Origin of the sequence: Fusobacterium perfoetens ATCC 29250 (genome assembly GCF_000622245.1) — a bacterium.
Taxonomy (GTDB): Bacteria; Fusobacteriota; Fusobacteriia; order Fusobacteriales; family Fusobacteriaceae; genus Fusobacterium_B; species Fusobacterium_B perfoetens.
The window spans coordinates 1-57,671 of record NZ_JHXW01000011.1 but is presented as its reverse complement, the minus strand read 5'-3'; the positions used below and the strand labels follow the sequence as shown (position 1 = coordinate 57,671).

The window sequence follows — 57,671 nt, the reverse complement described above, 5'->3', positions numbered from 1 at the left end:
CAGAACCTACATAATGTTTTCCTGTTTTAGTATCTGTCAAAAGATAAATTCCTTTTATATTACTAAGTATATTTTTCCAATCCTCTAGTTTATTATCATAAACTATTCTTAGTTGTTTATAAGTATGATTTATATTTTCTATACCAGGAAATTTTTCTCCTTTATATGCACTTTTATAAATTTCAATTATTTCTGAATTTTCCAAGATATGACTAGGTCTGAAAACAGTTCCTCTTTTATTTTTTCCAGTATATGTTAATACAACTCTTCCTATTAAATCTTGATATTTATCTACATATTTAACCTTATATTCTTTTCCACTTCTATCTAAAATCTCGAATATTCCACCAAAAATAAATTCATTTCCTGATAATTGTGCAAAACTAAAAATATATTTCACAGGATAAGGAAATCTCTCTCCATTTTCTCTTTCTTTATATATCTGCCACCCTAGCCAATCTTCTCTTGAACGAGCTAATACATCTGAGGGTCTTTCACTTGCTGGTTTTGCTAAATGAAATCTATAATTCATATCATTCAAATCTGTTAATTCATTAAATATTTGCTGTATTTTCATAATATTTCCTTTTTTTATCTTAATCTATATTTTCAAAAAAATCACTATCAATTCTTTTTATTTCATAAGTACTTTCTACTGAAACACCTACATTATATTCAATCATCAATTTTGCTAACTTTCTTCCATCTATAAGGACAACTTTTGCTATATGTTGTTCTTTTGAATATTTCATAGCTCCATCTGAAAATTTAGCTGTTGTTATAAAAAGTCCTTTACTTGCTCCTTTTCCTCCCAAAGCTCCTACAAATTTTTGTATTTCTGGTCTACTTACAGTAGTTTCTCTATCCCATTTTTTAGCTTGAATATATATAGAATCAAAACCTAATTTATCTTGTTTTATAATTCCATCTATTCCTTCATCATTACTTTTTTTTGTTACTATCCCTGATTCAGATATTAAACTTCCATATCCTATTTTTTGCAATAATTTTACAACAAGATATTCAAAAAATTCTGGGCTTTGTCTTAATACTTCCTCTAAAATTTCTTCTTCTAATATTTTATTTATTTCTTTAAAGGATTCTTCTAATACATCTTGAGGTGTTTGATTTTTTTCTTCTATTTTTTCTTTTATATTTTGTATCTCATCTTTTTTATTTCTTTTTAAAAAATTAGTAAACTCTTTATAGGTAGATAATAAATTATTATCTATTTTTTCAGGATTACTTTCTAATAACTCTAAACCTTTATTAGTTATTCTTACAACTCCTCTTTTAGTATTTTCTACTAACCCAGCCCTTTTTAAATAAGTGCAACCCCAACTTATTCTATCATCATATTTTTTCTTTCCACTTTCCAGTCTTTCATTTCTTTCCTCTTCCGAAAGACTTAATATTTCAGCAACAAGCTCTTTTACTTCTTTAAAAGGATAAGCTTCCCCATTCTTTAATACTTCTAAAATCTCTCTATACATTTCATTATATTTTGGTATCATTTTATTCACTCCCTACATATTAAAGAAATTAAACTTTTCTATAATACTTTCTATTTTGTGTTGTATATCTTCAATTCTTTTATTTAATTTTAAAATACTTGGTCTTGTTACAAAAGATTCTTTTATATCTGCCACTTCTGGCTTTTTCTCTGTAAACTCACATTTTTCTATTATATTATTTACTTTATCAGCCTTTAATTCTTCCTCTGTTATTAATTCTTCAATAGCTTTTTTCTTTTGTTCTTGCATATATTCAGATAATTTATCTTCTACATCTTCTTTTGATTCTATTGTGAATATTTCTCTATTTTCTTCTATAAATCTCTCTAGTAATTCCCTTTTATTTTTTAAGCTCGGAACACTATCAATAGTTTTTAAAATATATTCTACATCTTTTACAAATGTAGCTTCCTTACTATCAAGATTTTTAAGCAAAGATATAATATAGCTTACATTTATATTATCTTTAGCTAGTAATTCAATTTCAAAATCAATCTCATCTATAATAGAAGTTTTATCTCCATTATTTTTTGTTCCTTGCCCTACCAAAGTATCATACATATCTATATATTTACTTTTATATGATTCAAAATCATCTTGTGAAATATTCAAATCATCATATGAGAAAGTTGAAAAGCTTGTTAATTTATTCATTACCCTTAAAAGATTTTTAAATGTTTCAATAAATGATAGTTTATTTTCCTCTGTTTCTAAGTTATCTACCTCTTGTGAATTTTCAGCCAAAGCTCTTAAAGTTTTTAAATAGTCATTAAAAATCTCTACATATTCCCCATAACTTTTCATAAGCACAGTTTCACAAGCACTCTCATCAGAGAATAATCTTATAGCCTCATCTGTTCTTTTCTTTAGATTTCTAAAACATACAATATTTCCATGAGGTTTATTTACATTTAAAATTCTATTAGTTCTTGAATATGCTTGTATAAGTCCATGATATTTCAAATTTTTATCTACATACAAAGTATTTAGATATTTACTGTCAAAACCTGTTAAAAACATATTTACTACAAGTAGTATATCTATTTTTCTCTCTTTTAATTTTTTTGAAATATCTATGAAATAACTATTGAAACCATTTTCAGCATTAAGATTAAAATTATCTCCAAACATTTTATTGTAGTCAGCTACCATTCTATCAAGGTGTTCTCTTGGGTGTTTACACTCATCTCCCTCTACCTCAAAAGTTCCCTCGTCATTAGCTAAATCTACATTGGCTTCATAGGTAAAAATACTTGCTATTCTTAAATTTGTATTTTTTTCTTTAAAAATATTGTAATATTCAATTAAAGTATTTATATCACTTATAGCAAATATACTTTGATATTCTCCATGAGAAGTTTTAGCATTATGATTTTTAATTATAAAATCAACTATATTTTCAAGTCTTTCTCTTTTTGAAAATACCTCTTTTGTGTCAATTCCATTTTCTATCATCTCATCAGGAGATAAATCATCTCCATTTTCATCTTTTAAATTAAAAGTAGAGTAATACTCTACTGAAAAACCTAATACATTTTCATCATCTATAGCTTCTTTTATTGTATAAGTATGAAGTCTTTGCCCAAATAAATCAGCAGTTGTTTTATACTTTACAGCATTTTCTGAAAATATTGGTGTTCCTGTAAATCCGAAAAATTGTTTATTAGTAAAAAAGTTATCAATTCTTGAATGAGTTTCTCCAAACTGTGTTCTATGACATTCATCAAAAATAAATACAAGTCTTTTATCTTTTATTTTCTCCATTCTTTTTAGATAATATGGTTTACTAATGGCATTATTTAACTTTTGAATGGTAGTTACCACCACTTTATTAGTTCCATTTAACATATTTTTTACAAATTCGTCTGTATCTTCTACACGACTTATTGAACCTGGAGCAAAGGCGTTAAATTCCTTTGATGTTTGATAGTCTAAGTCTTTTCTATCTACACAAAAAACAACTTTTTCTACTTCATCAAGAGTAGATATTATTTGACTAGCCTTAAATGATGTCAGAGTTTTTCCACTTCCTGTAGTATGCCAAATATATCCATTCATACCTGGAGAAGTTTTTACCCTGTCTATTATTTTTTCAACAGCATAATATTGGTATGGTCTTAATATCATAAGAGCTTTTTGAGTTTCATTAGTAACTATATATTTAGTAAGCATATTTCCAAGATGTTTTTTATCTAAGAAAGTTTTTGTAAAATCAGTTAATCTATTTTTCTTTAGGTTATACTCATCAGCCCAAGGGAAAGTAAATTCATATTTTAACTCTTTATTATTAGAAAAATATCTTGTATTTTCCTCATTACTGATTACAAAAATTTGAATATATTGAAAAAGAGTTTTATATGAATATGAATGTCTTTGATATCTTTGTATTTGATAAAAAGCTTTTTTTAATTGGATTGTTTTTTTCTTAAGTTCTATCTGTACCAATGGAAGTCCATTTACAAGAATAGTTACATCATATCTATTTTCATATTGTCCTTTCATTGTGATTTGATTAGCTACTTGAAAAAGATTATTTTCTACATTTTTACTATCAAGAAAAGATATATATTTAATCTCTCCTTTATCTGTAGGAAGTTCAAATCTATCTCTTAATTTTTTAGCTTTCTCAAATATACTATCTCCAGATAGATGAATAAGTATTTTTTTAAATTCATTTTGACTAAGCTTTATATTATTAAACTTTTCTAACTGTGATTTTAAATTAGAAATTAATCCCTCTTCATCTTTTATATTAGTTCTCTCATATCCTAACCCAATCAAGTCATCTATTAAATTTTTTTCTAATTCTGCTTCTGTCATCATAATCTTACCCCGACTTATTATTTTCTCTTTTGTTAAATTATACCATATATTTTGTTAAAATATTATTGTTTATATACATTTTTTTATTAAAAAATAAGGTAGACTCCCATATCTACCTTATTTATTCCCTATTTATTTTTCTATTTATTTTGTGTTAATCAATCTATATAGTCTATCTTTTTAAAGAATCAACTGCAATTTTCATTCTACTCAATCCATCTTTTACTTTTTCAAGAGAACATCCAACATTTAATCTCAAGAAAAATCTTCCAGCTTCACCATAAGTCAATCCAGGCATTATAGCTACATTTCCTACATCTATCAAAGCTTTTTGAAATTCTTCACTAGATATATTTAATTTTGAAAAATCAATCCAAGCAAAGTAACACCCATCAGGAATATCACAACTTAACTCTGGAATATTTTTTTCTAAATAATCTTTTACAAATTCAATATTTGATTTTGTATATTTCAAAAGCTCATCTACCCAGTAACCACATTGATTATAGGCTGTAATTGTACCTATTATTCCAAGAATAGATGGTGAAGATAAAGCATCTCTATTTTTTAATATTCTTAAATACTCATCTCTGTCTTTAGCCGTAGTACAGAAAAGATAAGCTCCTCCCAAAGCTGGAATATTAAAAGTTTTTGATGCTGCTGTACATAGTACAATATTATCTATGTAATCTCCTGCTACTTCTAACACTGGTATGTGTTTTCCACTATAAACAATATCCATGTGAATTTCGTCAGAGATTATAAAGACATTATATTTTTTACAAATAGAGATGATTTTCTTTAGTTCCTCAACACTCCAAACCTTTCCAACAGGATTATGAGGACTACACATTAAGAAAATTTTACAAGTTTTACATTTTTCTTCAAAATCTTCAAAATCAATCTCATAATTGTTTCCATTTTTTACAAGTGGAGATGATATTATTTTTCTATCATTATCAGCAATCACTTTAAAAAATCCATCATATCCAGGTGTATTTATAAGGACACCATCTCCTACATTTGATTTCATTTTTATAAATTTTGAAATAGCATAGATTACACTTGGAGCATATAATATCCATTCTTTATCTATTTGATAATTAAATCTTGTATTATACCAAAATTCTATTGAATTTTTAAAGTCCTCATGATTCCATCTACTATATCCAAAAACTCCGTGATTAACTCTTTTTATAAGGGCTTCTATTATTTCCTTTGAAGATTCTAAATCCATATCTGAAATAGTAAAAGGTAATAGCCCTTCTTTTCCAAATCTATCTTTTACAAAATCCCATTGTGTGCAATATGTCCCTTTTCTATCAATGACAGTATCAAAATTCATTTTTCTTCACCACTACTTTATAAGTTTATCTAATTTATTTTTTACAACATGTACTTGAGGTCCAATTATAACTTGTAAGTTACTAGCATCTAGTTTTACTACAGCTATAGCTCCTGTTGCTTTTATTTCCTCTTCATTTATAATACTTGTATCATTTAAAACAAGTCTTAATCTTGTAATACAGTTATCTAAAGAAACTATATTTTCTTTTCCACCTAAAGCTTTTAAAAGTCTTTCAGCGTCATATCCACCTAATTTAACATTAGATTCATCTGTAATAACTTCTCTTCCTGGAGTTTTTAAATCAAATTTAACTATAGCATATTTGAATACTACATAGTAAATTATAAACCAAATAATTCCCACAGGAATTACAAGATACCATTTTGTTCTAAATCCTTGTAAAACTCCAAATACTATAAAGTCAATTATGTTTCCATCTGTGTTTCCAATAGCTACTTTTAAAATTCCCATTGTCATAAATCCAAGTCCAACCATTATACAGTGGAAAAGATATAAAACAGGTGATAAGAATAAGAATATAAATTCTAATGGCTCAGTAATTCCTCCAACCATACAAGCTACTACTCCAGAAGCTAAAAGTCCTTTTATTTTCTTTCTATTTTCTGGTCTAGCTGTGTGATATATAGCTAAAGCTACAGCTGGTAATCCAAATAAATATGAAGGCATTTTACCTTGTGATAAAAATCTTGTTACATTAGGGTCTAATACTCCATTAGCAAACTCTTTATAGAATATACTTAAAGCTCCATAAACTGTTTCACCATTAACAACAGCCTCTCCTCCAGCTGATGTAAATCTTATCATAGCAACTAAGATATGGTGTAATCCAAATGGTCTTAAGATTCCTTCTCCAGCTCCAAATACTAATGGTCCAAATACTCCAGCTTTTCCAATAAGTTCTCCAATTTTAATGATAATTCCATTAAAGAAAGGCCAAATTAAAGGTATTACTATTCCAACAACTCCAACTACTACTGCAGTAGCAATAGGTACAAATCTTGAACCACCAAAGAAAGCTAAAGCGTCAGGTAATTTTATTTCACAATATCTGTCGTGAATTTTATAAACGATAACCCCGATTATAACTCCACCTAAAACTCCAACATCAACACTTTGGATTCCATAAACCATAGCTTGTCCAGCTGCTTTCATATTTTCAGGAGTAGCCAAAGTTCCTGTTACTTTTAAGAAGAAGTTTGCTGTCATACTAGCCATTATAAATCCTACAAATCCAGAAAAGGCAGCCACTCCTTTATCTTGTCTTGCTAGACCTAATGGGATTGCCATAGCAAACATCATTGGTAAATTTGAAAAAGCAAAAGAACCAATAGTAGACATAAATTCAAAGAATAATTTTATTACAGGAATTTTTAAGAAAGGTAAAATCTCAGCTGTTACTGAACTAGCAAAAGAACTACCAATTCCAAGCATGATACCACATGCAGCTAATAAAGATACAGGTAACATAAATGTTTTTCCTAGCCCTTGGAAAAACTCCCAAAATCCAACTTTTTTGCTCATATTTTAGAACCTCCTATATTATATCAATACATTTATTATACATTTAATATAATTCTTTGTTAATATCAATTATTTTTCAAAAATTTTTGAAATTAATTTTAAGGTTCTATATCACAAAAAAATTATCTATCATCTTCTATTTTATCTCCAAAGGTTAATAAAAGAGTATCTATAAATTGCTCACTTTCTAGGATATTTTTATTTTCATTGATTATTGAAATTAATTTTTTTAATGAAATTTTCTCTGATTTTTTTATTTCAATATATTTTTCACTTGTTTTTGCAAGAAAAACTATTTCATCTTCTCTAAAAGGCTCTTTTAATATACAATTACATTCTAATACTGCTTTTTTTACATTTTCATATATTTTATTATTTCCACTATATTTTTCATGATTTTTTATTAAAAAGAAATTATTTTTTATACGATATACAGCTGGTAATAAATATCTTAATATTTCTTGTTTATATTCTTCTGATTCTACAAAATTAAAATTAAGAGATTGAGAAATTTTTTTACAAAATTCCTCTATAAATTTATTAACTATTGAAATATTTTCCGAAAAATCACTTGAATAGTACCCACTTATAAAATATTCAGTCAAATGTAAAAATTCATAATCTAAATTTTCTGGAATAATCTTAGTAAGTATTCTTCTTATAATTTTATAGTCACTAAGATTTCTTAAAAACTCGCTATTATCTTTCTTTATTATAATATTATTTTTCTTTATTCTTTCCATTGTAGGTATTAAATAAAGGTACATAAGTGTTTTAAATTTTTCATCAAACTTTACATTAAGCTCTTTTTCTATATCTAAAATTATTTCCCAAAATTGTGAAATATCTATATTCTCTAAATATTTTTTTATAAATTCAATTTCTTCTCTTTCGGTAATATAAATCTTAGGTATAAATTCAATCTTTCCATCTTTTACTTCTATATATTCTAAAAGTTTTAAAAGTTTTAAATGTCTTAATTTTTTTTCTTTTCCCTCTATTAAAATATTATTCTCTTTTCTTATAAATTCTAATTCAAATTCTTTTAAATATTTATTTAGAGATATTAAATCTTTTTTTATAGTAGGACGACTTACTTTTAAATACTTTTCTATATTTGCTATCTTTACACTATCTGAAAAAAGATAACTTATTAAAATATAGTTTTCCCTCTCTTCTTTTGAAAAAATATAGTTATTTATATTAATATTTTTTATAAAATTTTTTAATTCTTCCTTAGAACATATCCATTCTAATTCACCTTTTTTTAAAAATATTTCATGAAGAGAGGATTTTAATAAGTAGAAGTTAAGATTTTCTATGCTATATCTTATATTTCTCTCACTTACTTGATATTTTTCTGAAAAATATGATAAAGGTAGTTTTTTCTTTTCTGCTAGTTCTTCTAATATATCTAAATTTTTTCTATTTATACTCATAAAAATCCCCTCCTTATTATTATAATTAAACCACTTTTTTATTATTTTATCAAGGATTCTAAAAAATAATCTCCCACACTATTCATTATATATATTATTTACTATCATTTTATCTTTTATGTATATGTTTTGAACTTTAATTTAATTTCGTTGATATTATTTAAACATATACAACTGTTTTAAAAAACATTTGACTTTTTTAGTACATAGTTATATAATCTTAATAAGAATTTATTTTTAGTTTAAGTGAATATTACTAGGAGGATTTCATGAAAAAATTTAGAACTTTAATAATCAGTATCATTGCTTTGTTTACTCTTATTCTTTCTGGATGTACAAGTTTCAAAACTAAAGAAGCTCCTACTAAAGACCCTGTTAAAGTAGGTATCTCTTGGGATAGAGATTATGAAAAAGATATCCCAGAAGATACTATTGCTTATATAGAGTCAGTTAAAAAAGCTGGAGGTGTTCCTGTTTTATTACCTCAATTAAAAACTGAAGAAGATGCTTTAAAAGCTCTTAAAACAGTTGACGCTGTTATTTTAACTGGTGGAGAAGATATAAACCCTGTTTATTATGGAGAAAAACCTCATAAAAAACTTGAAACTTTAAAAGATGATAGAGACGTATCTGATATCTTATTATTAAAAACTGCTTTAAAAGAAGACTACCCTATTTTAGGTACTTGCCGTGGAATGCAACTTCTTAATGTAGTTCTTGGTGGAACTTTATATCAAGATTTACCAACTGAATACATTTCTGATTTAAAACATAGAGATCCTAAAAAAGTAGATTTCGTTTTCCATGATTGTAAAGTAACTGATAAAAATTCTAAACTTTATAATATGTTACAACTAGAAGATTTAACTGTTAACTCTTGGCATCACCAAGCTGTTGAAAGATTAGGAAAAGGATTAAAAGTAGTTGCTACTTCTTCTGACGGAATGATAGAAGGTGTAGAATTAGATGAGGCTACTTTCGTTGTTGGAGTTCAATTCCACCCTGAATGGCATGTTTATGGAAACGACGATAAATTCTTACCTATATTCCAAACTCTTGTAGAATATGGAGCAAAAAATAGAGATAAAAGAAATTAATATTATTTAAAATTTCAATTAAAACTGACACTTAAACTATTAAATAAATAGAAAGACTATTACTAAATAAAGTAATAGTCTTTTTTTCTTTATTAAAAAACCCGAGGTATTACCCTCGAGTTTTTTAGGTTTTATATGAATTATTACAAATGAAACTGCTTATTTAATTAGAATCTGTATCCTATTCCTAAATTTGCTCCATAATTATCTGTATTATTGCTTCCTATAGTATAAGAAGCTCCTACATTATAGAATAATCCAGATTCATTTTCTACTTCAGCTCCTAATGTGAAGTTTACAGAGTTTTCTGTTAAGTTAGCTCCAGAAATTGAAATATTATTAGCTCCAAAGTTTCCAACAAATTCTTTATCTGTATCTCCAAATAATTTTGTATAGCTTGTTCCAGCTACTAATCTTAAATTAGCTCTATCTAATGATATTTCTTTTACTAAATCTAATCCTACTGTAGCATCTACTGTAGAAGTATTAGCTTCAGTTACTCTAGTATAAGCATCTTTTACATCATCTTGTTCTACATAAGTATATCCTAATCTTGCTTTTGGTTCAAAAGATACTCCATCAAATTTAGCTATATATTTTACTTGTCCATAAGCTGATAATGAGTTTGTTTTATATGAATCACTTGAAGAAACTTTAGCTGTTGTATTATCTGTATCATATTTTCCTAATTGATATCCAGCTCCAGCAGTAAAGTTATAATTTCCAATATTTCTTCTTGAATAAGCTCCTAAATAGAATATATCTCCTTTAGAAGTTCCACCATTAGTTTTTACATCTTGTTTTGTTCCAGAGAAAGCAAATCCTACTGATGTATTGTCATCTAATCCATACTCTAAATTACCTAATAATCCTGAAGATTCAATTTCTGATGAGTATTTTCCTGCTTTATCATATTGATTTTTATCATATAAAGCTTTACCATTAGCTGCCCATTCTCCAGTTTTAGCCACTCTTGACATTCCTAATAAAGTATCTTCTGATAATTTTACATTTTCATAAGAAGATTTTACTGTTTCTGAATAGATACTTGATTCTGTAGCTGTTAATAATTGAGATTTTCTTTCTTCTTTATTTTGTGAGAAGAAAGTATTAGAGTTCATTACAGCATTATTAATAGTATTTAATTTAGAATCATTTTCATATAATTTCTTATTATATTCAACTTTTACATCAGCTGAACCTTTTCCATTTAATTGAGTATCTACTTTATAAACTCCATCTTTTCCATCAGTAGTAGTTACTCCAACATTATTAAATGTATTTTCATTTCCTAAGTTAATAGTTGTACCTGCTCCTGATATATTAGAAGTATCTAAAGCTATATCATTTGTTCCTGTTCCTTTTACAGTAACTTTTGAATTTTGTAAAGCATTAGAATTATCTTTTCCTAATTCAAGAACTAATTGTCCCTCTTGATTTATAGTTACATTTTTTTCAAATTTTGAAGTAGAAGAAACTGTAGTTTTATCTCTACCAAGATTTACTTCTAAAGTTCTAGCTCCAGGAACTTGAGTTTTTCCAATAGTTAAAATACTTCCTATTACTCCATCTATTCTATTTGTTCCTGTTGCTACTAAATTTCCAGTTCCATCTATATTTCCTAATATTTCTACATTATTTATATTAGTAGTTGCTCCACTTCCAATAGAAATTACAGTGTTATCTTTCTCTCCATTTACTTTTCCATTAGAAATTGTTAAAGAAGAGTTATCTGTAACATTTAATTTTCCAGATTTATCTAAATTAATAGTAGTTCCATCTATCTTAGTTTCTCTTTTATTTGTTGAATTTTTTATATCAACATTTCCAGCTATATTTAAAGATGATAATTTAATAGGATTATCTCCTCCTACTATAGCATCTTTTTCACCTTTTCCTAATACTAGAGAACCTGTATCTTTTCCAACTTGATTGATACTATCTGTTGTATTTTCACCTTTTAAAACATTGTCAGTTTTTTTAGCTACCATATTTCCTTCTGAATCAGTAAACATTCCTGTATGTTTTACATCTCCAACAAATAGATTATATAGATTATAATCTTTTAACTCATCTGCTGTTTTATCTGTAATTTGAATTTTTCCTGTATTAATAGCTGTTCCATTGATATTTTCTATAGCTTTATTATTTGTAGAATTATCTTTTCCTAAAGATAATTGTATTAATCCATCATTTTTTAAATTAGCTTTTAATCCATATATAGCTGTACTGTTTGTAGCTTCAGAAATATCTATTGTCCCTTTTTCTGTATTTACAAACTCTCCATAAGTAACATGAACTCCATGCCCTTTCCCTACTATTTTAATATTTCCATTATTTTCAGCTTTTAAATTTTTTCCTTGAATATTAATTCCATAAGCATCATCTTTAGCTTCAAGAGCTTTTGTAGTTACTGTAATATTTCCATTATTAACTACTTTTCCACCTTTTCCTTCAATATATTCTACTTTATTCAAATTATCAGGGTCTCTTTTATCTTCTATTGTTATTGCTTCTATTCCAAATGCTTTATTTGAATTTCCTGCTTGTAAATCTCCTTTTGTTACTGTTATATCTCCATTATTGGTAATATTTATTTCAGAAGCTTTAGCACGAATTCCATGAACATTTTTTTGGTCATGTCCTTGTCCTGTTGTATCAAGGATTATTTTTCCATTATTTACAATCTCAATATTATTAAAATATTCTCCTGTTACTGTTTCTCCATCTTTTGTACGAACTGCTTTATAAATTTCTCCATCTTTAATTTCAAAAGAACCATCAGCACTTATTATATGAGTATCTTTTATTTGTGGTTCTCCAGCACTAGCCATTGATACTGTTCCTGCTATTAAAAATCCTACTACTGTTGCCATAGTAATTTTTATCTTAGTTTTAAGATATCTTTTTAAACTTTTTTCTACTTCATTGTATTGTTTCATTTAAGTAGCCTCCTTATTAGTAAATTATTTCCAATTAGTAAAAGTTTATTTTACTATCTCCAACATACCTCATGACTATTATTTTGCATTATTAAAAACTTTTTTATTTATTAGATAAATTTTCTCTGCTTTTAGAATAACATATATTTATATAAAAATCAATATTTTTTTGTTATCTAACCATAGTTTTTTTATATATTAAAAATTGTTTAATTTTAGTATTTTATTATATATAAAAATGCGATTTTAAATTATTTTTTTACTTTAAAAGTAATTTTATTTATTTCTAAAACATATAAAAATTTATTCAATAGTTTTTTTACATTATTTATTTTATTCTTTTTTATTTTTACAATATTTAAAAGTAACTTAAAATTTATATTTTTATTCAATATTTTTCAGTATCATTTATATATTTATAATAAAAAAATAAAAATTATTTAAGATTTATAATAATAATAATATATAAAATTATTTAATAATTTTAATAAAATTTTGAAAATAATAAGAATTTATTATATTAAGAATTAATTTAATAAAAAATTTTATATTTTTTAAATTTAAAATAAAAAGAAGTTTATATAGAGAAATTTATAAAATAAAACTTTTAGAAATTATTTTATAAAGTATAAATTTATTTAAAATGATTAATTATTATCTTAAAATTAGAAATATCAACTTTTCTTTATTTAAAGTATAAATTTATATTTTTTTCAAAAAAATAAAAAAAAGGATTAATTTTATAAATAAATTAATCCTTTCCTCATTAATTAATATTTTTTAAATTATCTTGATTCCATATCTTTTACTGTTGAATAAGTTAAACCTTTTATATTTTCTAATGTTGGTTTTCCTGTAAATAATGAAGCTATTAATGAAACTATTACATTACTTCCTATTATAATTAAAGAAATTAAGAATTCAAATATTTTTGGAGTAGTATATCCTGGTATTAATTTTGTTAGTAATCCCATTGGATTTCCTAAATATGTAGCTACTAATACAGAAGCTATAAATCCTACCCAAACAGCTTTTGTATTTACTTTATCAAAGAAGATTCCAACTAAGAATACTCCAGCTATTGGTCCTCCTAATAATCCTGTAATTGCTTGGAAGTATAAGAACATATCTCCTTGACCAGCATATAAGAAATGTACAGCTAATATTGTACTGATTATTCCTACTACCCAACTTGAACCTTTTGCAAAGTTAAGTTTTTGTTTGTCTGACATATCAGGTCTTAATTGTTCTAAGATATCTGCTGTCATACAAGTTGATACAGAGTTTAAACTTGAAGATACTGTTGATTGAGCTGCTGCAAATATAGCTGCTAATACTAATCCTGAAATTCCTGTAGGAATATATTTAATTACAAAATAAGGTAATATTGCGTTTCCATTTATTGTTTCTGGTAATTTATTTCCAAAATTAAAGAATATATAAAGAGCTGAACCCATTCCAACAAATATAAATATACTTGTTAATAATAATGGAATATTGATAAATAAACTTTTCTTAGCTTCAGCTTCATTTTTTGTTGTATTATATCTTTGAACTATATCTTGACTTCCTACATATGAATAAATTGAGTTTACAAGTCCTCCAATTAACATAGCCCATAAACTTGTTTTTGCTAAATCAAAAGAGAAGAAATCAGCATTTAAAATTAAACCACCATCTGATAATGCTTTAAATCCTTGTCCTACACCTTCTGGAGCAGCAGAAAATCCCATTATTATTATTAAAAATGCTCCTAATAATAATACTATAGTTTGAATTGCATCAGACCATAAAACAGCCTCTATTCCTCCCATTGATGTATAAGCTACACAAAATACTGCTACACCAACTGTTAATACTACTGGATTAAGACTTGGTAATGCTTGTTGTAAAGCTAATGTTGGTAAATATAATACAACTGCCATTCTTATTATATGGAATAATATAAAAGCTAAACTTCCTATTATTCTAAATTTATTATCAAATCTTTTTCCTAAATATTCATAAGCAGTAGTTACATTTACTCTTCTAAAAAATGGAACAAATACTAAAGCTGCCCATAAAACCATTAAAATAATTCCTATAGGTGCCATTCCTAAAAGCCATCCACCTCTAAATACAGAAGCAGGTATTGCTATAAATGAAATTGAAGAAAGTGCTGTTGCATAAATACTACAAGCTGTTACCCATGCTGGAACCCTTCCTCCTGCTTTAAAATAATCGTCTGTAGAAGTAGTTCTTTTAGCAAAGTATACTCCTACCATAAACATACCAATAAAATATAATGCTATTACAACCCAGTTAAACCAATGCCAAGACATAATTGACCTCCCTATTTTTTATTTTCTTGTTCACGAGAACACCTAAGTATAATTTAATAATAGTTTATTTTTTTGATTTTGTCAACTGTTTTTTTTGAAACAGTTGTTCTTTTTCAGAAAAAAAACTTTTTTTTTATACATTTTAGTTTAGTTTTTTTGATTTTTTTTATTTTATTTTTTTACTTTTACTCTAAGGATTTATAACCAATTATATAAATTTATATTTATTTTTTTTAGAATAAAATAAACTTTTTTTAAAAAAAATGTACTAAAAAAAATAAAAAACCATTGACAAATATTATATAAAAAGTTATTATTATATTGTACACGAGTACATAATTTTTTATAAATTTTCTAATGACTAAAGGAGAAAAATCAATGAAAAAAATAGTCGGTATTGATATTGGTGGTACAATGATAAAATATGGACTTTTATCTATTGAAGGAGATATTTTAGAAAATGGTGAAGTAGAAACAGAGGCTTCTAAAGGTATTGAGGTTCTTTTTGAAAAATTATGCAATATTGTTTCTAAATATTTAAAGTCAAATGATATTCTTGGTATAGCAGTTTCTGGTACTGGTCAAATAGATGGTAGTATTGGAAAAGTTATAGGAGGAAATCCAATTATCCCTGGATGGATAGGGACTAATCTTGTTGAAAAATTAGAAAAAGAATTTAATCTTCCTGCTGTTTTAGAAAATGATGTTAACTGTGCTGCTCTTGGAGAAAAATGGCTTGGAGCTGGAAAAGGACAAGATAATTTTATTTGTGTTACAATAGGAACAGGAATAGGTGGAGGAATTGTATTAAACGGAGAAATATTTAGAGGTTCTTCTTGTGTTGCTGGAGAATTTGGACACATTCAAATAGAAAAAAACGGTAAAGAATGTTTATGTGGAAAAAAAGGTTGTTATGAAAGATATGCTTCGGCAACAGCTTTAGTTTCTTTAGCAAAAGAAAAAACAGGTAAAATTTATAATGGTAAACAAATTTTTGATAAAGAAAGAAAAAATGAACCTATTTTCGTCGAAGTTATAAAAGAATGGGTAGATTATTTTACTGATGGACTTAGTACTATAACTTATATATTTAATCCAACTCTTATTATTATTGGTGGAGGAGTTACTAAACAAGGAGATTATCTTTTAAATAAATTTAAAGATAGTTTAGATAGTAAACTTGGAGTAAATTATAAGAAAAACTTAGAAATAAAATTTGCTGAATTAGGTAATAATGCTGGTATGTTAGGTGCTGAATATTTATTACTAAAAAAGGTTGGAATATTATAAAAAGTTTAAATCAATTATAAAGGAGTGATGTGTTATGATATATGGAGAAATTAAAGATTTAGCTCAATATAAAGGAATTTCAAAAAATTTAGATACTGCTATTGATTACATTTTATCTGGAAAATATAAAGATGGAGTTGTTGGTAAAAATGTTATAGATGGAGATAATGTATATTTCAATCATCCTGATTATCCAATGACAAAAGAAATTAAAGATGCTTTTTTTGAAGGACATAAACAATATATAGATATTCATGTTGTTATAGATGGAGAAGAAAATTTAGGATTTACTCCTAATCCAGAAATGAAATTAACTAAAGAGTATGATGCTGAAGGAGATTATGAATTATTTGAAGGAGAAGTTAAAAACTTTTTCCACTTAACTCCTGAAAGATTTGTTATGTTCTTCCCTAATGAACCTCATATGGCTCTTGTAAAAGTTAATGAAGTTAAAAAAATTAGAAAAGTAATTTTTAAAGTTTTAGTATAATTTTAAATAATATTTGGAGGCATTAATTATGAGTAAATTTGAGGATGTTAAAGGAAAATTAATAGTTTCTTGTCAAGCTCTTCCTGATGAACCATTACATAGTTCTTTCATAATGGGAAGAATGGCTTATGCTGCTTTTGTTGGTGGAGCTTCTGGAATTAGAGCTAATACTGTTTCTGATATTCAAGAAATTAAGAAAAATGTTTCTCTTCCTATCATTGGAATTATAAAAGAAGTTTATGGAGATAATCCTGTTTATATAACTCCAACAATTAAAGAAATTGATAAACTAGTTGCTGAAGGAGTAGATGTTATTGCTATAGATGGAACAAAAAGAGAAAGACCTGATGGAAATACTTTAGAAGGACTTATGAAAGAAGTTAGAGCTAAATATCCTAATCAATTATTTATGGCTGATATTTCTTGTGTAGAAGAAGCTGTTAATTGTGAAAAATTAGGTTTTGATATAGTTGGAACTACTCTTGTTGGATATACTGAATATACAAAAGGAAATAATCCACTTACAGAATTAGAAAAAGTAATTAAAGCAGTTAATATTCCTGTAATTGGAGAAGGAAATTTAGATACTCCTGAAAAAGCTAGAAAAGCTTTAGATTTAGGAGCTTATGCAGTTGTTGTAGGAGGAGCTATCACTAGACCTCAACAAATCACTAAAAAATTCGTAACTGAAATGACAAAATAATAATATATTAAGGAGGAAAAAATGAGTATCGAAAAATATCAAGGAATTATACCAGCTTTTTATGCTTGCTATGACAAAGAAGGAAATATCAGTGTTGAAGGAGTTCAAAAATTAACTCAACACTTATTAGACAAAGGTGTTAAAGGTGTTTATGTTGGAGGTTCATCAGGAGAATGTATCTACCAAAGCGTTGAAGAACGTAAATTAGTTTTAGAAAACGTTATGAAAATAGCTAAAGGAAAAATGACTGTAATAGCTCATATTGCATGTAATAATACAAAAGATAGCCAAGAATTAGCAGCTCATGCTGAGTCTTTAGGAGTAGACGCTATAGCAGCTATCCCACCTATTTACTTCAAATTACCTGAACACGGAATTGCTAAATACTGGAATGATATGTCAGCAGCAGCTCCTAACACAGATTTCATAATCTACAACATTCCTCAATTAGCTGGAGTTTCTTTAACAATGTCTTTATTAAAAGAAATGATGAAAAACCCTAGAGTAATAGGAGTTAAAAACTCTTCAATGCCAGTTCAAGATATCCAAATGTTCAAAGCTGAATTAGGAGAAGGAAAAGTTGTATTCAACGGTCCAGATGAACAATTACTTTCTGGTTTAGCTATGGGAGCTGACGGAGGAATTGGTGGAACTTATGGAGTTATGCCTGAATTATACTTAAAAATAGAAGAATTATTCAAAAAAGGTGAAATTGCAAAAGCAAGAGAAATCCAATATGATGCTTGTTCAATAATCTATGCTATGTGTGGATGTAAAGGAAACTTATATGCAGTAATGAAAGAAATATTAAAACAACGTGAAGGTGTAGATTGTGGAAGCGTAAGAAATCCATTACCTGAATTAGTTGAAGAAGATATGCCAAAAGTAAAAGCTTGTGCTGCAATGATAGACGAAGCTATAAAAAAATATTGCTAATTAATTAAATTTTAAAAAGAGGTTAAGAATTTAACCTCTTTTTTTATTTCTTACTTATAAAAAAAGACACTATATAAATAGTGCCTTTTAATTTTTTATCTTTTTTCTTTAGTATAAGTTATCCATTTTTCATCATTATTTAATAATTTTACAAGGTCTAAATTTTCTCTTTGTCCTATTTTAGCTTTAAATTTCTTAGTAATTTCTTTTGTTTCACCTTGTTCATCTTTATATTTTATTACAATAATATGATTTACTCCTTTTATGTCTACAGCTGCTTTTTTAGTAGCTCTTATCTTTTTAAAAGGTTCTTTATCTATACTATATTGTATTTCTTTAGGTATTCCTTCCATTCCTTTTCTTCCAGCACTCAATATAGCCTTATGAAGTTTCCCTGTAAAAAATAACATAACTGATATTAATAATGTGATAAATAATACAATTATCCAACTAATTACTCTTTTCATTATTTATCACCTTCCACATTTTGATAACTTCCTTCTATAGCATTTCTTCTTTGTTCTTCTTGTTCTTTTTCTCTTATTCTTTGATGTAGTACTAATGTTAAAGCAACAACTCCATAAGATACAAATACTCTAAAATATTCCCCTATATAAGCAGAACCCATTAAATTTTTTCCAGCATTTGGAGATACTATAAATAACATATGGAATAAAAATACACCACTAATAGCATTTATTATATTAGCTTTAGAAGCACTAGCTCCTCCAACTAATAGAGCTGCTATTGAAAACATTCCTATTTGTTCGTGACTGTTATAAGTATTCATTGTTCCCATATTTTGAAGATAAATTATTTGACCAAATCCAGCTAATATAGTTGAAATAACAATAGCTATTACTCTTGTTCCATCTACATCAATTCCAGCTGTTTTAGCTACTTCTATATCTTGTCCAATGGCTCTCATATCTTGTCCTAATTTTGTTTTTCTAAACCAAACTGTAAAAAGTCCTAAAAGCCCTATTAATAAAAATGTAAATATAGGAATTTCTATTTGTCCTATTTTTAATGTTAAAAAACTATCTAATACTTTTCTAATATCTATTAAATCTATAGCATTTCTTACTCCATATCCTCTTGATAATAATAACTTTTTATCAGTAAGAGGTATTACTTTTCCCATACCATATAAAACTATTAATTGGTAAACTCCATTAATGAAAAAACCTAAAATCATAGATGTTATCATTTCTCTACCTTTTGCTCTATTAAGAATAGTTCCTCCAATTATTCCTAAAATTATTGATAATGGTATTGAAATTATTGCTGCTAAAAATATACCTTGCATTCCTACTATTTGCCAATCAGTTATGAATATTAAAGCTAATTGACCTGCCATAGCTCCAAGAACAATTCCAAAGTTTAATCCCATTCCTGCTACAACTGGTATTAATAAAGATAAAACTAAGAAAAGGTTTCTTGAAAGTCTTTCTACCATTTCCTGAGCTGTAGATATAACTCCTAACCCTGATAATGGAAAAGCTATAACGATTAATGTTAACATTATTATAGGAACTATATTACTTAGTAAAATTTTTGATAAATTATTTTTTTTCATATTATAATTCCCCCTTTCTTGTTAATGCATATAATATCATTCCATTTGATACTATTATTCTTATTATTTCTGACATATCAGTTTTTATTATTGCATTTACAACACTTGGAGTCATTGTTAATATTCCTTGGAATAAAAATGTTCCTATTATTACATTAACTATAGTGGCTCTATTAACTGAAGCTCCTCCTATTAATATTGCTGCTATAGCTGGGAAAGCCATATAGAATGGAGCTAAATATAATTGTACAAATCCAAAACTTTGTTCATATATTATAATTCCTACTGCTGCTAAAACACTAGAAAAAATAACAGATTTTATTCTTTCTTTATCTATATTAATTCCTGTAGCTTTTGAAAATTTTTCATTTGTTCCCACAGCTTTCATAGCTAATCCTGATTTTGTTTGGAAGAATATCCAAATAAATAAAGCTATTATAGTAAAAATAAGTATTTCTCCTATAGGTAATTTAAGTCCTTCAAGATGTAAAGCTTTTTCTAAAGCTCCATGCCAATAATTTTCAACACTAACTGTTGTACGTAATCCTTCTCCACCATAAGCCCATATCATATCAGGACTCTTAAACGGAAGAATTAACCACATAATACACATTAAAGCAACTGATGAAAACCCAATATATGTAGCTATCATCATTTCTCCACCTTTAACTTTATTTAAAATTATTCCATAAAGCCATCCAAATATAACTCCAAAAAAAGCTCCTACAACTATAGCCACTAAAAATCCTTTCATTCCAACAAGACCTAATTCAATACTAATTACGGCACCTAAAAGTCCTGCTTCAACTCCTAAAGGCATTCCAAAATTTAATCCAGTTCCAGCTTGTATCATAGGTACTAATGATAATACTAAAACAACGTTCATTCCAAATCTTACAAGAGTATCACTTAAAGCTGCTCCCAGATTTAATCCTATAAATGGACAAGCCACATACATACTTATAAGGAATAATCCTATAATTATTCTTGGCCATCCAAAAGTATTTATATATTTTTTTAGATTCATTAATTACTTCCTCCTATTCCTGTCATATATTTACCAAACTCTATTATATTTGCTTTTGGAGATAATATTCCAGCTACTTTTCCTTCATTTATTACTGCTATTCTATCACAAATAGATCTTAATTCTTCTACCTCTGAAGAAGTAATTATTATTGTTGTTCCTTTTTCTTTATTATATTTTTTTAAGATATCTAAAACTAATTTTTTAGCTCCTACATCTATTCCTCTTGTTGGTTCTGAAACAAACATTAACTTAGGGTCCATTGTAAAAGCTTTTGCTAAGCATACTTTTTGTTGATTTCCTCCACTTAACTCTTGTACTCTTTGCTTAGAACTCATACATTTAATCTCTAGTTGTTCTACATACTTAGCTGCATTTTTTTCTATTTCTTCTTTATCCATACATCTTAAACAACCAAATTTTTTCTTTAAAAATAATTCTTTTATTTGTATTGCTGGATAAGCTATATTCATTTCTATTGATTTATCTAAAAGTAATCCTACACCTTTTCTATCTTCAGATACAAAGAAAATTCCCTTAGATAAAGGGTCTGTTGGGTCATTTAATTTTATATCTTGTCCTTCAAATGTAACTTTTCCTGTTGAATAATATAGTCCCATTACTCCGTTAGCAACACCTATTTTTCCTTGTCCAGCCATTCCAGCTAACCCTAAAATTTCACCTTCACGAACTTTTAAATTTAATTTTTTTACTAATTCTCCAGGCATATCTACTGATAGATTTTCTATATTTAAAATAACTTCAGAATCTTCTACTTTTAAATGTTCTTCTTGAATTTTTTCATTTTGATTTTCTTCTATATTTCTACCTATCATCCAGTTAGTTATTTCATCTACATTTGTATCTTTAGTTGCTACAGAATTAATCATTACTCCATCTCTTAATACAACTACTTTATCACAAGCTTCAATTATTTCGTTTAATCTATGTGTTATAAAGATAATTGAAATTCCTTTTTTAGCAAGTGATTTTATTGTTTTAACTAATACATCAGCTTCTCCTTCTGTTAAAACTGCTGTAGGCTCATCTAAAACTAATAATTTAATTTTTTCTCTTTCAATTTCTCTAGCAATTTCTGTAAATTGCATATGAGCTACTGGCATTTCTTGAATAAATTCATCACTATTAATCGTAATTCCTAAATTCTCAATGGCTACTTCAGCTCTTTTTTTAATTTCATTTTTATCTAATACTTTTATTCTCTCACCAAACAATAATTCTAAAAAACTTTGTCTTGTACTTTCTCTATTAAGAACAATATTTTCTCCAGCTGAAAACCCTGGTATTAATGAAAATTCTTGATGAACCATTCCAATTCCAGCTTCTAAAGCATCAAAAGGACTATTAAAATTAATTTCTTTTCCTTCTAATTTTATTGTTCCATTATATCCTCCTGTTTCTTTTATTACTGGCATTCCAAATATAATTTTCATTAATGTCGATTTACCAGCACCATTTTCTCCTACTAATCCTACTATTTCTCCTTCTTTTATTTCTAGATTAATATCTCTTAAAACAGTATTTTCTCCAAAAGATTTAGATAGATTAGATATTTCTAGTAATCTTTTACTCATTAATCCCACCTTTCATTTTTAAAATACTCAAATAAAATATTTATAAATTTTATTTAAATTTTTTAAAAATTTAAATATGACAAATATAGATTAATCTATATTTGTCATATCTTTCATTTTTATTATTTTTTATTATTTTACATCAAAATATTTTTCAGGAACTTCTAGCTGAGTCATTCCCATATATCCTTTTCCAAATACATAAGTATCTTGATATATTAAAATATAGTTTTCTCTTTCAATTCCATCACTATCAACTAAATAACTTCCATTCCATCCAGCTCCTGGAGTATTAGCTTTTAATGTTTCCATAACAGCATCAAAATCTAATATATCTGTTTTTCCATCTATTACATTAACAGCATGATCTGCCATTGCTAAAGCACAAGCAAAGTTATATGAATATGCCCATGTTCCCATTCTTCCAGAAGCACCTTTTTTAACAACAACATCTTCTACTTTTTTTAATATTTTTGGCCAATTTCCTCTTTCATCATTAGTAAATTTAATTCCTAGAGCTCCAGGATATCCCATTGTTGGAGATGGTAAGTCAGCCTCTACAAAATATCCTCCTTCTTCTGCTACTCTTTTTAATAAAGGTTCTGTATGAGCATCATTAGTACAGAAGAAAGCAGTATCTTTACCATATTGTTTTAACCAGTTTGGAACTTGCTCTAGTATATATTGTTGTGCTCCAGCTACTCCTACATCACTTACTGGGTCTGGAGCTGAAACTTCATAGAATCCCATTCCTAAATCTTTTGCTGCTTCTTTCATTACATTTCTTCTTCTTGATAACATTTCATAACTTAAATGTCTAGGGAATGATATATGAACAAAATTCTTAGCTCCCATTTCTTTTGCTGCCTTAACTATTAAATATCCTCTAGCTATTGAATCTGGATATAATGCTAAATCTGTAACATCAGCTATCATTTCTGGGTCTTCATGAGCTGTATTAGCTAATAAGATAATATCAGGTCTTTTATCTTTTACTCTTCTATAAGCTTCCACAGTTCCTGGAATAGCTTCTGTCATAATTATTGCTTTCATTTTAGGGTCATCTGCTAAAGCTGTTATTTGAGATATTGTTGTTTCCATTTCTTGCATAAAATTATCTGGATAAGTTATATGAACTACTTTTCCTCCATTAGCTGCACTACCATATTTTGCTGCTACAGCTTCAGCTCCTCTTAAAGAGTCTTCAGATTGAGATACAGTTCCACTTACTACTCCAATATGATAATCTTCTGCAAAGACATTTAGTGAACAACATCCTAGTAAAAAAGAACAAACTAATAATTTTTTCATATTTCTCCCTCCTAATTAAAATATTTTTTTAATACTGTTTAAAATTTTAGTATTATTGTAACTAATAGACATAATTACTATTGAGTGTTATTATACTCCTTGTTGATTTAAATGTCAACATCTATCTTCTATTTTCTTAATTAAAAAAGGAGCTTTCACTCCTTTCTTTTTAATTAATTTATAATAATTTCTCAGCTATTTTTACCTTCATAAGAGCATCTTGTAAAGTTTTTTGAACAATCATAATTTGCTTATCTTCATTAACTTTTTTTAATTTTTCTTGAGCTAATTGAACTTCTTTTTTTGCCATTTCAATATCTATTTCTTCTGGTAATAATGCTTCGTCTACTATAATAGTAACATTATTATTGCTAACTTCTATAAAACCATTAGATATATAATATTTTATTTCTTTTCCTTTAGTTACTCTTATAGATATTTCTTCAGGTTGTAATCCTGATACAAAAGGAGCATGATTAGATAAAATACCCATATCTCCTTCTGTTGTTCTAACTTTCACAAATTCAATTTCCTGAGAAAACTTTTTTCCTATAGGAGTTATTATTTCTAATTTAAAGTTCGCCATATTTATTCAGCTCCCTTCAATAACTCTCTTCCTTTAGCTACTGCTTCCTCAATTGTTCCTACATATAAGAAAGCTTGTTCTGGTAAATCATCATATTTACCTTCTAATATTTCTTTAAATCCTCTTACAGTTTCTTTTATAGGAACATATTTTCCTTGCATTCCTGTAAATTGTTCTGCTACTGTAAATGGTTGTGAGAAAAATCTCTCTATTTTTCTTGCTCTAGAAACAGCTAATTTATCTTCATCAGATAATTCATCCATTCCTAAAATAGCTATGATATCTTGTAATTCTTTATATCTTTGTAATACAGCTTGAACTTCTCTAGCTACATCATAATGTTCTTTACCAACAATCTCTGGGTCTAGAGCTTTAGATGTTGAATCTAATGGGTCAACAGCTGGATATATTCCAAGAGAAGCTATTCTTCTTGAAAGAACTGTTGTAGCATCTAGATGGGAGAATGTTGTTGCTGGAGCTGGGTCTGTTAAGTCATCAGCTGGTACATATACTGCTTGAACTGATGTTATTGAACCTGTTTTTGTTGAAGTTATTCTTTCTTGTAAAGCTCCCATTTCTGTTGCAAGGTTTGGTTGATATCCAACAGCTGAAGGTGTTCTTCCTAATAGAGCTGATACTTCAGAACCAGCTTGAGTAAATCTAAATATATTATCTATAAATAGAAGTACATCTTGTCCCTCTTTATCTCTAAAGTTTTCTGCTATTGTAAGTCCTGTTAATCCTACTCTAAGTCTTGCTCCAGGTGGTTCATTCATTTGTCCATAAACAAGTGAAGTTTTTGATAAAACTCCTGACTCAGTCATCTCATTATAAAGGTCTCTTCCTTCTCTTGTTCTTTCTCCTACTCCGGCAAATACAGAAAGTCCTCCATGACCTTTAGCTATATTATTTATTAACTCCATTATTAAAACTGTTTTTCCTACTCCAGCTCCTCCAAATAATCCTATTTTTCCTCCTTTTATATAAGGAGCTAATAAGTCTATTACTTTTATTCCTGTTTCAAATATCTCAACTTCTGTTCCTTGAGATTCAAAATCAGGAGCTGGTCTATGTATAGGAAGTTTTTCTTCTGTAACAATAGGTCCATTATTATCAACTGGTTGTCCTAATACATTCAATATTCTACCAAGAACAGCTTTACCCACAGGTACTGTTATTGGAGCTCCAGTATCGATTACTTCCATTCCTCTTTGTAATCCATTAGTATCATCCATAGCTATTGTTCTTACCATATTATTTCCTATATGTTGAGCTACTTCAAGAACTAATTCTTTATCTCCATTTTGTACCTTTAAAGCATTGTATATTTTAGGTAAATTGTCTTTAAATAGAATATCTACTACTGGTCCTATTACCTGTGTTAGAATTCCTCTATTTTCCAATTTTTTAACCTCCCTGTTAATCAAATTGTATTAATTATTTTAAGGCAGGTGCTCCTCCTACTATCTCTGTGATTTCTTGAGTTATAGCAGCCTGTCTTTCTCTATTATATTGTAAATTCAATTCTTTCATCATTTCTTCTGCATTATCGTTAGCACTCTTCATAGCGTTTTTTCTAGCTGAGTGTTCACTAGCTGTGTTTTCTAACATTGCCTGATATAATTCTATATTTATATATTTAGGTAATAAATCAGATAAAACAGCTTCTGCATCTGGTTCAAAAATATATGACATATTTTTATTTGTCTCTACTCTTTCGATAGGAATAATTTTTTTAACTAAAAGGTCACTTCTTAAAGCTGAAATAAATTTATTGTAAATTAAATATACTTCATCAAATATATCAGAATAATAATATTCTACAATATTTTCACTTATTTCTTTAGCTTTATCATATATAGTTTCAGGAATAATTTGAGTATATTCTGCTTTTATATCATAACTTCTTTTAGAACAATATTCTTTTCCTTTTTTTCCAACAACTATGACTGATATTTTTTTATCTTTATTTTTTTCTTCTACCTCTTTTAATTTTTTTAATGTCAAACTATTAAAACTTCCACAAAGTCCTCTATCAGAAGTTAAAACTATAATTCCTATTTTTTTTACAGTTTCCCTTCCATCAAAAAGAGGATGTCTCTCAGATTTTATTCCTGCAGCTATATTTGACATAATTTTATGAATACTCTCTGAATAATCACGAGATTTTAAAACTTTTTCAGAGAATTTTTTAAATTTAGTAGTTGAAACAACTTCCATAGCTTTTGTTATTTGGTGAGTAGACTGAACACTTTTTATTCTACTTTTAATTTCTTTAGAACCAGCCATATATTCACCTCTTTTTATTTAATATATTGTTTTTTATATTCTTTTATTGCAGTAGAAATTTTATCTTCTAATTCTTTATCTAAAGCTTGTTTTTCTTTTATTTCATTTAATAAATTTGTAGTATTTCTTAGTTCTTTAATTAAATTAACTTCAAAGTCTAAAACTTTATCTACATCTATATCATCAAAGAATCCTTTAGTTACTGCAAAGAAAGAAATTACTTGTTCTTCTACTGGATAAGGTTTATTTTGAGGTTGTTTTAACATAGCCATTATTCTATGTCCTCTCTCTAATTGAGCCTTTGTAGATTTATCTAAATCAGAACCAAATTGAGCAAATGTTAATAACTCTGTATATTGAGCTAATTCTAGTTTTACTTTTGCTGCTACTTGTTTCATTGCCTTTATTTGAGCTGCTCCTCCAACCCTTGAAACTGATATTCCAGCATCTATAGCTGGTCTAAATCCTGAGTTAAATAATTGTGAATCTAGGAATATTTGACCATCAGTTATTGAAATAACGTTTGTTGGAATATAAGCAGCTACGTCTCCAGCTTGAGTCTCGATTATTGGTAAAGCTGTTATTGAACCTCCACCTAATTCATCTGAAAGTTTTGCTGCTCTTTCAAGTAATCTTGAATGTAAATAGAATACATCTCCTGGATAAGCTTCTCTTCCAGGTGGTCTTTTTAATAATAGAGACATTTCTCTATAAGCTACAGCATGTTTTGTTAAATCATCATAAACGATTAACACATGTTCACCTTTATCCATAAAATACTCTGCCATAGCAACTCCTGAATATGGAGCCATATATTGTAAAGGAGCTGCTTCTGAAGCTGTGGCTGCTACTATTGTTGTATATTCCATAGCCCCTAAATCTTCTAATTTTTTATATATTTGAGCTACTGTAGACCTTTTTTGTCCAATAGCTACATATATACATTTTACTCCTGTTCCTTTTTGATTTATAATAGCGTCTACAGCTACTGCTGTTTTTCCTGTTTGTCTATCACCTATTATAAGTTCTCTTTGTCCTCTTCCAATAGGAACCATTCCGTCTATAGATTTAATTCCTGTTTGTAAAGGTTCAAATACAGGTTTTCTTGATATAATTCCTGATGCTTTTCTTTCAAGTTCCATATATTTTTTAGGAGTTATTTCTCCTTTTCCATCTATAGGTTCTCCTAAAGCATTAACAACTCTTCCTAAAAAATCTTCTCCTGCTGGAATTGAAACTATTCTTCCTGTAGATTTTACTTCATCTCCCTCTTTTATTTGAGAGAAATCCCCAAATATGATAACTCCAACGTTATTTTCTTCTAGGTTAAGTACCATTCCCATTATTTTATTTGGAAACTCTAATAATTCTCCTGCTTTTGCATCACTAAGTCCGTATACTCTAGCAATACCGTCACCTACTTCTAATACAGAACCTGAAGTTTTAATATCAAGACTTTTTTTATAGTTTTCTATTTCAGTTTTTATAATATTACTAACCTCTTCTGGTCTGATTCTCACCTAATACACCTCCGATTATGTGTATGTTAATCTTGTTTGATTAAAGTCTTTAATTGAGTTTTTATAGTTCCATCTATTATCTTGTCACCTATTTTTAAAATTCCTCCACCAATTATTGACTTATCAATATTAACTTTAAGATTAATTTTTTTATTAGTTCTTTTTTCTAAATTTTTGATTAATCTTTCTCTTTGTTTTTCTGTTATATCTTGAGCAAATGTAGCTTCTACATCTAAAATTTTATTTTTTAGATAATAAATTTTTAAATATTCAGCTACAATTTCTTTAATATCTATTATTCTTCCTTTTTCTAAAAGATAGAATATAATATCTTTTACTTTTTCTTTTTCTGAAAAATATATTTTACTTAAGAAATCTTTTTTTTCTTCCAAAGATATTAATGGATGATTTATTATATTTTTAAACTCTTTATCTTTTAAATACATCTCCATTAAAAGATTAAGTGCTTCATAAATTTCTTTTAAATTATTATTAGATTCTCCTACTGAATAAATTGCTTCAGCATATCTTTTTCCAACTTTATTGTCTGCCATTAAGCATCTCCCATCTCATCTATAAAGTTATCTATTAAAGCACTTCCTTTTTTAGAATCTAATTTTTCATTTACAAGTTTTTCAGCAAGTTGGACAGCTATTTTTTGCATTTCTTCTTTAATGTCTTTTCTTGCTTTTTCTTTCATTTTTTCTACTTCTATTTCAGCACTTTTTAGAATTTTGTCTCTTTGGAATGTGGCACTTTTTATTATTTCTTCTCTTCTTTCATCTGCCTTTTTCTCAGCAGTTGTTATTATTTTATGAGCTTCATCTTTTGCTTCTCTTAATATAACTTTAGCTTTTTCTACTTCAGCTTCAGCTATCTCTTTATTCTTTTTAGCTTCCTCTAAATCTCCTGATATTTTTTCTCTTCTTTCTTTAATTATTCTTCCTAAAGGTTTTTTAAAATATTTATTAAAAACAACTATTAAAACAAAGAAGTTGATTATTTGCCAAAACATATTGACATCAATTGAAATAGCGGGCATTGTTTGTGTTGCCAAAATACTCCCTCCTTTCCAGTTCTATAACAATTTTTTATTTTGCTAATGCTGATATAAGTGGGTTTGCATATAATAATATCATTGCTACAACTAGAGAGTAAATTCCTGTTGACTCTGCTATGGCACATCCTAAAATCATTGTAGAAATTATATCTCCTTTAGCTTCTGGTTGTCTTGCTACAGCTTCTACAGCTTTCCCAGCTGCAAATCCTTCCCCTATTCCTGGTCCTAATCCAGCTATCATAGCACAACCTGCTCCTACTGCTGATGCTGCTAAAACTATTGTTTTTGCTAATAACATATCCATATTTCTACCTCCTAAATTTTTGTTTTTATTATTGTCCTAATTGGGGTTCAGAATCCCCTAAAGCTCCTTTTATATGTACTAGAGCTAACATTGTGAATACAAAGCTTTGTACGGCTCCACTAAATAAATCAAAATATAAATGTAGTGGGGCTGGAATAACAGCTGGAACAACTTTATATAGAAGTCCTAGTATTACCATTCCAGCAAACATATTTCCAAACAATCTGAAAGACATATTTACTGGTTTTGCTAATTCCCCAATTATATTAAGTGGTAACATTATTGGTACTGGCTCTGTAAATCCTTTTAAATATCCTAATATTCCTCCCTGTGAAATATTTGTTCCAACAAAGACTATTGTAGTCAATATAGCTAGTCCTAATGTTGTATTCAAATCAGCTGTTGGAGCTCTAAAAGCTGGAGCTAAAACAACCCCCTCTTCTGAAAAAGAGGCCCACGGAATAGGAAAAAACATAAGGATATTTCCTGTAAATATAAACAAACATAAACAAGAAATAAAGCTAAAGTATCTCTTTTTCCATTTACCTAACATCTGAGTTATAATTCCATCTAAGAAATTATAAAGAGATTCAAGCATTATCTGTAATTTACTTGTTGGAATTAATTCCATTTTTCTTGTTCCTAACCTAAATAATAGGAATAGTACAAACATACAAAACCAAGTAGCAACTACAGTCATACTTACAGGTAATCCAACTTTTCCATTACCCATTTCCATTGCTAATGGAAATTTGTCTAAGAATTCTGGAAGTGGAATATAAAAGACTACTTTAGGTCCTTCCACTAGAGGTGGAGTCATAAAAGTAATACTCATAAAAATCTCCTCTCTTTCCCTATTTTAGATACTTATCTTTCCACTTTAAAAGATTTTTATATAAAACCATCAGTAATATATTGAATCTAATATTCAATAGTCCTATGGCAGTACCTAACATCATTCCCAAACTAAAAAAATAAATCGAAATTCCTAAAGATACACAATAAATAAAGTATCTTTTTAAATAGTTTAGAACACCACTTTTAAAACTTGCTCCTTTTAATAAAGAAGTCTTTACATCTAAATAGATAGTATAAAAGCAAAAAATAGATATTAGAGAACCTAAAAACATTCCTCCATATACTTCTTTACTTCCTACTATTAAGCCATAAACTAAAACTATTATAGAGGTTATTAATGAATTTTTTATAATTTTTTTTATATCTTCCATAATGCCTCTCTACTTTTTCATTATTTGTTTATATACACTATAAAACCCACTTACTACTCCTAAAAGTAAAAATATTATAAATAGTAAATGGCTTTCAAAGAAAAATTTTTGTATAAGAAAATATATGCTTAAAGAAACTAAAATATTCCCAATTATAACGAATCCTAATGTCCCTAATAAGGCAAAATATCTAAAAAAATCTTTATTAAACTTTAACATTTTTCCTCTTCAAAACTATTTTAATTATTTTTTAAAATATAAAAATATCTTTTTCCAGCTAAATTTTCATCTACAATAATTTTTTCGACAGATAATCCACTTAAATTACAAGCAGATTCTATTTCTTCTTTTGTAAATATTTTTTTCTCATAAACTTCAGCAAATCTATCATAAGTTTTATTTTTATTTTTTATAAAATATGTAGCTTCAATTATATCTAATCCTGATTCTTCTTCAACTTCATGCTCCCATATCATAGAAAAATCTTTTCTAACATCAGCAAAAACACCATTAGGAAACATCTTATCCATAAACTCTCTATCTACAACATCAAATATATAAATTCCACCATCTTCTAAAGAGTTTTTTACACTATTAAAAGTATCTAGTAAATCCTCATTAGAAGTTAAATGATTTAAAGTATCAAAAAAAGAAAAAATAATACCATACTTTTCTCCTGTATTAAATTCTCGCATATCTCCTAAGAAAAGTGGTATATTCTTTCCTTTCAATTTAATATTTGCTTTTTTTAACATCTCGGAAGATAAATCTAATCCACTACAATTATATTCTTCCAACCTCAAAAGAATTTCTCCAGTACCACAACCTAAATCTAATATTTTTTTATCTTGTAATTTATAATCAGAAATTATATTTTTTAAAAATTGTGTCCAATCATCATAATTACAATTTTCCATAAATTTATCATATATTTTAGAAAAATTTTTGTACATATTCCCCACTGTTCCCAAATTTTTTTTAATATCCTTTTTTATTAAAGACATTATCTCATAAAAGAATCTATATATCAAGCTAAAATAAATTTTTTACCATTTTTTATTAATTTTTTCTTTATGAAATATCAATTTTTAACCACACATGTTTTTTTATTTTAGTACTTTTCTATTTTAATTCTTCATTTTTGTTGGATATATCCATTTTAAAATTTGTAAAATTTCTAGAATTAGCGTAATCTTTTCCCCACTGAACTAATGAAGATAATATTGGAATTAAAGATTTTCCATACTCTGTAAGAGAATATTCTACTTTTGGTGGGACAACAGGATATACTTTTCTTTTAATTAATAGGTCAGTTTCCAATTCTCTTAGTTGTCTTGTTAACATTCTTTCATTTATACTTGGAATAAATCTTTTTAAATCACTATGCCTTGCAACTCCATTAGAATTTATATAATATAAAATTATTGGTTTCCATTTTCCACCCATTATATCAAGAGTCAATTCAAAATAACAGTTATATTGTTTATTAGAATCCATACTATCCCCTCCTTAGCATTTTCTATATTTTATTACTTACAGACAAAAAAGTAAATATGGACAAAAAAGACTGTACTTTACTAAAAATGATATTTAATCTATAATGAGATTATAAAATAATTATTTTAAGGAGGTAATTATGAAAAAAGTTTTAATTGTTGGAGGAGTAGCTGGAGGAGCTTCTACTGCTACTAGACTTAGAAGATTAAATGAAAATTTAGAAATTATTTTACTTGAAAAAGGGCAACATGTATCTTTTGCTAATTGTGGATTACCCTATCACATCAGTGGAGTAATTGAAAATAGAGAAAGCTTATTAGTTCAAACTCCTGAAAAATTAAAAAAGAGATTTAATATAGATGTAAGAATTAATAGTGAAGTAATATCTGTTGATTCTAGTAATAAAAAAGTAGTCATTAAAAATAATGTTGGAGAATATACAGAAACTTTTGATTATCTTGTATTAGCTCCTGGAGCTAAGCCTTTAGTTCCACCTATTGAAGGAATTAATGGAAATAATATTTATACTCTTAGAAATGTAACTGACCTTGATAAAATTATGGAAAAATTAAAAGAAAAACCTATTAAAGATGCCATTGTAATTGGTGGTGGCTTTATTGGAATAGAGGCTGCTGAAAATTTACAAGAAAAAGGGGTTAATACAACTATTATCGAGGCTGCTCTTAGTATCCTTGCTCCTTTTGACAGTGAAATTTCTAATCTTTTAGAAGTTGAACTTATGAGTAATGGAGTTAATTTATTAACAAATAATAAAGTAATAAAATTTGAAGAAAAAAATGAGAGAGTAGTAATTTCTCTTGAAAATGGAAATAAGGTTGAGGGAGATATGGTAATCCTAGCTATTGGTGTAACTCCTGATACAAATTTCTTAAAAAATTCAGGAATAAATCTAGGAGAGAGAGGTCATATTTTAGTAAACGATTCTCTTGAAACTAATATAAAAGATATTTATGCTCTTGGAGATGCCATTTTGGTAAAACATTTTGTAACAGGTCAAGATGTATCTATAGCTTTAGCTGGTCCTGCCAATAGACAAGGAAGAATAGTAGCTGATAATATTATGGAAAAAGGTAAAACATATAAAGGAAGTTTTGGAACTTCTGTTATAAAAGTATTTTCTTTAACAGGAGCTTCTACAGGATTAAATGAGAGAAGTATAAAAGTCCTTGGTAAAAAATATGAAAAAATGTATCTTCACCCTAATGACCATGCTAATTATTATCCTGGAGCTACACCTATAAGTATAAAACTTTTATATGAAAAAGAAAGTAAAAAAGTTTTAGGAGCTCAAGCTGTTGGAGTTAAAGGAGCAGATAAATTTATTGATGTTATAGCCACTGTTTTAAAATTTAGAGGTACTATAGAAGATTTATCAGAACTTGATTTAGCTTATGCTCCACCTTATTCTTCAGCCAAATCTCCTGTTAATATGAGTGGATTTATTGGAGAAAATATTGAAGATAATTTGGTAGAACAAATTTTTGTAGAAAATTTAAAAGATTTTGATAAAGATAAAAATATTATTCTTGATGTAAGAGAGGAGTTTGAAGTTGTTGTTGGACAGTTTGAACATTCTATAAATATTCCTCTTGGACAACTTAGAGAAAGATATAATGAATTACCTAAGGATAAAGAAATTTGGGCCTACTGTGCTGTGGGGCTTAGAGGATATATAGCATATAGATTTTTAACTTCTCTTGGTTATAAAGTAAAAAATATTGCTGGAGGATTTAAAAGTAAATTAAAAATATAACTAAAATAAGATTTTAAATGTCTAACCTTCGAAATATAATTATATTTTGGAGGTTTTTTTATGTTAAAAAAATTTTTTACTATGTTTATTATTTTGATATTTTCATCAACTATCCTTTTAGCAAATAATAATTTTTCTCTTTATTATGGAAAAATTGAAAAAGTGATAAATGATGATAATGGAAAAGTAAAATCTTTATTATTAAATTCTGAAAATAAAGGAGAGTATATTTTCCACCTTTCAGAAGAAACTATTTGTATTGATAGTGGAAGAAAAATCCCAGCTCCTACTAATAATTTCGGTACTGATGAGAGAGTTTATGTATTTCACTCAAATATAGCTACTGCCTCTCTTCCACCACAAAGTCCAGCTCTTGTAATTATGAGAGATATTCCTCAAGATACTATGTGTGGACAATATCATATAATAGAAAATATTATTCAAGAAGAAGATGGAATAAAACTTTTAACAAATAATGGTAATTTATATATTAAAACTGATGAAGAGACTAAGATTTTCCCATATAAAACTAGAAATATTGTAACTATTAATGATATTAAAGTAGGAAGTAAAATTATAGCTTGGTATTATCCTTATGCTACTGTTATTCCAGGAAATACATATGCCACTCATATAATGTTACTACCACAATAAATATTAATAAAAGGGTTATTGTTAAACAATAACCCTTTTATATAAACTTTTTTATTAAATCCTTGAAATAAAAAATTTAAAAATTTCTAACATTTTACAATCATCTAACATTTTTTCAGGATGCCATTGAACACACATTATTTTTTCTTCTTTATTTTCAAATCCTTCTACTATTCCATCTGATGATTGAGCTGTTAAAATAAATTTAGAAGATAATTTTTTCACAGCTTGATGATGATAAGAATTAACAGCTATTTTTTTAGAGTTAAATATTTCAAATAAATAAGAATTTTCTTCTATAGAAACATAATGACAAGGATAATTTTTATTATCTTTTTGTAAATGTTCGATATTATTTTCTTTACACTCTCTATATCCTAAATCTTGATAAAGAGTCCCTCCCTCTAAAACATTTATAAGTTGCATTCCTCTACATATTCCTAAAATTGGAAGTTTCATCTCTTTTGCTATTGAATATAGTTCTTTTTCATAAAAATCTCTTTCTGGTTTAATATTTCCTAAATTTTTTGTTCTCTCTTCATTATAAAGAAAAGGGTCTATATCCGCTCCTCCTGTTAAAAGTAAAGCATCACATAAGCTAAGAGTTTCTTTTAGTAATTCTTTATCATTTGAAAGAGGAATAACTAAAGGGATTCCTCCTGCCAATTCAATGGCTTTTGTATAATCTTCATTTATGAATAATCTTCTAAAACTTTCTGAAACTTTATTCTCTATGAAAAAGAAGTCTGAAGAAATTCCTATTACTTTTTTTTTCATAATAAATTTTACTCCTTTATATTTTTTATTAAATTTATTTGATTTCTTTAAATTATTATATGATATTTTTATATAAGTTAAAAGTTTTTAGCTTATATTTTATAAAAATGCTGGTGTTCCTGGTCCCATAGGTAATCCTATTAATAACCAAATAGTAAAGAATATTATCCAGATAACTAATAATATTACTGAATAAGGAATAGTTAAAGAAAGAACACTTCCAATTCCTAACTCTTGATTTTTACTTCTATATTTTTCCATCATACCTAAAATAACAGGAATATAAGCTGAAACTGGAGAAATAATGTTAGTTGTAGAATCTCCTATTCTATAAGCCATTTGAGTAGTTGCTGGATGAATACCTAACATATAAAACATTGGAACAAATATAGGACCTATAATTAACCATTTAGAACTACCACTACTTATAAATAGGTTCATAAATGCTGTCAAAAGTATTAACATTATTACTAATGGAATTCCTGAAATATCCATTCTTTCTACAAAATGAGCTCCACCAACTCCTATTAAAGTAGAAATATTACTTTTTGTAAAGAAATGTATAAACATTGAAGCTGGTAAACATACTATTAAGAACCCAGAAACTCCCTCTAATCCACTTTGCATAAATTTAGCTATGTCTTTTCCAGATGTAATAGTTTTTGTTACTTTACCATAAAAATATCCAATTAACATAAAATATAAAAATATTATAAACATTAATCCTTGTGTTAGAGGAGAAGTAGGTAATAAATTACCTGAAGCATTTCTAAAGAAAGCATTTTTAGGATAAGAAAGTATAAATAATCCTAAAATAAATATAATAGTTGTAATTCCTACAGCTTTTAATCCTTTATTTTCAGTTTCAGTTAAAGTTAATTCCTCTTTTGAAGGTACTTTTAATGTTTCATCAGCTGGGTCAAATTTTCCTAAAATAGGTGTTATTATTTTTTCTGTTACAATAGTAACTACAGCAGCAAGCATTATTGTTGAAGAAGCCATTACAAACCAGTTCATTAAAGGATGAATATTAACTGGTTCTGAAGTAAATCCAGAAATTATAGATTGAGTTATTCCAGCTAAAAGGGCGTCTGTACCAGCTATTAATAGGTTTGCTGAAAATCCTCCATAAGCAGCCACATATCCAGCCATAATTCCAGCAAAAGGATGACGTCCTAAAGCAAAGAATACAGCTCCTCCAATGGCTGGGGCAAAAACTATACCAGCATCAGAAGCTAGATTAGCACAAATACCTACTATAGCTACAATAAATGTAACTAAATAATCTGGAGCTCCAAAAACTAATTTTTTCATTAAAGCTGATATTAAACCAGATTTTTCAGCTACAGAAACTCCAAACATCATAACTACAACTAATCCAATAGGGAAGAATCCTATATATATATTTACGAAATCTTTTACAAAAGTTCTAAAAAATTCTTTTGATAATAGATTATAAGCATTAACTGTAACTTCTTTCAAACCTTCTTTTGATGTTGTTAAATATGTTACAGAAACATTTAATTTAGCTAAAATAAAAGATAAAATTAAAATAAAAATTGTTAAATAAGTAAATAATACTAGTGGATGAGGTAGTTTATTTCCACCAACTTCTACTATTTTCATAAATTTTTCTAAAACTGACATGTATTTTGTTTTTTGCTTCATAAAGACTTTCCTCCTTAAAATAAATTTATAAATTTTAAATTATATTATTTTTTTATTTTCTGAATAATATTAAAAAGAAATATACATTTTTATTACTGTTTAAATATTTTTTAATATTAAAAAGCAAATTTCATGCCAAAATAAATCCTTGTATTTACCTTGAAAAAACACCCCAATAAAAAAACAGAGCTATTAATTTCACCCTGTTTTTTATTATTTCATCCATTTTAATTTAATACTATACCTTTTCGTCCTTTTAATACTTTTATTTTTCCTTCTTTTTTCAGTTTTTCTATAATCTTTCTTAATTTATATTCACTAATTTCTCCAGATAATTTTTCATACAATTTTTCTCTACCTATTCCTTCAGATAAGCTAATTATTTTTAAAACTTTCTCTTTTATTACATCCTCCGAATTTAAAAAATTCATAAATTCTGGTAAAGGATGTGCTGTATCTTTCATTATTAAATAATATTCTGCTACATTTTGAAGCTCTCTAACATTTCCAGGCCAAGAATAATTCAATAATTTTTTTTCTATATCATTAGATACTTTTTTTAATTTTGTAAAATGGTAGAAAATTGGAAGAATATCCTCTTTTCTATCTGATAAAATTGGAATTTTTGAAGGTAAAACATTCAATCTATAATATAAATCTTCTCTAAATTTTCCTTCTGAAATTTTAGTTTTCAAGTCTTGGTTTGTTGCTGCTATAATTCTAACATTGATAGATATTACCTTACTACTTCCTAATCTCATCACTTGTTTTTCCTGTAAAACTCTTAATAACTTAGCTTGTAAGCTCAAAGGCATATCCCCTATTTCATCTAAAAAAATTGTCCCATTATTCGCTTGCTCAAATAATCCTAACTTTCCATTATGGCTAGCTCCTGTAAAAGCTCCTTTTTCATATCCAAATAACTCACTTTCTAATAAACTTTCTGGTAAAGCAGCACAGTTTATAGCTATAAACGGATATATTTTTCTTATAGAATAGTTATGTATAGATTGAGCTAAAATTTCTTTTCCAGTTCCACTTTGCCCTTCAATCAAAATAGTTTTATCTGATTTTGCAAAAATTTTTAATTTTTCTATACATTCTTTCATTTTTTCTGATTTATATATTATATCTTCAAAGCTTTTATTAGCTATATAACCTTTATTTATTACTTTTTCCTTTATTGTATTTTCTAATAAATGTAAATATGTTACATCATTAAAATAAAATACATCTCTCTCTTCTCCGTAATAATCTTCTTTTTCATGTTTAACTATTATTTCTCTAGTATCTAGTGTTACACTTTCTATGCTTTTATTCATATTTTTTAATAACTCAAATATATTTTTATCAAAAATTTCTTCCATTTTTGTTTTTCCATCTTCAATATATAAGTTTATTAATTTTTGTATATAATCATTACTCAAAATTATTGTATTTTTTGAATCAATCACTAAAATTCCTTGATTAATATTTTTCAATAAATATTTTAGTTGTAAATTTTCAATAGTTGTTTTACGATATTGTGATTTTATTCCCATAAAGTCATTAATTGTTCTACTACAATAATTTAATAAATTATCTAGTATCTTATCATCATAAATTTTTAAATAGTGAATAATATCTAAAAAAGTAATAATATCTAGATGTCTATTACCTATATTTATAACCTTATTAATCCAATCAGGTACATATTTTTCTTCATCTGGAGTTATTGCTACACTGATACTTTCATCTATTTCTTTATCTTTTAAATAGGGAATAAAAGTTACATTTGAAAGGTTTAAGTTATTTAAAGAGTTAGTAGATTGAATAGTATTCATTACACTATCATTAACAACTAGAGCTTTTGTTCCTTTTGGTAATTTTAAAAGAATTTTTATATCTTCTTCCCAAAATGTTCTTTGAAAGATTAATATTTTTATATCTTTTTTTAAATGATGCTTTATCTTCTCTGTTTCATTATGATGAGAAACTAAAATCAAATCTCCTTTTATTTCAATATTGTCTTCTAACATACTATAAGTGATATAATTATATAAAATTGTTTCTCCAAAAACTAATTTTAAATCTTTTATCATTGAATCAATTATTTTTATATTTCTAGCTATAATTGTTATTATTTTTTGAGACATTTTGCTATTTCCTCTCTCTAAATTAATTTTTATATAAATTAGGAGTTGTTATAAATATCATAACAACTCCCATTAATTATTTTTATAATTTTATCCTAGATTTTTTTTAAGCCAATCTTTACCTTCAACAACTCTTGTAATAATCATAGCTGCTACTGTATCTCCACTAGCATTTATCATTGTAGCTGGTGGGTCAACTAAATATCCTATTGTAGCTATAATTGGGAAAGCTTCAGGTGGGAATCCATACATATTAACAATCAACATCTCTCCTATTAATCCACCACCAGGTACTCCTGACATAACAACTCCACCTATTACTGATAGAGCCAAAGCACTTAAATAAGTTCCTGTTCCTTCAAATGGAATTTGATATACACCAAATAAGAAAGAAATTTTTAAAATAGAACTTATAACTGTTCCATCCATATGAGCTGTAGCTCCTATTGGAAGTACTATTTCTCTTATATCTTTTGGAATACCTATTTTCTTACTAGCTTCTAAGTTTACAGGAAGTGTAGCAATACTACTTTGGGTAGCCACAGCTGTAATTGCTGGTGAAATTAAATTTTTTAAAGCTTTTACTCCATCTTTTCCTCCTGAAATATATCCATATAATGGAAAAGCTGTAAACATATAAACTATACATAAAGGATAATATATTAACATAGCTCTAGCATAAGAACCTATTAATTTATCTCCATATTCTCCTACTAAAGCAGCAAAATAAGCTCCTAATCCTATTGGAGCATAATACATTAAAAGTCCTATCATTTTTAAAAATACTTCAGCTAAAGCATCTAATCCTCTAGCTATTATTTTTCCTTTTTCTCCAATCATATTTATACATAATCCAAATACTATTGAGAAAAGAATTAGTGGTAACATATTTGCCTTAGAAATTAATTCTGGAAAATCTGTTACTGTTAAAGCTCTTACAATTTGTTCACCTGTATGAAGAGTTTTTAGAGCTTCTGGAGTTTCTAAAACTAAATCTACTCCTTGAGCTGGTGGAAATATTTTTACTACACAAAAAATATATATAAACGCAAACATTCCTGTTCCAACAAATGTTAAAAGTAATGTTTTTAATATTTTTCCCAGTCTTTTCATATCACTCATAGCAGAAATAGAGCTACTTATTGTAACAAAAACTAAAGGAACAACAATAGTAAACATACCATTGATAAATAAATCTCCCAATGGTTTTAACTTTTTAGCACTTTCACCAAAACGAGCACCTATATAACTACCTATTAGTATAGCACCTATTAAAATTATTGAAAATTTATAGGCTTCCCATATACTTTGTTTTCTTTTTTCCATAGATTTTCCTCCTTTTATTTTTTAATAGATTTTATCTATATCAAAAGTTTTTGTTCCATCCTCTAAAATTAATAATGGTATTCCAATTCCTCCATTTTTTCTTACTTCATTATACATCTCTTCTGTCTCTCTATATGATAAGTATTTTTTTAAAGATGTTAAATCTTCTGATATATTTAAGAATTCTACCTCTATTTTTTTATTTTTTAATATATCTAGAGCATCTACTGTATCTTTACATAAATGACTTCCTATAACTGTTACTTTCATATTTCTCCTTTCATAATTTTATTTTAGAATTTTAAACATATTATATCATAAAAAAATAAAAACAGTTACAAATTAGTAATTTTTTTATAAAAATAAAAAGGATATTACATTCATTCTTAATAAAAACCTTGTAATATCCTCTTATATATTAAAATTTATTTTTCTTGAAATATATCCACTATAACTTTTTCAGTTTCTTCCATTCCTGGAGAAGCTATTTTTCCCATATTTTTCATAGTTTCTTCTGGAGTATTTCCATTTATTCCATGGATATTTGAAATAAATATATTATTCATAGCTAATTCTACTGAACGAAAAGCTGAATCTGTGGCTACAATTCCTTTCATTGTACACCCTTGATTTCCTCCATCACAAATCATTCCAGTTATACCAGATGCCATATTATTAATAATATTTGTTATTTCCTTTTCATTAGCTCCTCTTAAATATCCAATTCCACAAGCTACTCCTGTTCCTCCAGCTATTCCACAACCACAGAAAGCTGACAATCTTCCAGAATATTCTTTTATATAAGTACAAATTAAATAACTTAACATTGTTGCTCTAGCTAATTTTTCCTCACTTAAATTTTTTACCTTATATTCTGCATATAAAGGTAAAGTTGTAATTATTCCATGAGCTCCAGAACCTGTAATACTCATAGCTGGTTCATTTAATCCTAAAACTCTAGCTTCTATAGCTCCATTACATATAAGTTGAGCTGTTTTTAATACATCATCTGAAAATATTTTATTTCCATTTAATCTATAAAACTCTTTTACAAAAGTTGTTCTTGGATTTGATAACCCCTCTTGAAATAAATCTAAATTCATTTTATGAGCATCTAAGACAAATTTTATTTCATTATAATCTACAGTTTCTACATATTCCAATATATCTTTTAAAGAATATTTATGAATTACAATTTCTTCTTTTTTAGCTTGAGTTTTCTCTGTTTTTTTACTAAAAATCTCTTTATCATTTAAAATAATTGAAGTGATATTTGTATGAGTGTCCTCTATTGTTAATTTACAACTTTCACTTTTAGTTTTTAATTCTACTTCAATAAAAATATCTGAACTTATTTTATTTAATTTTACCTCTATTTTTCCCTCATCAATAAGTTTTTGAGCTTTTTTATTATCTTCTTCTGTCACATCTTCTAAAGACTCCAACTCTTTTTCAGGATTTCCTCCAACTAAACCTAAAGCAGCTGAAAATTTATTTCCAAATTCATTAGAGTTTGGAATTCCACAAGTAAAAGCATTTTTATATATTCCTGAATTTAATAAAACTTCTACCTTTTCAACTTCCTCTTTTAAATAACTTTTAGCCTTTGATACAGCAAAAGCTATAGCTCCAGGCTCTGTTACTCCAAGGGCTGGTTTCATATCATTTTTTATTAATATTGTTAATTCTTTCATATACTCCCTCCAAAATTTTCTCTTCATAAAAACATAGACTGACATTTAGTCAGTCTAGTTTAATTTTTTAACCTAAATTTTTCTTCATCCAATCTTTTCCTTCAACAACTCTTGTTATTAACATAGAAGCCATTGTATCTCCACTAGCATTTATCATTGTAGCAAATGGGTCAACTAAATATCCTATTGTAGCTATGATTGGGAAAGCTTCAGCTGGGAATCCATACATAGTAACGATTAACATCTCTCCAATTAATCCTCCACCAGGTACTCCTGACATAACAACTCCACCTACTACTGATAGGGCTAAAGCACTTAAATATGTTCCCATTCCTTCAAATGGTACTTGGAAGATTCCAAATAAGAAAGATATTTTTAAAATTGAACTTAAAACTGTTCCATCCATATGAGCTGTAGCTCCTATTGGAAGTACTATTTCTCTTATATCTTTTGGAACTCCAATTTCTTTACAAGCATCTAAATTTACAGGAAGAGTAGCTATACTACTTTGAGTAGCTACAGCTGTAATTGCTGGTGAAATTACATGTTTTAAAGCTCTTACTCCTTCTTTTCCAGCTGCTATATACCCATATAAAGGGAAAGCTGTAAACATATATACTAAACATAAAGGATAATAAATAGCCATTGCTCTAGCATAAGAACCTAATAATTCTTTACCATGTTCTCCAATTAAAGCAGCAAAATAAGCTCCTAATCCTATTGGAGCATAGTACATTAAAAGTCCTATCATTTTTAAAAATACTTCTGATAATGCTTCTAATCCTCTAGCTATTATTCTTCCTTTTTCTCCAATCATATTTACACAAAGTCCAAATACTATTGAGAAAATTATTAATGGTAACATATTTTTTCTAGATATTAATTCTGGAAAATCTGTTACTGTTATAGCTTTTACTATTTGGTCTCCTGTTTGGAATGGTTTTAAAGCTTCAGCAGCAGGCATACTTAATTCTACTCCTTGAGCTGGTGGAAATACTTTTACTGTTATAAATACATAAATAAAAGCAATAATTCCTGTTCCGACAAATGTTAAAAGCAATGTTTTTAAAATTTTTCCTAATCTATTCATATCGTTCATTCCAGCAATAGAACTACTGATTGTAACTAATACTAATGGAACAACAATAGTGAACATACCATTAATAAATAAATCTCCAAAAGGCTTTAATTTTTTTGCCCCTTCTCCTAAATAAACTCCTATTAAACTTCCAATTATTATAGCTCCTACTAAAATGATTGAAAATTTATAGGCTTCCCATATTCCTTTTTTCTTTTCCATAAACCCCTCCTACTATCTAAACTTTTTATTTTACTATTTCATTAATATCAAAAGTTTTTGTTCCATCTTCTAAAATTAATAATGGAATTCCTATTCCACCATTTTCTCTTACTTTTTTATACATATCTTCTGTTTCTCTGTATGATAAGTATTTTTTTAAAGAATCTAAACTTTCAGAAATATTAAAAAATTCTATTTCTACCCCTTTACTTTTTAATACCTCTAAAGCATTTCTTGTATCTTCACATAAGTGACTTCCTATAACTGTTACTTTCATTTTTCCTCCTTAAAAATTATTTTATTTTTTATTATTTATAAAGCAATTTTTATGCCATAAATAAAAAAAATTTTTTTACTTTTTTTAACTCTTTTTGTTTATAATCAAACCAAAGCTATAAAAAAAATAGGTAGAATTATCTACCTATTTTACCTATTAATATTTTTCTAATATCTCTTTTCCTTTCTCAGATATTATATTTCCTTTTCTTCCTTTAAAAACTTTTATAAATTCTAGGTTCTCCAGTTTCTTTAAAATACTTCTTATTTCTTGCTCTGTTAAATAGACACTATGTTTCTTGCTCAACTCACTTAATCTTTGTCTACCACTACTTTCGCCATTTTTTGTAGCTTCTTCTATTTTTTTCAAAACAAATAAATAATCCTCAAATCTATCTCCAAATAAATTTATTAGAATTTCCTCTTTTTTGGTTTCAATATCTTTCTTTTCTTTTTCTGTAGTTTCTATATAATATTCTTTTATAGCTGGTGGAAGTTCTTGAAACTCTATAATTTCTTCATCTAAAAAACTTAAATATTCTATATAATTTTTTAATTCTCTAATATTTCCATCCCAATTATATTTTTCAAAAGCTTCTTTTGCTTTTGATGAAAATCTAAAGTTTCCCTTACTTTCATTCATAAATTTTTCTGTTAAAAGATATAAATCATCTATTCTATCTCTTAATGGGGGAATTATAAATGGAAATACATTTAATCTATAATAAAGGTCTTTTCTAAATTTTCCTTGTTTTATCAAATCTCTCAACTCTTCATTTGTAGTGGCTATAATTCTTACATCTACATTTATAACCTTATCTCCACCTAATCTCATTATCTCTTTTTCTTGTAAAACTCTTAATAATTTTACTTGTAAAGCTGGACTCATTCCCTCTAATTCGTCTAAAAATAATGTTCCCTTATGAGCATATTCAAAAAGTCCTATCTTTCCACCTTTTTTAGCTCCTGTAAAAGCTCCCTCTTCATAACCAAATAACTCACTTTCAAGAAGATTTTCTGGTATAGCAGCACAGTTTATAGCTACAAATGGATATTCTTTTCTCTTAGAAGAATTATGTAAAGCATGAACAAATAATTCTTTTCCTGTTCCACTTTCTCCAGTTATTAAAATATCTATATCTTTTTGAGCAATCTTTCTTCCTCTTTCTTTTAATTTTTTTATTTCTTCATTTTCTCCGATTATATCCTCAAAAGTATATTTTGCTTTATGTCCTTTATTTAAAAGTTGTCTTCTAAGTTCTATTTGTTTTTTCTCTTCTTCTTTAAATTCTTGAAAAATAGCAAAAGCTCCCATATAATTATCTGCTTTTATTATAGGAATTATATTCAAATTAATATATTCCTCATTTATTTTTATAAGTTTTTCTCTAATTTCTTCTTTATTTTCTCTTACCTCTCTAAAAGGAATATATGGTAAAATATCTTCAGCATTATTTCCTATTAAATTATTACTTGATTTTCCCAATATCTTTTCAGCTGCCTCATTACAAGAACAAAGATAATTATCTTTATCAACTCCTAAAATGGCAATTTTACTTGTTTTCATAAGGATAGAAAATTGACTTTCAGCTTGAGTAGCTCTTTCTAATATTTTATTTAAACTGTAATCATTAGTAGCTACAGTTTCTAAATATTTTTTTATCTTTTTATAATATAAAAGATATTCAAACTCTAATTTCAAAGCAATTTCTATTATTGTATTTGTATCTAATATTCTATGTCCAATATCAATTATTTTTCTATTTTTTACATTTTCTGGAAGTAATTGAGTTTCTGCTGGAGTCATAATTATTTCTCCATCTGGAAAATTCTCCATATTTGGATAAGCTGGAATAAACTCTATATTATTTATTCCTAAGTGATACATCATAGAAATTGTTTCTATAGCCATTTTAAAACTTACATTAAAAAATATAATCTTAGTCTTATTAGGAAAATTCTTTAAATAATTAAGATTCTCTTTTGTTAATGTTAAATCAGCTATTACAATATTTTTATTTTTTAAAAATTTATCATCTAAAAATTCATAGGCACTACTTGAAAGAAGATACAAATCAGATTTTTTTAAATTATTAATAGAACCATCTTCTATACTATAAATATCACAATCAACAAGTCCATCAAATATAAATTCCACTTGTTCTTTCATTGCACTTCTTATTTCTTTTGCATTAGTTATTATTGAAATTCTTTTTTTCATAATAATTTCTCCTATAATTTTCTTTAATTATAACATATAAATAATAAAAATATCACATATTAATATAGGGGTTATTGTATAACCCTTACAATAGCCCCTATAATATTTAAACTTATTTTATATTTTTAATAGCTTTTTCTATTCTTTCCATAGCTTCTTCTACCATATATCTAGGACAAGCTACATTTAATCTTCCAAATCCTTTTCCATTTTCTCCAAAGCTTCCACCTTCATTCATAGCAACTCTAGCTTCATTAATTAAGAAACTTTGAATTTTATCTTGAGGAATTCCTATATTATTAAAATCTAACCACATTAAATATGTTCCCTCTGGTTTGTAAACTTTTACATTAGGTAATCTTTTTTCTACAAAATCCATTACATAATCAAAATTTCCATTTATATGTTCGATTAATTCTCCTAACCAATCTTCACATTTTTCATAAGCTGCTTCAAAAGCCACTAAACTAAATGGATTATTTCTCTTAACGTCCATTTGACCTAATACTGTATCAAAAGCTTTTCTTTCTTCTTCTCTTGGGAATGTAGCAAAAGAAGCTTGAAGTCCAGCTAGGTTAAATGTTTTTGTAGGTGAAAATAATGTAATAGTTATATCCTCTATCTCTTTACTAACTGAACCTAATGGAGTGTGTTTATGTCCTGGCATAATTAAATCTCTCCAAATTTCATCAGCAATAATTCTTACATTATATTTTACGCATAAATCTCCCATTTTTTTCAATTCATCTTTTGACCAAACTCTTCCTACTGGATTGTGTGGACTACATAAAATAAATAAAGAGATTTCTCCAGAAGATAATTTTTCTTCTAAATCTTTAAAATCAACTGTATAATATCCTTTTTCATCTTTTATAAGTTTATTTTCTACTAATGTTCTTCCATTGTCTTTTACTGATGAAGCAAATGGTGGATATACAGGTGATTGAATTAAAATTTTGTCATTTGGTTTAGTAAACATTTTCACTAATATAGACATACTTGGTACAACACCTGGACTATGGATTAAAGAGTTTGGAGATATAGTATATCCAAATCTTTTTTCTACCCATTTAGCAGCTGTTTCATAATAAGAAGCTGGTCTATATACATAACCAAATATCTCTTGTTCAACTTTTTCTTTCATTGCTTCAACTATTTCTGGAGCAGCTTTTATATCCATATCAGCTACCCACATAGGAGTTAAGTCTTTTCTTCCAAATTTCATTTCTAGCTCTTCCCATTTAGCTGAATGATTTTTACTTCTATCAATTTTTTCGTTAAAATTATATTTCATTAATAAGCCTCCCTATTTTTATTTTTTCTTAAAAGATTTAGCAAAATTTATACCATTTTACTTTTTTATATCTATATTATAATTATACACTTTTTCATTTTATGTTACTAATTTTTTTTATTTTATTAAAAAATATGGTTAAAATGGTTTCCTGTTTTACCAATAATTTTTGTTGACAAATAAAAAAATAATTTATATAATTATATTGTGCATATGCACAATATAAATTTTTAGGAGATTTGTATGCCTAGATGTAAAAAAGTTAGATGTTGTAGAGCTTTAGCTAATGAAATAATATTTAAACCAACAGGAATTCCTCTATCTCAAATGGAAATTATCCAAATTGAAATAGATGAGATTGAAGCTGTAAGACTTTGTGACTATGAGGGAAAAAGTCAAATTGAAACTGCTGAAATAATGAAAATTTCCAGAGGAACTATTCAAAGACTTTTAAATTCTGGAAGAAAAAAAATATTAGAAGGTTTATTACATCAAAAAGCCATTAAACTAAAAAATGAACACCTAGAATATACAGAAGAAAATATAGGAGATGATATGATGAACAATGAAATTTTAAGAGTTGGATTCCCAACAAATGACGAGGTTACTGTAGAAGAACATTTTGGACACTGTGAAAAATTTGCAGTATTTTCTATTAAAGATGGAGAAATAGTTAATAAAGAAATTTTAGTAGCTCCTGAACATGCTCCTGGAGTATTCCCAAGATTTATAGCTGCTAATAATATCAATGTTGTAATAACAGGTGGAATGGGACAAAGAGCTATTGATTTAATAAAAGGAAATGGTGGAGAAGTTATATTAGGAGCTTGTGGAAATATTGAAGATATATTAAAAGTTTACCTTGAAGGAGAATTATATTCTAAAGGTTCTGCTTGTGCTCATCATCACCATGACCACGAATAAAATATAATTTAATATAGACTGTTACAGATTTTTATAACAATACTTTGTAACAGTCTTAATTTTTATGGAGGGAATTATGAAATTAGCAATAGCTTTAAAAGAAAATGATTTTAATTCATTAGTTGATGAAAGATTTGGAAGAGCATCTTATTTTTTAATAATAGATAATGAAACAAAAGATTATGAAATAATTGAAAATGAAGCTAAAGATGAGGTTACAGGAGCTGGACTTAAGGCTGTAAAAACTCTTATGAAATATGGAGTTGAAATAATTATTGCTGGAGAAATTGGACCAAAGGCTGCTACCCTTATACATGAATTTGAAATACCAACTTATAAACTTGGAAACTATGAAAAAGTTAATGAAGTTTTAGAAGCTTTTAATAAAAATCTTTTAGAAAAATATGACCTTAGTCCAAAACCAATGGGACTTAGAAAAGCTTAAGAGGTGGTATCTTGAAATTAGCTGTTTTAAGTGGAAAAGGTGGTACAGGAAAAACTACTGTAAGTAGTAATCTTGCCTTTATTACTAAATCTCTTTTAATTGATACAGATATTGAAGAACCAAATTCTCATATATTTTTAAAACCAAAAAATATAAAAAATTTTCCTGTAAATACTATGTATCCTGAAATAGATATGGAAAGATGTATTCTTTGTGGTAACTGTGGAGATTTTTGTAGATTTAATGCTATTATTCCTAGTAAGAAAAAAGTTTTAGTTTTTGAAGAAAGTTGCCACGACTGTGGAGGTTGTAAAATTGTCTGTAGAGCTGGAGCAATAAATTATTGCAAAAGAGAAATTGGTGAAATATTTGTAGGAGAAACTTATTTCAATTCACCAATAAAATATGGAAAATTAAATATTGGAGAGATGTCTGGAGTAAAGATAATAAAAGAACTATACAAAACTACACCTGAAAAAGATTTTATTATTGATTGTCCTCCAGGTACTTCTTGTACAACTGTGGCTTCCGTAGAAGAAAGTGATTTTGCAATAATTGTTACAGAACCTTCTCCTTTTGGTTTAAGTGATATGAAATTAGTTATTGAACTTTTACAAGATATGAAAATTCCATTTGGAATTGTAATAAATAAATCTATTGATGGTAATACAGAAGTAAAAAATTATTGCAATAAAAATTCTTTTGAAATATTGGGAGAAATTCCTTTTGATAAGGATATTGCAAAAACTTATTCTAAAGGTGAAATAATTTGTGATACCCTACCTCAATATAGAGAAATCTTTGAAAATATTTTAAAGAAAATTCCAGAGGTGATAAATAATGAAATTTAATGAAATAGTTGTTATATCTGGAAAAGGTGGTACAGGAAAAACTACTGTTACTTCTTCTCTTATTCCATATTTTGAAGATGTAGTAATTGGAGATTGTGATGTAGACGCTCCTAACTTAAAAATTTTATTTTCACCTAAAGATATTGAAATAAAAGAATTCTTTGGAATGAAAAAAGCAAAAAGAAATATGAAAGTTTGTAATAATTGTGGACTTTGTTTTAAATATTGTAAATTTAATGCTATTGATAATCTTACTAAGTGTGAAGGTTGTGGAGTTTGTGAATATATTTGCCCTACAGGAGCTATTGAAATGGTAGATAATAAAGCTGGAAGTCTTATTATTTCAGATACCTCTTATGGAAAATTAGTCCATGCTTCACTTATTCCAGGAGAAGAAAATTCTGGAAAATTAGTGGCTGAGGTTAGAAAAGCTACTAAAAAAATTGCTGAGGAAGAAAATAAAAAATATATTATCTTAGATGGAGTTCCTGGAGTAGCTTGTAATGTTATAAGTTCTATTACAGGTATTAAAAAAGCTGTTCTTGTTACAGAACCTACTCTTTCTGGCTTACATGATATGGAAAGATTATTAGATTTAATTGCAAAATTTAGAATAAAACCTTATTTCATTATCAATAAATATGATTTATCTAATGAAATTTCAGAAAAATTAGAAAATTTTATAGAAGAAAAAGGTTATAAAGTCTCTGTTAAAATCCCTTTTGAAAAAGAAATTTTTAATTGTATAAATATGAAAAAAATTCCTTCTACTGAAATGAAAGAATTTTTTAATAAAATTGGTTTTGATAAATTGGTTGAGGAATTGAAAAAAGATTAAAAAAAGCTGAGTAAAATATTTTACTCAGCTCTCTTTTTTGAAAAAAGTGTTCTTTTTATATTTTCTTTTTTACTTTATTCTGAAAATCTTTCTTTATACATTATTTGAAGTCCACATCCACTCTTCTCCAGTTCCTTAATATTAATGTTTATTTTTTTGTCGTTTCAAATGTCAATAAAAAAAATTTAATAGCTTTATTTTTTCTAAAAAGTTTGTTCAGCAAATACTTTTTTATTTAATCTGGAATTTACAGAAATTTTTTCGTATCTTCTTCAAAATCTTAGACAACTAAAATATTACAATTTCTCTAGCTACATCTTTAGAATTTTTTAATTTGTAATGTCTTCCTAATCCAATAGGTAATCCTTTATCTTTCTCTATTTTATTAATCCAAGTAAATCTATTATCTATATCAGTTAAGATTCTAACTTCAATTTTTTTATCTTTTTCCATTTTAGCAAATAAATTAAAAAGATTGTCTGTAACAGGTATCTTTACTTGATTTAGATACATTGGTAATTTTTCTGTAAGAAGTGTATAATTAATTTCAATATTATTAGAATACAATAAATAATTATCAATTTTAATTATATTTCCATTTACTAAGAGTTCTACTGATTTTAAATCATGTTCCTTTTGAGGAGAAAAAAAAGTAAATATAAAATATGATTCAACTTCCTTACTCGGACTATAATTTGTAATAATATCTATATAGAATTTATTTTTAATTATTTCCAATGCTTTGTTTATATTTTCATAAGCTACTTTATAATCAGATTCTAATTTTCTCTTTTCTGCTAATTCCATAGAAGTTTTTGCAAGTTTTGTTGTAATAGCTACATTAATTAAATCATAACTATAACTTTTTCCAACATAAGTTATTCCTTCAAACTTATCATCATCTGTTTTAAAATACTCTTTTTCACCACCAGAAAAAGAATCTAAAAAATATGGTTTTTTAACCATTTCATGTGTAAATATATCTACAGGATAAGAAAATATTTCTTGTGTATTTCCTTTTTCATTAAAATTAAAACCTGTTGTTTTATTAATTCCTTTTTCATTAAATCCAGAGATATCCCAACCATCAATATCGTAATTAGTTCCTGTATATTTATTTATTTTATCTTTATTAAAACCATAACAATCATATCCTTCTTTATCATATTTGGTTTTAGTCTCTTTATGAATACCTTTATTTTCTCCAGTTATATAGAATCCATTTTTATCTGTTCTATCAGAACAACCTAAAATAAATATTAATGACAATCCTAATAAAATTTTTTTCATAAAATTCTCCCACATATATAATAATTTATTTTATTATTAAGTTTTTAATCAATTTAAATATATCTGTAATTTATAAAATTAGGTAATTTTGTAAACAATACAAGAAACTTTCTTAAATAAATAAAATATATAAATTTTAAAGAAAATACGCTTTCAACTTGTATTTTTTGTAATTCAAAAGTTTTTATATTATCCTATATTTTTAGATAAATCTTATCTTTACTATGCCAATTCATTTTTAACTACATCAGCTATTTCACTAGCTATTCTTTCTACCATTTCTTTTTCTTTACCTTCTACCATAACTCTTACAATAGGTTCAGTACCAGAAGTTCTTACTAAGATTCTTCCTTTATCTCCCATTTCAACTTCTTTTTCACTAATAACATCTTTTATTTTCTTATTTTCATTCCAAGAATTTTTCTTACTATTATCTCCAACTCTTACATTGATTAATGTTTGAGGCCAATCTTTTATATCTTTTACTATTTCATCTAAAGATTTTCCAGCATCTCTTAGAGTTTCAACAAGTTTTAATGAAGTTTGAATTCCATCTCCTGTAGTTCCATAATCAAGCATTATAATATGTCCTGATTGTTCTCCACCTAGATTTAATCCTTGTAACTTCATTTTTTCAAGAACATATCTATCTCCTACATTGGCTCTTACTAAAACTATTCCATTTTTATTTAGATAAGCTTCTAGCCCCATATTACTCATAACTGTTGTTACAACTCTATTATCATTTAATAAGTTTTTCTTTTTCATCTCTACAGCCAAAGTAGCTATAACTTTATCTCCGTCTACTATATTTCCATTTCTATCAACAGCTATTAATCTATCAGCATCTCCATCATAAGCCAAACCTAAATCAGCTTCATAACCTACTACTACTTTTGATAAAATTTCTGGGTGAGTAGAACCACATTTTACATTAATATTTTTTCCATTAGGGGCGTCATTTATTACTACAATTTCAGCTCCTAAAGATAAAAATACATCTTTAGCTGCCCTATAAGCTGAACCATTAGCTGCATCTAATATAATTTTCATTCCAGAAAAATCTCCACTTACTATTGATTTTAAATGGTCTCTATATAGGAAATAATCATCTTGAGCATATTTAAATTTTCCTAATTCATCTCCAGCTATTGGATTTTTTATAATTTCTTCTAAATTATCCATATAACTTTCTAATTCTTCTTCTACAACATCTGGTAATTTACAACCATCTTTTCCAAAAATTTTAATTCCATTATCTTTGGCTGGGTTGTGAGAAGCTGATATCATTATTCCAGCTTCAGCCTCTTTTATTTGAGTGATATAAGCTACTCCAGGAGTTGGGATAACTCCAACAAAGTCTATATTAATTCCCATTGAGTTTAATCCAGCTGTTAAAGCTGACCTTAACATATATCCTGATATTCTTGTATCAGACCCCATTATAACTTTTAATTTTTTCTTTTCAGGGTTTTCTTTTTTTAAGTAATATCCTAAAGCATAACCAAGTCTCATAGCCTTGTCAGCTGTTAATTCTCTATTGGCTTCCCCTCTCATTCCATCAGTTCCAAAATACTTTCTCATTCTTTCTCACTCCTTCTAAGCAATAATTTTTCTCCTATAACCCCTGTTACACTACCAGATATACAGCCTAAGGCTAAAAAGAAAATCACAAATAAAATTATATATCTTGAATTGATATTTATATTTCTAAATAATAAAAAATATACTACAATTAACTGTATTATATTGTGTACCAAAGCTGATGCCATACTTATAGAAACAAGAGATAGTTTATTTCTAAATTTATATAAAAATATCATTATTCCTAAACTAGTAACTCCAGAAATAAAACTTATTAAAAAACCTGGAGTAAACAATGTTCCAAGCATCAATCCTTGAATTATTATTCTAAGAATAACTACTTCAATAGCCATTTTTTTATCAAATTTTTCTAAGGCTATAATCCCCCCAATATTTGCCAATCCTATTTTTAACCAAGGAAATGGCTTTGGGATAAGTGTTTCTGCCAATGAAAGATATAGAGACAATAAAATTAATAATATTAGATATTTTTCTCTTCTTATATCTTGTTTTGTTTTCTCCATAGACTTCTCCATTATCTATTCCAACACATTATAATTGCTGCTTCCCCTGTATCTTTATAGTAATTTTTTCTTTTACCAACTTCTACAAAAAAATTTTCTTTATAGAAAGATATTGCTGTCATATTATTTTCCCTAACTTCTAAAAAAATATCCTTCTCCATTTTTTTCATTTCTTTTATTAATAGTGTCCCTATTCCTCTTTTTCTAGCTTCAGGGATTACTCCTATCTTCATTATTTCTAATGATTCACTATTGTCAAAAATTATTATATAACCAAGAATTTTTCCATCTTCCTTAGCAGAGATAAATTTATACATACTTTTATTTTCTAGCATTTCCTCTATCTCTTTTTTAGAATAAGAGCTAAACTTAAATATCTCTTTTTCTAATCTAGCTATATCTTCACAGCTATTTTCATAATCTAATATCAACATCTACATCTCCATTACTTTAATAGTTTGATTTTATTTAGAGGCCAAAATCTTACAAAAGCTTTTCCTCTTATTCTATCCTCTTTTACAAATCCCCACATTCTTGAGTCATAGCTACCATTAGTATTATCCCCCAAAGCTAAATAATAATCATCTTCTAATGTTAATTTTATAGTTTCTCCTTTCATTAGTGAATCTAATATATCTTTATTATGGATTAAATCAAGTATCATTCCTGTTTCTTTTCCATTAACTAAAAACTTTATTATTGGTAAAGCTTGTTTTACCTCTCCTGGATTTTCTAATAATATCTCCTGTAATTTTGCAACATTTATATTTCTAGCCATATAAGCCTCATTATAATTCATTCCAGGAATAATCTCTACTTTATCACCTTTTTTAGGTATTACCCAAACATTATTTCCAAGTTCTCCCAATGGTGAATATTCTCTACTCTCAATCATATTTCCATCAACATATAAATGATTATTTTTTATCTGTACAGTTTCACCTGGTAATCCCATAACTCTTTTTGTATAAAGTACTTTATTTTGGATAGGCTCTTTAAACACAATAATTTCTTCTCTTTTAGGAGCTCTAAATTTATAGCTTATCATATTTCCAAAAAGTCTATCTTTTGGCATTATTGTTGGCTCCATAGACCCTGTTGGTACCATAAAATTTCCAATATAAAATCTTTGAATAATAAGTACTAATATAATAGCTGTAGCTATTGATTCTATTCCATTAAATACTGTAAATACTTTTTTTCTTGAAGACTCTTTCTCTATCCCACAAATATTACAAAATCCATTGGATACTTTCTCTACATATCCCTTTATTTTATTAGATAATTGCTTCTCTTTCACAAAAATATATATAAAAAACGCTGTAAGAATTATATAAAATACTATATTAAATACAAAATTTTCTCTACTCACTTTTTTATCTCCTTTATTAATATATATCTATTTCTTATTATTTTTTCATATTTTCAATTTCTATTACTTATAAAATTTTATACTTTAACCATACCTAAATATTTTTTCTATTATTTTTATTTTACACTATCTATGTGGCACTAATATATAAATACCTAAATTTTTTATCTAACTTTTTTTAACCTCAAAACCTTACTTTTATACTTTAATTATATCTTGATACCTTTTCTATTATCTTTTATTTTATACTCTCTATTTGGCTTTAATATATAAATATCTTAATTTTTTATCTAACTTTTCTTAACTTCAAATCCCATTATTCATAAAGTTTTTTACTTCGGCTATATCATAATGTCTTTTTCATTATTTTTTATTTTACACTTTCTATTTGATTCTAATATATACTCAACTAAATTTTTATCTAGTTTTTCTCAATCCTCAAACTTCTATATAAAATTTTCTAATTATAATGTATTTTCTTCAATAAACCTTTTTATTTGTTCTATCTATTTTTATTGCTGTTATATAAGACATTATTTAAAACCTTTTTGTCAACAATTTATTATTTCTTTTAATCGGTTTTTATAGAAACATCAATCCACAAACCCTATTTCTTAATTTATTTTGATTAATCCTCATTATTTTAAATAACACCCTCTATTGATTTTACATCTCTTAATACATCTACAGAACTTTGTTTTTCACAATTTCATCAAACATATACAGTATTTTATCATAATTTTTTATAATCTTCAATTTTAAAGATATTATATTTTTACTCTTTTTCTATTTTCTTTTTATATTTTATACAACTTTTCTATCATAAATTCAATTGGATATTTATTTTACAATTTCTATATTTTAATTTCTTATTTTTTCTATAATTTTCTTCTTATTAACTTTTTTTATCTAGTTCTAAATTTTTCTTTCATACATTCTTTTCACTTTTTTATTAATATATTTTAGCAAAAATAAATTTTTATACTTAATTTGATATCTAGCCATTACATCTAATTTATTGGTTTTTATTCTTTTATATCCTAACTTTTTTCAAATATTTATTAAGTATCATATTTTCAAAAATTATCTATTTCTTAAATTTTTTCATTTTTTATTATTAATTATTATCTTTAGATTTTATTTCATCATAATTTTCAATATTTTCTAATTTTTTTCCTCTAGTAATCCTTTTTTATTAATAATAAATATTTTTTATAAGAATTATTTATTATAATTTTTTCTTCAAATTTATTATTAAAATATTTCTAACTATTTTCATAAATTTCTTAATTTAATAATCATATTTTTTCTTTTCTTATTATCTTTCTTATACTTTACATATACCTATTCTTTTTTAATATTTCTAATTATTTTTATTAAAATTCTTTTTTATTATTTTTTAATTTTATTAATTAGATTTTTTATACTATAAATTTATATTTCTTTATTGTCTTTCAAATATTTCTAATATATTCTAAATTTATTTTATTTTTATTATTTCTTTAATTTTAGTTATATTTATATTTTTATAATAAATATCATTTCCTTATAATTTTCATATAAAGTTATTTTTAATTTAACTTTAAAAACTGCAAAATATTTTAATAAATTTATTTTAACTTCTTTCCCTTCAAATTCTAATATAATCTATATATTTTATTTATCTTTTCTCAATAATATTTTATATAAAAAGATATTATTTTCTTATATAAAATTTAATTATTTCTTCTAAATTCTAAAATATTATTTTTAATCTTAAAATAACTAACTTATAGCTTTATTTCTTATATCTTTATTATCTTTATTTTATTTAAAAGTATCATTTTTGTTTCTAATTATTCTTCATTAAAAATAATTAAATTATATGTTCCTGTAAAATAAAAAAACAACCTATTTCTAGGTTGTTATTCTTTAAATGGCGCTTCTTGCTGGACTCGAACCAGCGACAACACGATTAACAGTCGTGGGCTCTACCAACTGAGCTAAAGAAGCATTTGGTAGTGTTGGCAAGTTCCTATCCTCCCAGAGGGCTGCCCCCCAAGTACTTTCAGCGTTTACGAGCTTAACTGCTAGGTTCGGTATGTTACTAGGTGTACCCTCGTAGCTTTTCTTGCCAACTTATATTTTGAGTTTTTAAACACTCAATACTACATAGTAATTTCTCTTGATTAAGATTCCGACTTATTAGTATTGGTCCGCTTAATGAATTACTTCACTTACACTCCCAACCTATCTAACTCCTAGTCTCGAAGTTGTCTATAGAGTACTTATCTTAAAGTCAG

The 57,671-nt window shown here is 26.6% G+C and carries 51 protein-coding genes, 1 tRNA gene and 2 rRNA genes (1 of these 54 running past the window's edge); 11 read left to right on the top strand and 43 right to left on the bottom strand.

Features of this window, described 5'->3' with window-relative positions; all coding sequences use genetic code 11:
* The 6 genes from T364_RS0105090 to T364_RS10540 all read right to left on the bottom strand — a co-directional run.
* On the bottom strand, positions 1-577 hold the 5' portion of the coding sequence (locus T364_RS0105090; RefSeq protein ID WP_027128614.1) for a GIY-YIG nuclease family protein. 239 nt of this gene lie to the left of the window's left edge; the window shows 577 of its 816 coding nt (coding positions 1-577); the start codon lies at positions 575-577; its stop codon lies off the left edge, out of view.
* 19 nt (positions 578-596) lie between these two features.
* On the bottom strand, positions 597-1,514 hold the full coding sequence (locus tag T364_RS0105085) for a restriction endonuclease (protein WP_027128613.1): 918 nt from the start codon (positions 1,512-1,514) through the stop codon (positions 597-599).
* Positions 1,515-1,526: 12 nt separating this feature from the next.
* On the bottom strand, positions 1,527-4,337 hold the full coding sequence (locus T364_RS0105080) for a type I restriction endonuclease subunit R (protein ID WP_027128612.1): 2,811 nt from the start codon (positions 4,335-4,337) through the stop codon (positions 1,527-1,529).
* 172 nt (positions 4,338-4,509) lie between these two features.
* Positions 4,510-5,682 carry a MalY/PatB family protein gene (locus T364_RS0105075; RefSeq protein ID WP_027128611.1) on the bottom strand — a complete coding sequence of 391 codons (1,173 nt, stop codon included), beginning with the start codon at positions 5,680-5,682 and terminating at the stop codon, positions 4,510-4,512.
* Between the two features lie 12 nt (positions 5,683-5,694).
* Positions 5,695-7,227: a maltose/glucose-specific PTS transporter subunit IIBC gene (gene malX / locus T364_RS0105070; RefSeq protein WP_027128610.1), complete on the bottom strand. Its 1,533-nt coding sequence runs from the start codon at positions 7,225-7,227 to the stop codon at positions 5,695-5,697.
* Positions 7,228-7,349: 122 nt separating this feature from the next.
* A complete protein-coding gene (locus T364_RS10540) occupies positions 7,350-8,666 on the bottom strand; it encodes a helix-turn-helix domain-containing protein (protein WP_051532656.1) in 1,317 nt (438 codons plus the stop codon).
* A 269-nt stretch (positions 8,667-8,935) separates the two neighbouring features.
* Here T364_RS10540 and T364_RS0105060 point away from each other — a divergent pair, with 269 nt between their 5' ends.
* On the top strand, positions 8,936-9,763 hold the full coding sequence (locus tag T364_RS0105060) for a gamma-glutamyl-gamma-aminobutyrate hydrolase family protein (protein WP_051532655.1): 828 nt from the start codon (positions 8,936-8,938) through the stop codon (positions 9,761-9,763).
* A gap of 167 nt (positions 9,764-9,930) precedes the next feature.
* Here T364_RS0105060 and T364_RS0105055 read toward each other — a convergent pair whose 3' ends face one another.
* Positions 9,931-12,705 carry an autotransporter family protein gene (locus T364_RS0105055; protein WP_027128608.1) on the bottom strand — a complete coding sequence of 925 codons (2,775 nt, stop codon included), beginning with the start codon at positions 12,703-12,705 and terminating at the stop codon, positions 9,931-9,933.
* Between the two features lie 785 nt (positions 12,706-13,490).
* A complete protein-coding gene (locus tag T364_RS0105045; RefSeq protein WP_027128607.1) occupies positions 13,491-15,026 on the bottom strand; it encodes a sodium:solute symporter family protein in 1,536 nt (511 codons plus the stop codon).
* A 378-nt stretch (positions 15,027-15,404) separates the two neighbouring features.
* Between T364_RS0105045 and T364_RS0105040 the strand changes: the two genes are divergently transcribed.
* From T364_RS0105040 to T364_RS0105025, 4 genes are read left to right on the top strand one after another with little or no spacing between them, the layout of a single operon-like run.
* The gene (locus T364_RS0105040) at positions 15,405-16,316 is read left to right on the top strand and encodes an ROK family protein (protein WP_035945395.1); all 912 of its coding nucleotides are present in this window, start codon (positions 15,405-15,407) and stop codon (positions 16,314-16,316) included.
* 34 nt (positions 16,317-16,350) lie between these two features.
* Positions 16,351-16,806: a NanQ anomerase/TabA/YiaL family protein gene (locus tag T364_RS0105035; RefSeq protein WP_027128605.1), complete on the top strand. Its 456-nt coding sequence runs from the start codon at positions 16,351-16,353 to the stop codon at positions 16,804-16,806.
* 28 nt (positions 16,807-16,834) lie between these two features.
* Positions 16,835-17,509: an N-acetylmannosamine-6-phosphate 2-epimerase gene (locus tag T364_RS0105030; RefSeq protein ID WP_027128604.1), complete on the top strand. Its 675-nt coding sequence runs from the start codon at positions 16,835-16,837 to the stop codon at positions 17,507-17,509.
* Between the two features lie 21 nt (positions 17,510-17,530).
* Positions 17,531-18,445: a dihydrodipicolinate synthase family protein gene (locus tag T364_RS0105025; RefSeq protein ID WP_035945393.1), complete on the top strand. Its 915-nt coding sequence runs from the start codon at positions 17,531-17,533 to the stop codon at positions 18,443-18,445.
* 95 nt (positions 18,446-18,540) lie between these two features.
* Here the strand turns inward: T364_RS0105025 and T364_RS0105020 are convergent, their stop codons facing one another.
* From T364_RS0105020 to T364_RS0104940, 17 genes are all read right to left on the bottom strand, one after another.
* Entirely contained in the window at positions 18,541-18,912 is a 372-nt protein-coding gene (locus tag T364_RS0105020) for a DUF6672 family protein (RefSeq protein ID WP_027128602.1), read from the bottom strand.
* Positions 18,912-20,024, bottom strand: coding sequence for an ABC transporter permease subunit (locus T364_RS0105015; protein ID WP_027128601.1), 1,113 nt, complete (start codon positions 20,022-20,024; stop codon positions 18,912-18,914). The genes T364_RS0105020 and T364_RS0105015 overlap by 1 nt, the downstream gene beginning before the upstream one ends.
* 1 nt (position 20,025) lies before the next feature.
* The gene (locus T364_RS0105010; protein WP_027128600.1) at positions 20,026-21,051 is read right to left on the bottom strand and encodes an ABC transporter permease subunit; all 1,026 of its coding nucleotides are present in this window, start codon (positions 21,049-21,051) and stop codon (positions 20,026-20,028) included.
* Positions 21,051-22,646, bottom strand: coding sequence for a sugar ABC transporter ATP-binding protein (locus T364_RS0105005; RefSeq protein WP_027128599.1), 1,596 nt, complete (start codon positions 22,644-22,646; stop codon positions 21,051-21,053). The genes T364_RS0105010 and T364_RS0105005 overlap by 1 nt, the downstream gene beginning before the upstream one ends.
* Before the next feature lie 132 nt (positions 22,647-22,778).
* Positions 22,779-23,957, bottom strand: coding sequence for a DUF3798 domain-containing protein (locus tag T364_RS0105000; protein ID WP_027128598.1), 1,179 nt, complete (start codon positions 23,955-23,957; stop codon positions 22,779-22,781).
* Between the two features lie 178 nt (positions 23,958-24,135).
* Positions 24,136-24,543: an ATP synthase F1 subunit epsilon gene (gene atpC, locus T364_RS0104995; RefSeq protein ID WP_027128597.1), complete on the bottom strand. Its 408-nt coding sequence runs from the start codon at positions 24,541-24,543 to the stop codon at positions 24,136-24,138.
* Between the two features lie 2 nt (positions 24,544-24,545).
* Positions 24,546-25,946, bottom strand: a complete 1,401-nt coding sequence (atpD, locus tag T364_RS0104990; RefSeq protein WP_027128596.1) for a F0F1 ATP synthase subunit beta — start codon at positions 25,944-25,946, stop codon at positions 24,546-24,548.
* A gap of 34 nt (positions 25,947-25,980) precedes the next feature.
* Positions 25,981-26,832: an ATP synthase F1 subunit gamma gene (atpG, locus tag T364_RS0104985; protein ID WP_027128595.1), complete on the bottom strand. Its 852-nt coding sequence runs from the start codon at positions 26,830-26,832 to the stop codon at positions 25,981-25,983.
* Positions 26,833-26,846: 14 nt separating this feature from the next.
* Positions 26,847-28,352 (bottom strand): F0F1 ATP synthase subunit alpha, encoded by a 1,506-nt coding sequence (gene atpA, locus T364_RS0104980; protein ID WP_027128594.1) that lies wholly within the window; start codon positions 28,350-28,352, stop codon positions 26,847-26,849.
* 26 nt (positions 28,353-28,378) lie between these two features.
* Positions 28,379-28,906, bottom strand: a complete 528-nt coding sequence (gene atpH, locus T364_RS0104975; protein ID WP_027128593.1) for an ATP synthase F1 subunit delta — start codon at positions 28,904-28,906, stop codon at positions 28,379-28,381.
* Positions 28,906-29,409, bottom strand: a complete 504-nt coding sequence (gene atpF / locus T364_RS0104970; protein WP_051532654.1) for a F0F1 ATP synthase subunit B — start codon at positions 29,407-29,409, stop codon at positions 28,906-28,908. The genes atpH and atpF overlap by 1 nt, the downstream gene beginning before the upstream one ends.
* A gap of 34 nt (positions 29,410-29,443) precedes the next feature.
* On the bottom strand, positions 29,444-29,716 hold the full coding sequence (atpE, locus tag T364_RS0104965; RefSeq protein ID WP_027128591.1) for an ATP synthase F0 subunit C: 273 nt from the start codon (positions 29,714-29,716) through the stop codon (positions 29,444-29,446).
* 28 nt (positions 29,717-29,744) lie between these two features.
* Positions 29,745-30,551 carry a F0F1 ATP synthase subunit A gene (atpB, locus tag T364_RS0104960; protein WP_035945391.1) on the bottom strand — a complete coding sequence of 269 codons (807 nt, stop codon included), beginning with the start codon at positions 30,549-30,551 and terminating at the stop codon, positions 29,745-29,747.
* Between the two features lie 19 nt (positions 30,552-30,570).
* Entirely contained in the window at positions 30,571-30,945 is a 375-nt protein-coding gene (locus T364_RS0104955; RefSeq protein ID WP_027128589.1) for an ATP synthase subunit I, read from the bottom strand.
* A gap of 9 nt (positions 30,946-30,954) precedes the next feature.
* Positions 30,955-31,164, bottom strand: a complete 210-nt coding sequence (locus T364_RS0104950) for an AtpZ/AtpI family protein (RefSeq protein ID WP_027128588.1) — start codon at positions 31,162-31,164, stop codon at positions 30,955-30,957.
* Between the two features lie 20 nt (positions 31,165-31,184).
* The gene (locus T364_RS0104945) at positions 31,185-31,898 is read right to left on the bottom strand and encodes a class I SAM-dependent DNA methyltransferase (protein WP_027128587.1); all 714 of its coding nucleotides are present in this window, start codon (positions 31,896-31,898) and stop codon (positions 31,185-31,187) included.
* A gap of 169 nt (positions 31,899-32,067) precedes the next feature.
* The gene (locus tag T364_RS0104940; RefSeq protein WP_027128586.1) at positions 32,068-32,442 is read right to left on the bottom strand and encodes a winged helix-turn-helix transcriptional regulator; all 375 of its coding nucleotides are present in this window, start codon (positions 32,440-32,442) and stop codon (positions 32,068-32,070) included.
* 139 nt (positions 32,443-32,581) lie between these two features.
* On the opposite strand from T364_RS0104940, the gene T364_RS10535 reads away from it, so the two are divergent.
* A complete protein-coding gene (locus T364_RS10535) occupies positions 32,582-34,216 on the top strand; it encodes an FAD-dependent oxidoreductase (RefSeq protein WP_051532653.1) in 1,635 nt (544 codons plus the stop codon).
* Between the two features lie 60 nt (positions 34,217-34,276).
* Complete coding sequence (locus tag T364_RS0104930; protein WP_027128585.1) at positions 34,277-34,870, top strand: hypothetical protein; 594 nt, start codon at positions 34,277-34,279, stop codon at positions 34,868-34,870.
* 54 nt (positions 34,871-34,924) lie between these two features.
* On the opposite strand, the gene T364_RS0104925 is transcribed toward T364_RS0104930, so the two are convergent.
* From T364_RS0104925 to T364_RS0104880, 10 genes are all read right to left on the bottom strand, one after another.
* Entirely contained in the window at positions 34,925-35,647 is a 723-nt protein-coding gene (locus T364_RS0104925; protein ID WP_027128584.1) for a gamma-glutamyl-gamma-aminobutyrate hydrolase family protein, read from the bottom strand.
* 99 nt (positions 35,648-35,746) lie between these two features.
* Entirely contained in the window at positions 35,747-37,315 is a 1,569-nt protein-coding gene (locus T364_RS0104920; RefSeq protein ID WP_027128583.1) for an AbgT family transporter, read from the bottom strand.
* Between the two features lie 227 nt (positions 37,316-37,542).
* Positions 37,543-39,450 carry a sigma-54 interaction domain-containing protein gene (locus T364_RS11345; RefSeq protein ID WP_051532652.1) on the bottom strand — a complete coding sequence of 636 codons (1,908 nt, stop codon included), beginning with the start codon at positions 39,448-39,450 and terminating at the stop codon, positions 37,543-37,545.
* Positions 39,451-39,540: 90 nt separating this feature from the next.
* A complete protein-coding gene (locus tag T364_RS0104910; RefSeq protein ID WP_027128582.1) occupies positions 39,541-40,776 on the bottom strand; it encodes a dicarboxylate/amino acid:cation symporter in 1,236 nt (411 codons plus the stop codon).
* Positions 40,777-40,797: 21 nt separating this feature from the next.
* On the bottom strand, positions 40,798-41,046 hold the full coding sequence (locus tag T364_RS0104905) for a glutaredoxin (protein WP_027128581.1): 249 nt from the start codon (positions 41,044-41,046) through the stop codon (positions 40,798-40,800).
* Positions 41,047-41,201: 155 nt separating this feature from the next.
* On the bottom strand, positions 41,202-42,470 hold the full coding sequence (locus T364_RS0104900) for an L-cysteine desulfidase family protein (protein WP_027128580.1): 1,269 nt from the start codon (positions 42,468-42,470) through the stop codon (positions 41,202-41,204).
* Between the two features lie 67 nt (positions 42,471-42,537).
* Positions 42,538-43,770 carry a dicarboxylate/amino acid:cation symporter gene (locus tag T364_RS0104895; RefSeq protein ID WP_027128579.1) on the bottom strand — a complete coding sequence of 411 codons (1,233 nt, stop codon included), beginning with the start codon at positions 43,768-43,770 and terminating at the stop codon, positions 42,538-42,540.
* A 25-nt stretch (positions 43,771-43,795) separates the two neighbouring features.
* Positions 43,796-44,047, bottom strand: coding sequence for a glutaredoxin (locus T364_RS0104890; RefSeq protein ID WP_027128578.1), 252 nt, complete (start codon positions 44,045-44,047; stop codon positions 43,796-43,798).
* Positions 44,048-44,203: 156 nt separating this feature from the next.
* The gene (locus T364_RS0104885) at positions 44,204-46,267 is read right to left on the bottom strand and encodes a sigma 54-interacting transcriptional regulator (protein ID WP_027128577.1); all 2,064 of its coding nucleotides are present in this window, start codon (positions 46,265-46,267) and stop codon (positions 44,204-44,206) included.
* A gap of 112 nt (positions 46,268-46,379) precedes the next feature.
* Positions 46,380-47,561, bottom strand: coding sequence for a MalY/PatB family protein (locus T364_RS0104880; protein WP_027128576.1), 1,182 nt, complete (start codon positions 47,559-47,561; stop codon positions 46,380-46,382).
* A gap of 243 nt (positions 47,562-47,804) precedes the next feature.
* Between T364_RS0104880 and T364_RS11270 the strand changes: the two genes are divergently transcribed.
* The 4 genes from T364_RS11270 (at position 47,805) to T364_RS0104855 (ending at position 50,619) form a co-directional block, all read left to right on the top strand.
* Positions 47,805-48,485 (top strand): NifB/NifX family molybdenum-iron cluster-binding protein, encoded by a 681-nt coding sequence (locus tag T364_RS11270; protein WP_245596618.1) that lies wholly within the window; start codon positions 47,805-47,807, stop codon positions 48,483-48,485.
* A gap of 76 nt (positions 48,486-48,561) precedes the next feature.
* Positions 48,562-48,930, top strand: coding sequence for a NifB/NifX family molybdenum-iron cluster-binding protein (locus T364_RS0104865; RefSeq protein ID WP_027128574.1), 369 nt, complete (start codon positions 48,562-48,564; stop codon positions 48,928-48,930).
* Between the two features lie 11 nt (positions 48,931-48,941).
* Positions 48,942-49,781: a P-loop NTPase gene (locus T364_RS0104860; RefSeq protein ID WP_027128573.1), complete on the top strand. Its 840-nt coding sequence runs from the start codon at positions 48,942-48,944 to the stop codon at positions 49,779-49,781.
* Positions 49,771-50,619, top strand: a complete 849-nt coding sequence (locus tag T364_RS0104855) for an ATP-binding protein (protein WP_027128572.1) — start codon at positions 49,771-49,773, stop codon at positions 50,617-50,619. The genes T364_RS0104860 and T364_RS0104855 overlap by 11 nt, the downstream gene beginning before the upstream one ends.
* Positions 50,620-50,907: 288 nt before the next feature.
* Here T364_RS0104855 and T364_RS10965 read toward each other — a convergent pair whose 3' ends face one another.
* From T364_RS10965 to T364_RS0104815, 8 genes are all read right to left on the bottom strand, one after another.
* On the bottom strand, positions 50,908-51,909 hold the full coding sequence (locus T364_RS10965) for a hypothetical protein (RefSeq protein WP_051532651.1): 1,002 nt from the start codon (positions 51,907-51,909) through the stop codon (positions 50,908-50,910).
* Between the two features lie 222 nt (positions 51,910-52,131).
* Positions 52,132-53,493 carry a phosphoglucosamine mutase gene (gene glmM, locus T364_RS0104845; protein WP_027128571.1) on the bottom strand — a complete coding sequence of 454 codons (1,362 nt, stop codon included), beginning with the start codon at positions 53,491-53,493 and terminating at the stop codon, positions 52,132-52,134.
* Positions 53,490-54,017, bottom strand: a complete 528-nt coding sequence (locus tag T364_RS0104840) for a Gx transporter family protein (RefSeq protein ID WP_027128570.1) — start codon at positions 54,015-54,017, stop codon at positions 53,490-53,492. Before T364_RS0104840 ends, glmM begins: the two co-directional genes overlap by 4 nt.
* Before the next feature lie 11 nt (positions 54,018-54,028).
* Positions 54,029-54,451, bottom strand: a complete 423-nt coding sequence (gene rimI, locus T364_RS0104835; RefSeq protein WP_027128569.1) for a ribosomal protein S18-alanine N-acetyltransferase — start codon at positions 54,449-54,451, stop codon at positions 54,029-54,031.
* 11 nt (positions 54,452-54,462) lie between these two features.
* Entirely contained in the window at positions 54,463-55,389 is a 927-nt protein-coding gene (gene lepB / locus T364_RS0104830; protein WP_027128568.1) for a signal peptidase I, read from the bottom strand.
* A 1,916-nt stretch (positions 55,390-57,305) separates the two neighbouring features.
* Positions 57,306-57,381, bottom strand: a tRNA-Asn gene (locus T364_RS0104825).
* Positions 57,382-57,390: 9 nt separating this feature from the next.
* Positions 57,391-57,507 (bottom strand): 5S ribosomal RNA (gene rrf / locus T364_RS0104820).
* A gap of 46 nt (positions 57,508-57,553) precedes the next feature.
* A 23S ribosomal RNA gene (locus T364_RS0104815) occupies positions 57,554-57,671 on the bottom strand; the annotation flags it as partial.

Coding starts and splice junctions, on each gene's coding strand:
- T364_RS0105010 (WP_027128600.1), bottom strand. CDS start 21,051: ATGAATCTAAAAAAATATATAAATACTTTTGGATGGCCAAGAATAATT.
- T364_RS0104895 (WP_027128579.1), bottom strand. CDS start 43,770: ATGGAAAAGAAAAAAGGAATATGGGAAGCCTATAAATTTTCAATCATT.
- T364_RS0104900 (WP_027128580.1), bottom strand. CDS start 42,470: ATGAAAGAATTAACAATATTAATAAAAAATGATATGAAACCAGCCCTT.
- T364_RS0105055 (WP_027128608.1), bottom strand. CDS start 12,705: ATGAAACAATACAATGAAGTAGAAAAAAGTTTAAAAAGATATCTTAAA.
- T364_RS0104925 (WP_027128584.1), bottom strand. CDS start 35,647: ATGAAAAAAAAAGTAATAGGAATTTCTTCAGACTTCTTTTTCATAGAG.
- T364_RS0104940 (WP_027128586.1), bottom strand. CDS start 32,442: ATGGATTCTAATAAACAATATAACTGTTATTTTGAATTGACTCTTGAT.
- T364_RS0105040 (WP_035945395.1), top strand. CDS start 15,405: ATGAAAAAAATAGTCGGTATTGATATTGGTGGTACAATGATAAAATAT.
- T364_RS0104945 (WP_027128587.1), bottom strand. CDS start 31,898: ATGTACAAAAATTTTTCTAAAATATATGATAAATTTATGGAAAATTGT.
- atpB (WP_035945391.1), bottom strand. CDS start 30,551: ATGAGTATTACTTTTATGACTCCACCTCTAGTGGAAGGACCTAAAGTA.
- T364_RS0105015 (WP_027128601.1), bottom strand. CDS start 20,024: ATGAAAAAAAATAATTTATCAAAAATTTTACTAAGTAATATAGTTCCT.
- T364_RS0104950 (WP_027128588.1), bottom strand. CDS start 31,164: ATGTTAAAGTTTAATAAAGATTTTTTTAGATATTTTGCCTTATTAGGG.
- T364_RS0104855 (WP_027128572.1), top strand. CDS start 49,771: ATGAAATTTAATGAAATAGTTGTTATATCTGGAAAAGGTGGTACAGGA.
- atpC (WP_027128597.1), bottom strand. CDS start 24,543: ATGGCGAACTTTAAATTAGAAATAATAACTCCTATAGGAAAAAAGTTT.
- T364_RS0104905 (WP_027128581.1), bottom strand. CDS start 41,046: ATGAAAGTAACAGTTATAGGAAGTCATTTATGTAAAGATACAGTAGAT.
- T364_RS0105045 (WP_027128607.1), bottom strand. CDS start 15,026: ATGTCTTGGCATTGGTTTAACTGGGTTGTAATAGCATTATATTTTATT.
- T364_RS0105005 (WP_027128599.1), bottom strand. CDS start 22,646: ATGAGTAAAAGATTACTAGAAATATCTAATCTATCTAAATCTTTTGGA.
- T364_RS0104910 (WP_027128582.1), bottom strand. CDS start 40,776: ATGGAAAAAAGAAAACAAAGTATATGGGAAGCCTATAAATTTTCAATA.
- atpG (WP_027128595.1), bottom strand. CDS start 26,832: ATGGCTGGTTCTAAAGAAATTAAAAGTAGAATAAAAAGTGTTCAGTCT.
- rimI (WP_027128569.1), bottom strand. CDS start 54,451: ATGTTGATATTAGATTATGAAAATAGCTGTGAAGATATAGCTAGATTA.
- T364_RS11345 (WP_051532652.1), bottom strand. CDS start 39,450: ATGTCTCAAAAAATAATAACAATTATAGCTAGAAATATAAAAATAATT.
- T364_RS0104865 (WP_027128574.1), top strand. CDS start 48,562: ATGAAATTAGCAATAGCTTTAAAAGAAAATGATTTTAATTCATTAGTT.
- malX (WP_027128610.1), bottom strand. CDS start 7,227: ATGAGCAAAAAAGTTGGATTTTGGGAGTTTTTCCAAGGGCTAGGAAAA.
- T364_RS0104890 (WP_027128578.1), bottom strand. CDS start 44,047: ATGAAAGTAACAGTTATAGGAAGTCACTTATGTGAAGATACAAGAAAT.
- T364_RS10540 (WP_051532656.1), bottom strand. CDS start 8,666: ATGAGTATAAATAGAAAAAATTTAGATATATTAGAAGAACTAGCAGAA.
- T364_RS11270 (WP_245596618.1), top strand. CDS start 47,805: ATGCCTAGATGTAAAAAAGTTAGATGTTGTAGAGCTTTAGCTAATGAA.
- T364_RS0105000 (WP_027128598.1), bottom strand. CDS start 23,957: ATGAAAAAATTATTAGTTTGTTCTTTTTTACTAGGATGTTGTTCACTA.
- T364_RS0104880 (WP_027128576.1), bottom strand. CDS start 47,561: ATGAAATATAATTTTAACGAAAAAATTGATAGAAGTAAAAATCATTCA.
- T364_RS0105020 (WP_027128602.1), bottom strand. CDS start 18,912: ATGAAAAGAGTAATTAGTTGGATAATTGTATTATTTATCACATTATTA.
- T364_RS10535 (WP_051532653.1), top strand. CDS start 32,582: ATGAAAAAAGTTTTAATTGTTGGAGGAGTAGCTGGAGGAGCTTCTACT.
- T364_RS0105085 (WP_027128613.1), bottom strand. CDS start 1,514: ATGATACCAAAATATAATGAAATGTATAGAGAGATTTTAGAAGTATTA.
- T364_RS0104885 (WP_027128577.1), bottom strand. CDS start 46,267: ATGAAAAAAAGAATTTCAATAATAACTAATGCAAAAGAAATAAGAAGT.
- T364_RS0104930 (WP_027128585.1), top strand. CDS start 34,277: ATGTTAAAAAAATTTTTTACTATGTTTATTATTTTGATATTTTCATCA.
- T364_RS0105035 (WP_027128605.1), top strand. CDS start 16,351: ATGATATATGGAGAAATTAAAGATTTAGCTCAATATAAAGGAATTTCA.
- T364_RS10965 (WP_051532651.1), bottom strand. CDS start 51,909: ATGAAAAAAATTTTATTAGGATTGTCATTAATATTTATTTTAGGTTGT.
- atpH (WP_027128593.1), bottom strand. CDS start 28,906: ATGGCAGACAATAAAGTTGGAAAAAGATATGCTGAAGCAATTTATTCA.
- T364_RS0105030 (WP_027128604.1), top strand. CDS start 16,835: ATGAGTAAATTTGAGGATGTTAAAGGAAAATTAATAGTTTCTTGTCAA.
- T364_RS0104920 (WP_027128583.1), bottom strand. CDS start 37,315: ATGAAGCAAAAAACAAAATACATGTCAGTTTTAGAAAAATTTATGAAA.
- atpE (WP_027128591.1), bottom strand. CDS start 29,716: ATGGATATGTTATTAGCAAAAACAATAGTTTTAGCAGCATCAGCAGTA.
- T364_RS0105025 (WP_035945393.1), top strand. CDS start 17,531: ATGAGTATCGAAAAATATCAAGGAATTATACCAGCTTTTTATGCTTGC.
- T364_RS0105060 (WP_051532655.1), top strand. CDS start 8,936: ATGAAAAAATTTAGAACTTTAATAATCAGTATCATTGCTTTGTTTACT.
- glmM (WP_027128571.1), bottom strand. CDS start 53,493: ATGAGAAAGTATTTTGGAACTGATGGAATGAGAGGGGAAGCCAATAGA.
- T364_RS0104955 (WP_027128589.1), bottom strand. CDS start 30,945: ATGGAAGATATAAAAAAAATTATAAAAAATTCATTAATAACCTCTATA.
- T364_RS0105080 (WP_027128612.1), bottom strand. CDS start 4,337: ATGATGACAGAAGCAGAATTAGAAAAAAATTTAATAGATGACTTGATT.
- T364_RS0105075 (WP_027128611.1), bottom strand. CDS start 5,682: ATGAATTTTGATACTGTCATTGATAGAAAAGGGACATATTGCACACAA.
- T364_RS0104840 (WP_027128570.1), bottom strand. CDS start 54,017: ATGGAGAAAACAAAACAAGATATAAGAAGAGAAAAATATCTAATATTA.